General features: G+C 62.0%; 48 protein-coding genes and 1 pseudogene (1 of these 49 running past the window's edge). 24 read left to right on the forward strand and 25 right to left on the reverse strand.

Annotated features, from left to right (window positions below):
• The first annotated feature begins 111 nt into the window (after positions 1-111).
• The 3 genes from dnaA (at position 112) to gyrB (ending at position 5,262) form a co-directional block, all read left to right on the forward strand.
• Positions 112-1,512, forward strand: coding sequence for a chromosomal replication initiator protein DnaA (dnaA, locus tag BXU06_RS00005; RefSeq protein ID WP_077295912.1), 1,401 nt, complete (start codon positions 112-114; stop codon positions 1,510-1,512).
• A 105-nt stretch (positions 1,513-1,617) separates the two neighbouring features.
• Positions 1,618-2,724 (forward strand): DNA polymerase III subunit beta, encoded by a 1,107-nt coding sequence (gene dnaN, locus BXU06_RS00010; RefSeq protein ID WP_077295913.1) that lies wholly within the window; start codon positions 1,618-1,620, stop codon positions 2,722-2,724.
• 147 nt (positions 2,725-2,871) lie between these two features.
• Entirely contained in the window at positions 2,872-5,262 is a 2,391-nt protein-coding gene (gene gyrB / locus BXU06_RS00015) for a DNA topoisomerase (ATP-hydrolyzing) subunit B (RefSeq protein ID WP_077295914.1), read from the forward strand.
• Between the two features lie 628 nt (positions 5,263-5,890).
• Here gyrB and BXU06_RS00020 read toward each other — a convergent pair.
• Positions 5,891-6,217 carry a type II toxin-antitoxin system PemK/MazF family toxin gene (locus tag BXU06_RS00020; protein WP_077295915.1) on the reverse strand — a complete coding sequence of 109 codons (327 nt, stop codon included), beginning with the start codon at positions 6,215-6,217 and terminating at the stop codon, positions 5,891-5,893.
• Positions 6,204-6,434 (reverse strand): addiction module antitoxin, encoded by a 231-nt coding sequence (locus tag BXU06_RS00025; protein ID WP_077295916.1) that lies wholly within the window; start codon positions 6,432-6,434, stop codon positions 6,204-6,206. The genes BXU06_RS00020 and BXU06_RS00025 overlap by 14 nt, the downstream gene beginning before the upstream one ends.
• Positions 6,435-7,790: 1,356 nt before the next feature.
• On the opposite strand from BXU06_RS00025, the gene BXU06_RS00030 reads away from it, so the two are divergent.
• A complete protein-coding gene (locus BXU06_RS00030) occupies positions 7,791-8,042 on the forward strand; it encodes a hypothetical protein (RefSeq protein ID WP_216352509.1) in 252 nt (83 codons plus the stop codon).
• 78 nt (positions 8,043-8,120) lie between these two features.
• Here the strand turns inward: BXU06_RS00030 and BXU06_RS17145 are convergent, their stop codons facing one another.
• Positions 8,121-9,830 (reverse strand): M10 family metallopeptidase, encoded by a 1,710-nt coding sequence (locus BXU06_RS17145; RefSeq protein WP_150125044.1) that lies wholly within the window; start codon positions 9,828-9,830, stop codon positions 8,121-8,123.
• A gap of 346 nt (positions 9,831-10,176) precedes the next feature.
• On the opposite strand from BXU06_RS17145, the gene BXU06_RS00045 reads away from it, so the two are divergent.
• A complete protein-coding gene (locus BXU06_RS00045) occupies positions 10,177-11,415 on the forward strand; it encodes a glycosyltransferase family 4 protein (protein ID WP_077295920.1) in 1,239 nt (412 codons plus the stop codon).
• A gap of 59 nt (positions 11,416-11,474) precedes the next feature.
• Here BXU06_RS00045 and BXU06_RS00050 read toward each other — a convergent pair whose 3' ends face one another.
• The 4 genes from BXU06_RS00050 to hemC are packed head-to-tail and all read right to left on the reverse strand — an operon-like array spanning position 11,475 to position 15,396.
• Positions 11,475-12,674, reverse strand: coding sequence for a heme biosynthesis HemY N-terminal domain-containing protein (locus BXU06_RS00050; RefSeq protein WP_077295921.1), 1,200 nt, complete (start codon positions 12,672-12,674; stop codon positions 11,475-11,477).
• Positions 12,675-12,677: 3 nt separating this feature from the next.
• Positions 12,678-13,700 carry a uroporphyrinogen-III C-methyltransferase gene (locus BXU06_RS00055; protein ID WP_077295922.1) on the reverse strand — a complete coding sequence of 341 codons (1,023 nt, stop codon included), beginning with the start codon at positions 13,698-13,700 and terminating at the stop codon, positions 12,678-12,680.
• A complete protein-coding gene (locus BXU06_RS00060; RefSeq protein ID WP_077295923.1) occupies positions 13,697-14,479 on the reverse strand; it encodes a uroporphyrinogen-III synthase in 783 nt (260 codons plus the stop codon). Before BXU06_RS00060 ends, BXU06_RS00055 begins: the two co-directional genes overlap by 4 nt.
• On the reverse strand, positions 14,476-15,396 hold the full coding sequence (hemC, locus tag BXU06_RS00065) for a hydroxymethylbilane synthase (protein ID WP_077295924.1): 921 nt from the start codon (positions 15,394-15,396) through the stop codon (positions 14,476-14,478). Before hemC ends, BXU06_RS00060 begins: the two co-directional genes overlap by 4 nt.
• A 64-nt stretch (positions 15,397-15,460) precedes the next feature.
• On the opposite strand from hemC, the gene ppc reads away from it, so the two are divergent.
• A complete protein-coding gene (ppc, locus tag BXU06_RS00070; protein WP_253189488.1) occupies positions 15,461-18,184 on the forward strand; it encodes a phosphoenolpyruvate carboxylase in 2,724 nt (907 codons plus the stop codon).
• Between the two features lie 24 nt (positions 18,185-18,208).
• Here ppc and BXU06_RS17615 read toward each other — a convergent pair whose 3' ends face one another.
• On the reverse strand, positions 18,209-18,361 hold the full coding sequence (locus tag BXU06_RS17615) for a hypothetical protein (RefSeq protein WP_171982059.1): 153 nt from the start codon (positions 18,359-18,361) through the stop codon (positions 18,209-18,211).
• 20 nt (positions 18,362-18,381) lie between these two features.
• Between BXU06_RS17615 and BXU06_RS00075 the strand changes: the two genes are divergently transcribed.
• Positions 18,382-18,891 (forward strand): hypothetical protein, encoded by a 510-nt coding sequence (locus BXU06_RS00075; protein ID WP_216352510.1) that lies wholly within the window; start codon positions 18,382-18,384, stop codon positions 18,889-18,891.
• Positions 18,892-19,043: 152 nt separating this feature from the next.
• Here BXU06_RS00075 and BXU06_RS00080 read toward each other — a convergent pair whose 3' ends face one another.
• The 5 genes from BXU06_RS00080 to rsmB all read right to left on the reverse strand — a co-directional run bounded on the left by BXU06_RS00080 (position 19,044) and on the right by rsmB (position 25,393).
• Entirely contained in the window at positions 19,044-19,811 is a 768-nt protein-coding gene (locus BXU06_RS00080; protein ID WP_077295925.1) for a molybdopterin-synthase adenylyltransferase MoeB, read from the reverse strand.
• A gap of 342 nt (positions 19,812-20,153) precedes the next feature.
• A complete protein-coding gene (locus tag BXU06_RS00085) occupies positions 20,154-21,422 on the reverse strand; it encodes a sigma-54 dependent transcriptional regulator (protein WP_077295926.1) in 1,269 nt (422 codons plus the stop codon).
• Positions 21,422-23,542 (reverse strand): ATP-binding protein, encoded by a 2,121-nt coding sequence (locus BXU06_RS00090; RefSeq protein WP_077295927.1) that lies wholly within the window; start codon positions 23,540-23,542, stop codon positions 21,422-21,424. The genes BXU06_RS00085 and BXU06_RS00090 overlap by 1 nt, the downstream gene beginning before the upstream one ends.
• On the reverse strand, positions 23,542-24,180 hold the full coding sequence (locus tag BXU06_RS00095) for a DUF4390 domain-containing protein (protein ID WP_171982060.1): 639 nt from the start codon (positions 24,178-24,180) through the stop codon (positions 23,542-23,544). Before BXU06_RS00095 ends, BXU06_RS00090 begins: the two co-directional genes overlap by 1 nt.
• Entirely contained in the window at positions 24,143-25,393 is a 1,251-nt protein-coding gene (rsmB, locus tag BXU06_RS00100; RefSeq protein WP_077295929.1) for a 16S rRNA (cytosine(967)-C(5))-methyltransferase RsmB, read from the reverse strand. Before rsmB ends, BXU06_RS00095 begins: the two co-directional genes overlap by 38 nt.
• Before the next feature lie 611 nt (positions 25,394-26,004).
• Here rsmB and BXU06_RS00105 point away from each other — a divergent pair.
• The 3 genes from BXU06_RS00105 (at position 26,005) to BXU06_RS00115 (ending at position 30,338) form a co-directional block, all read left to right on the forward strand.
• Complete coding sequence (locus tag BXU06_RS00105) at positions 26,005-27,657, forward strand: methyl-accepting chemotaxis protein (RefSeq protein WP_171982061.1); 1,653 nt, start codon at positions 26,005-26,007, stop codon at positions 27,655-27,657.
• Between the two features lie 180 nt (positions 27,658-27,837).
• Positions 27,838-28,470, forward strand: coding sequence for an MBL fold metallo-hydrolase (locus BXU06_RS00110; protein ID WP_077295931.1), 633 nt, complete (start codon positions 27,838-27,840; stop codon positions 28,468-28,470).
• Positions 28,471-28,709: 239 nt separating this feature from the next.
• Positions 28,710-30,338 carry a methyl-accepting chemotaxis protein gene (locus BXU06_RS00115; protein ID WP_171982062.1) on the forward strand — a complete coding sequence of 543 codons (1,629 nt, stop codon included), beginning with the start codon at positions 28,710-28,712 and terminating at the stop codon, positions 30,336-30,338.
• A gap of 51 nt (positions 30,339-30,389) precedes the next feature.
• Here BXU06_RS00115 and BXU06_RS00120 read toward each other — a convergent pair whose 3' ends face one another.
• Positions 30,390-32,024, reverse strand: coding sequence for a methyl-accepting chemotaxis protein (locus BXU06_RS00120; protein WP_077295933.1), 1,635 nt, complete (start codon positions 32,022-32,024; stop codon positions 30,390-30,392).
• Between the two features lie 363 nt (positions 32,025-32,387).
• On the opposite strand from BXU06_RS00120, the gene BXU06_RS00125 reads away from it, so the two are divergent.
• Positions 32,388-33,185, forward strand: coding sequence for an MOSC domain-containing protein (locus BXU06_RS00125; RefSeq protein ID WP_077295934.1), 798 nt, complete (start codon positions 32,388-32,390; stop codon positions 33,183-33,185).
• A 97-nt stretch (positions 33,186-33,282) separates the two neighbouring features.
• Here BXU06_RS00125 and BXU06_RS18555 read toward each other — a convergent pair whose 3' ends face one another.
• Positions 33,283-33,693 (reverse strand): CZB domain-containing protein, encoded by a 411-nt coding sequence (locus BXU06_RS18555; RefSeq protein WP_253189586.1) that lies wholly within the window; start codon positions 33,691-33,693, stop codon positions 33,283-33,285.
• A gap of 33 nt (positions 33,694-33,726) precedes the next feature.
• Positions 33,727-34,533: pseudogene (locus tag BXU06_RS18560) on the reverse strand (methyl-accepting chemotaxis protein); the annotation flags it as partial.
• A 260-nt stretch (positions 34,534-34,793) separates the two neighbouring features.
• On the opposite strand from BXU06_RS18560, the gene pap reads away from it, so the two are divergent.
• The 9 genes from pap (at position 34,794) to murA (ending at position 44,234) form a co-directional block, all read left to right on the forward strand.
• Positions 34,794-36,314 carry a polyphosphate:AMP phosphotransferase gene (pap, locus tag BXU06_RS00135; protein WP_077295936.1) on the forward strand — a complete coding sequence of 507 codons (1,521 nt, stop codon included), beginning with the start codon at positions 34,794-34,796 and terminating at the stop codon, positions 36,312-36,314.
• A 793-nt stretch (positions 36,315-37,107) separates the two neighbouring features.
• Positions 37,108-39,111: a methyl-accepting chemotaxis protein gene (locus BXU06_RS00140; protein ID WP_077295937.1), complete on the forward strand. Its 2,004-nt coding sequence runs from the start codon at positions 37,108-37,110 to the stop codon at positions 39,109-39,111.
• 38 nt (positions 39,112-39,149) lie between these two features.
• Positions 39,150-39,719, forward strand: coding sequence for a hypothetical protein (locus tag BXU06_RS00145; protein ID WP_077295938.1), 570 nt, complete (start codon positions 39,150-39,152; stop codon positions 39,717-39,719).
• A 138-nt stretch (positions 39,720-39,857) separates the two neighbouring features.
• Positions 39,858-40,025 (forward strand): hypothetical protein, encoded by a 168-nt coding sequence (locus BXU06_RS17620; RefSeq protein ID WP_171982063.1) that lies wholly within the window; start codon positions 39,858-39,860, stop codon positions 40,023-40,025.
• Between the two features lie 47 nt (positions 40,026-40,072).
• On the forward strand, positions 40,073-40,843 hold the full coding sequence (xth, locus tag BXU06_RS00150) for an exodeoxyribonuclease III (protein WP_077295939.1): 771 nt from the start codon (positions 40,073-40,075) through the stop codon (positions 40,841-40,843).
• Positions 40,844-40,960: 117 nt separating this feature from the next.
• Positions 40,961-41,875: an ABC transporter ATP-binding protein gene (locus BXU06_RS00155; RefSeq protein ID WP_077295940.1), complete on the forward strand. Its 915-nt coding sequence runs from the start codon at positions 40,961-40,963 to the stop codon at positions 41,873-41,875.
• The gene (locus tag BXU06_RS00160) at positions 41,872-42,627 is read left to right on the forward strand and encodes an ABC transporter permease (protein WP_077295941.1); all 756 of its coding nucleotides are present in this window, start codon (positions 41,872-41,874) and stop codon (positions 42,625-42,627) included. Before BXU06_RS00155 ends, BXU06_RS00160 begins: the two co-directional genes overlap by 4 nt.
• 12 nt (positions 42,628-42,639) lie before the next feature.
• A complete protein-coding gene (locus BXU06_RS00165; RefSeq protein WP_077295942.1) occupies positions 42,640-42,885 on the forward strand; it encodes a BolA family protein in 246 nt (81 codons plus the stop codon).
• A gap of 98 nt (positions 42,886-42,983) precedes the next feature.
• Positions 42,984-44,234 (forward strand): UDP-N-acetylglucosamine 1-carboxyvinyltransferase, encoded by a 1,251-nt coding sequence (murA, locus tag BXU06_RS00170; protein ID WP_077295943.1) that lies wholly within the window; start codon positions 42,984-42,986, stop codon positions 44,232-44,234.
• Between the two features lie 127 nt (positions 44,235-44,361).
• Here the strand turns inward: murA and BXU06_RS00175 are convergent, their stop codons facing one another.
• The 4 genes from BXU06_RS00175 to BXU06_RS00190 form a co-directional block, all read right to left on the reverse strand.
• Complete coding sequence (locus BXU06_RS00175) at positions 44,362-44,931, reverse strand: YceI family protein (RefSeq protein WP_077295944.1); 570 nt, start codon at positions 44,929-44,931, stop codon at positions 44,362-44,364.
• Positions 44,932-45,027: 96 nt separating this feature from the next.
• Positions 45,028-45,579, reverse strand: a complete 552-nt coding sequence (locus BXU06_RS00180) for a YceI family protein (RefSeq protein WP_077295945.1) — start codon at positions 45,577-45,579, stop codon at positions 45,028-45,030.
• Positions 45,580-45,605: 26 nt separating this feature from the next.
• Positions 45,606-46,151, reverse strand: a complete 546-nt coding sequence (locus tag BXU06_RS00185) for a cytochrome b (protein ID WP_077295946.1) — start codon at positions 46,149-46,151, stop codon at positions 45,606-45,608.
• Between the two features lie 81 nt (positions 46,152-46,232).
• Entirely contained in the window at positions 46,233-47,036 is an 804-nt protein-coding gene (locus BXU06_RS00190; protein ID WP_077295947.1) for a class III extradiol ring-cleavage dioxygenase, read from the reverse strand.
• 105 nt (positions 47,037-47,141) lie between these two features.
• Between BXU06_RS00190 and BXU06_RS00195 the strand changes: the two genes are divergently transcribed.
• Positions 47,142-48,035, forward strand: coding sequence for a LysR family transcriptional regulator (locus BXU06_RS00195; RefSeq protein ID WP_077295948.1), 894 nt, complete (start codon positions 47,142-47,144; stop codon positions 48,033-48,035).
• A gap of 907 nt (positions 48,036-48,942) precedes the next feature.
• On the opposite strand, the gene BXU06_RS00200 is transcribed toward BXU06_RS00195, so the two are convergent.
• From BXU06_RS00200 to BXU06_RS00220, 5 genes are all read right to left on the reverse strand, one after another.
• Positions 48,943-49,563 (reverse strand): glutathione S-transferase family protein, encoded by a 621-nt coding sequence (locus BXU06_RS00200; protein WP_077295949.1) that lies wholly within the window; start codon positions 49,561-49,563, stop codon positions 48,943-48,945.
• Between the two features lie 65 nt (positions 49,564-49,628).
• Positions 49,629-51,533, reverse strand: a complete 1,905-nt coding sequence (locus tag BXU06_RS00205) for a TRAP transporter large permease subunit (RefSeq protein WP_253189489.1) — start codon at positions 51,531-51,533, stop codon at positions 49,629-49,631.
• Positions 51,526-52,149 (reverse strand): TRAP transporter small permease subunit, encoded by a 624-nt coding sequence (locus BXU06_RS00210; RefSeq protein ID WP_253189490.1) that lies wholly within the window; start codon positions 52,147-52,149, stop codon positions 51,526-51,528. The genes BXU06_RS00205 and BXU06_RS00210 overlap by 8 nt, the downstream gene beginning before the upstream one ends.
• Positions 52,150-52,274: 125 nt before the next feature.
• Complete coding sequence (locus tag BXU06_RS00215) at positions 52,275-53,360, reverse strand: TRAP transporter substrate-binding protein (protein WP_077295950.1); 1,086 nt, start codon at positions 53,358-53,360, stop codon at positions 52,275-52,277.
• Positions 53,361-53,505: 145 nt separating this feature from the next.
• Positions 53,506-54,657, reverse strand: coding sequence for a MalY/PatB family protein (locus tag BXU06_RS00220; RefSeq protein ID WP_077295951.1), 1,152 nt, complete (start codon positions 54,655-54,657; stop codon positions 53,506-53,508).
• A gap of 100 nt (positions 54,658-54,757) precedes the next feature.
• Here BXU06_RS00220 and BXU06_RS00225 point away from each other — a divergent pair, with 100 nt between their 5' ends.
• The 3 genes from BXU06_RS00225 to aceE form a co-directional block, all read left to right on the forward strand.
• Entirely contained in the window at positions 54,758-55,354 is a 597-nt protein-coding gene (locus BXU06_RS00225) for a hypothetical protein (RefSeq protein WP_077295952.1), read from the forward strand.
• A gap of 92 nt (positions 55,355-55,446) precedes the next feature.
• The gene (locus BXU06_RS17150; protein ID WP_150125046.1) at positions 55,447-55,809 is read left to right on the forward strand and encodes a hypothetical protein; all 363 of its coding nucleotides are present in this window, start codon (positions 55,447-55,449) and stop codon (positions 55,807-55,809) included.
• On the forward strand, positions 55,803-57,131 hold the start of the coding sequence (gene aceE / locus BXU06_RS00230) for a pyruvate dehydrogenase (acetyl-transferring), homodimeric type (RefSeq protein WP_077295953.1). The gene runs 1,338 nt beyond the window's last position; only the first 1,329 of its 2,667 coding nucleotides appear in the window; the start codon lies at positions 55,803-55,805; its stop codon lies beyond the right edge, outside the window. The genes BXU06_RS17150 and aceE overlap by 7 nt, the downstream gene beginning before the upstream one ends.

The raw sequence follows: 57,131 nt of genomic DNA on the forward strand, positions 1-57,131 counted from the left end.
GTGTGAGTGGCGCGGGCCCTGGCCCGCCCTGACCGTGGGCTGTGATGGCCCGCCTGCTTTCCCGCCGCTGGCCATTGTGCCCGGCGGGTTTGTCATTCTTATGATGATTCAATGACCGATCTGCACGCATTCTGGCCGACTTGCCTCGAACGTCTGGAGGCCGAATTGTCGGCACAACAATTCACCACCTGGATCAAGCCGCTGCGCTGTGAACCAGGGGCCGAAGGCTGGGTGCTGCTGGCACCCAACCGCTTTGTGCTGCAATTCATCAAAGACCGCTTTCTGGCCCGCATCGAAGCGCTGGCCAGCGAAGTGCTGGGCGAGCCGGCCCTGCTGGAGCTGAAAATCGGCGCGCCGGTCAAGGTAGAGCCGCCGGCGCTGACATCGGTCAGCAGCCCCAGCACCCCGCAAGCCCCGCAACCGCCGTCGTCGCCTACCTCGCCCTCGTCGCGCCCCTCGGCGGTGCAGGCCATTGGCGGCGGCCACGAGAGCACCCGGCTGAATCCGTCGTTTACCTTTGAAAGCCTGGTGACCGGTAAAGGCAACCAGCTGGCGCGCGCTGCCGCCATGCAGATTGCCGACAACCCCGGCGACCCGGCGTACAACCCGCTGTTTGTCTACGGCGGCGTGGGCCTGGGTAAAACTCACCTGGTGCAGGCGATTGGCAACCATGTATTCCAGAAAAACCCCAAGGCGCGCATCCGCTACATTCACGCCGAGCGCTATGTGGCCGACATCATGCGCGCCTACCAGCACAAGGCGTTTGACGAATTCAAGCGCTACTACCACAGCCTGGATTTGTTGCTGATTGACGACATTCAGTTTTTTGCCGGCAAGAACCGCACCATGGAAGAATTCTTCTATGCCTTCAATGCGCTGATTGAGGGGGGCAAGCAGGTGATCATGACCTGCGACACCTTCCCCAAGCAGATCGAAGGCATGGACGAGCGGCTGATTTCGCGCTTTTCCTGGGGGCTGACGGTGGAAATCCAGCCGCCCGAGCTGGAAATGCGCGTGGCCATCCTGATGAAAAAAGCCGAGGCGGACAACCTCAAGCTGGACAACAATGTGGCGTTTTTCATCGCCCAGAACGTGCGCTCGAATGTGCGCGAGCTGGAAGGTGCGCTCAAGCGCGTGGTGGCGTATTCGCGCTTCACCAATCAGGCCATCGAGCTTGAGCTGGTAAAAGAAGCGCTGAAAGACATTCTGGCCGCCGGCAACCGGGTGATTTCGGTGGAAACCATCCAGAAAACCGTGGCCGATTACTACAAGATCAAGCTGGCCGACATGCACAGCAAAAAACGCAGCCGCGACATCGCCCGCCCCCGGCAAATTGCCATGGCGCTGGCCAAGGAGCTTACCCAGCTGTCCTTGCCCAATATTGGCGATGCCTTTGGTGGCCGTGACCACACCACGGTGCTGCATGCCTGCAAGACCATCGCCGAAATGCGCACCACAGACAGCGTCATCGAGCGCGATTACAATGCTTTGTTGCAAATGTTGAAGAATTGACCATCAACGGCATTTTTCACGACAGAAACATATTGCCCTGCCGTGGCCTGGCCGCCAGGGCAGAACGAAGGCCAGATCCTTCACGATTCCGGGAGACCCCACGCCATGCATATTTTGCAAGCTGAACGCGATGCGCTGCTCAAGCCGCTCAACGCGGTGACCGGCATTGTCGAGCGCCGCCACACCTTGCCGATTCTGGCCAATGTACTGATTGAAAAACGTGGCAATAGCCTGTCGTTTCTGGCCACCGACCTGGAAATCCAGATCACCACGGCCCATCTCGACAGCGTTGCCGGCGAAGACTTCCGCCTGACCACGTCGGCCAAAAAATTGCAGGACATCCTGCGCGCACTGCCCGACACCGCCACGGTGACGCTGGACCAGCAGGACGCCAAGCTGGTGCTGAAGGCCGGCAAGAGCCGCTTTAACCTGCAAACCCTGCCAGCAGAAGATTTTCCGCTGCTGTCGGTAGGGGCCGAGCCGTTGTCGCAGCTGTCGGTGCCGCAAAAGGCGTTGAAGGCGCTGCTGGCCAAGGTGCAATACGCCATGGCGGTGCAGGACATTCGCTATTACCTGAACGGCATGCTGTTCATCGCTGAAGGCAACCAGCTCAAACTGGTGGCCACCGACGGCCACCGCCTGGCCTTTGCCTGCATGACGCTGGACAACGAACTGCCCCGCTCCGAAGCCATTTTGCCGCGCAAAACCATTGTCGAGCTGGCCAAACTGCTGACCGACAGCGACGACGCCGTCACCGTGGAGCTGCTGCCCAACCAGGCGCGCTTCTCGTTTGGCGCATCGGTGATTGTGTCCAAGGTGGTGGACGGCAAATTCCCCGACTACAACCGGGTGATTCCGCTGGATAACGACAAGATTTTCCTGATCGAACGCCTGTCCCTGCTGCACGCACTGCAACGGGCGGCCATCCTGGCCAATGAAAAATTCCGTGGCGTGCGCCTGACCCTGGCTGCTGGCCGGCTGTCGATCCAGTGTACCAACAGCGAGCAGGAAGAAGCCGAAGAAGAACTCGACATCGCCTACCAGGGCGGCCCGCTGGAAATTGGCTTCAATATCAACTACCTGACCGACGTGCTGACCAATCTGTCTGCCGAAACGCTGCAACTGGCGTTTGGCGATGGCAATCGCAGCGCGCTGTTCACCCTGCCCGAGCAAGCCGATTTCAAATATATCGTCATGCCGATGCGGATTTAACCGGGCCGCCCAGGCCCCCACCCAGACGTCCAGGCACGCTCACGCGGCCTGGGCACTGCGCCGGCGGATGGCCGGCAGTCACCCACCCGCCGGCTATCCGCCGCTGCGATGGGCCGTTGCAGCAACCGAATGAAGAGAACCAGTGTTATGAGCGAGCAGGAATACGACTCCAGCAGTATTAAAGTCCTCAAGGGGCTGGACGCCGTGCGCAAACGTCCCGGGATGTACATCGGTGATACGTCTGACGGCACCGGTTTGCACCATATGGTGTTCGAGGTGCTGGACAACGCCATTGACGAAGCGCTGGCCGGCCACTGCGACACCATCCGCGTCAGCATCAACCCGGACAACTCCATCTCGGTGGAAGACAACGGTCGCGGCATTCCCACCGACATTCATCCGGAAGAAGGCCGCTCCGCCGCCGAAGTGATCATGACCGTGCTGCACGCGGGCGGCAAATTTGACAGCAACAGCTACAAAATCTCCGGCGGCCTGCATGGCGTGGGCGTGTCGGTGGTCAATGCCCTGTCGGACTGGCTGAAGCTGAAAATCTGGCGCGACGGCAAAGTACACGAAATGGAATTCCGTCGCGGCGAGCCGGTATCCGAGCTGAAAGCCACCGGGCAAACCACCCATCGCGGCACGGAAGTCACCTTTTACGCCTCGACCGAAACCTTTGGCAATATCGAATTCCACTACGATATCCTGGCCAAGCGCATCCGCGAGCTGTCGTTTCTGAACAACGGAGTGTCGATCATCCTGGCCGACAAACGCACCGGCAAGGAAGAAAACTTTGCCTTCAGCGGCGGTGTGGCCGGTTTTGTCGAATACATGAACCGCAACAAGAGCCCGCTGCACCCCAAAGTGTTTTACGCCACCGGCGAGCGTGATGGCATGACCGTGGAAGTGGCCATGCAATGGAACGATTCCTACCAGGAATCGGTACAGTGCTTCACCAACAACATCCCGCAACGCGACGGCGGTGCCCACCTCACCGCCCTGCGTGCCGTGCTGACCCGCACGCTGAACAACTACATCGAACGCAACGAATTTGCCAAAAAAGCCAAGGTGGAAACCGCTGGCGACGACATGCGCGAAGGCCTGACCTGCGTGCTGTCGGTCAAGCTACCCGACCCGAAATTCAGCTCGCAAACCAAGGACAAACTGGTTTCCAGCGAAATCAGCCCGGTGGTGCAGGAAGTGGTGGGCGAAAAACTGGCCGAGTTTCTGCTGGAACAGCCCAACGACGCCAAAATCATCTGCTCCAAGATCGTGGACGCCGCCCGTGCCCGTGAAGCCGCACGCAAGGCCCGCGAAATCACCCGGCGCAAAGGCATCATGGACGGCCTGGGCCTGCCCGGCAAACTGGCCGACTGCCAGGAAAAAGACCCGGCCATGTCCGAACTCTACCTGGTGGAGGGCGATTCCGCCGGCGGCTCAGCCAAACAGGGCCGCGACCGTAAATTTCAGGCCATCCTGCCGCTGAAGGGCAAAATCCTTAACGTCGAACGCGCCCGTTTCGACAAGCTGATTGCCAGCCAGGAAATCGCCACCCTGATCACCGCGCTGGGCACCAGCATCGGCAAGGACGACTACAACCCGGAAAAACTGCGCTACCACCGCATCATCATCATGACCGATGCCGACGTGGACGGCTCGCACATCCGCACCCTGCTGCTGACCTTCTTCTACCGGCAAATGCCCGAGCTGGTCGAGCGCGGCCATATCTACATCGCCCAGCCGCCGCTGTACAAGGTCAAGCACGGCAAGACCGAGCAATACCTGAAAGACGAGCACGAGCTGAACCAGTACCTGCTCAAGCTCGCCCTGACCAACGCCCAGCTTATTCCGGGCGAAGGCAGCGACCCGCTGACCGGCGACGCCCTGGGCGAAATCGCCCGCCAGTATCTGCTGGCGCAAGCGGTGATCGAACGCGAAAGCCGGCTGATTGACACCACCGTGCTGCAAGCCCTGCTGAAAACCGACCCGATCGACCTCAGCAGCGAAGCCAACGCCCTGGCGGCACAAACCGCCCTGCAAGCCCTGCTGCCCGCCGCCACCCTGGAACTGACCGTGGTGCGCGACGAAAAGAACGACGGCTACCTGCTGAAGATCATCCGCAAGCTGCACGGCAATATGCTGGTCACCTACCTGGACCAGACCTTCCTGCACTCCGGCGACTACGCCCAGCTGAAAACCACCGGCGCGCTGCTCAAAGGCCTGCTGCACAACGGTGCCGCCATCAAGCGCGGTGAACAGGGCCGCCAGATCAATGAGTTTGGCGAAGCGCTGAACTGGCTGCTCAACGAAGTCCGCCGCAACATCAATATCCAGCGCTACAAAGGCCTGGGCGAAATGAACCCCGGCCAGCTGTGGGAAACCACCATGGACCCCACCGTACGCCGCCTGCTGCGTGTGCGCATCGAAGACGCGATGAGCGCGGATGATGTGTTCACCACGCTGATGGGGGATCAAGTGGAGCCACGCCGGCACTTCATTGAGAGTAATGCGCTGATTGCGCGGAATATTGATGTGTGAGGGTGTGGGGTCCCAGGATTGTCTAGATTGTTCCTAAAAAATCTAGATTTCGGAGAGTGGTTCAAACAAAAAGGCTGCTCGTTTAGAGCGGCCTTTTTGTCGTGGTCTAATCTTTTCGAACAAGCTGATAGGTGGAACAATCCCCCCACCCAAAGGAAATCGAACATGTCACGCGTCCGCCGTCACTAAACGCCCGAACTCGGCGCTGGGCAATATGAGTCCGGCAGAGTTTGAACGACAATGCCAGCCGCTACGGGCCTTCTTTTTCCATAATTCCGTCTAAAAAAACCACAAGTAGAGAAGATGTGGGCAGTTCCTGACTTATTTTTTTGGGTAAACATTCAGTCAAGTATATGATAAAAGCATTAATGCGATTACCCTGAAAACTTGACCAGGAGACTGGTTTAGGGATGCGCTGAAAAAATCGTCATTCCCGCGAAGGCGGGAATCCAGGATGTTGATTTTGCTGGGTTTTGCTTTTAGCAAAAACGGTTTTTCTGAATAAATCAGCGCGTCCTTAGCTATACAAACACACGTAACGGTCAGGCATCAGCTTGGCTGATATGTAAAAATCATAAAATGGGCTATCTCAAAAACAAAGTGCTACACGGCAAACAAAAGAAAAGCGCTACCGAGGTAGCGCCAAATGCACTTTGATCGCATCCTCAACGGCCAACATATCTGCTTTGGATAGCGTACCAAGCTGACTCTTGAGCCGCGACTTGTCGGCGGCCATGATCTGGTCAGCCATCGCTTTGCTGCTCTGCCCGCTGATCGTCACAACGGCCTCACCGGGATACTGCTTTCCGGTGTTGCTGGTCACCGGCACCACGACTACGCGCGACAGATTCCTGTTGGCCGCATCGTTGCTCACAATTGCAGCCGGGCGCGTCTTGCGGATTTCGCTACCAATAGCTGGGTCGAATTCAACCCACCACACTTCACCGCGTTGCATCGGCCATATCTCCGGCAAGGGCGTTGCACCACTCCGTCGCTTCAGCTTCTCGCGCCTTGTCGGCTGCCATTGCCCGGTAGCCGTCATCGAGTGACGTATCCACCACATGCGGACGCAGCAAATCCTCAATGAACTGGCTCATCTTCCGCCGCCCAACCGTCCGATAAAGGCCCTCGTAAACCGCCTCATCAAGTGTGATCGTCATTTTCCGGTGCATACCCACCTCCTGAACACTTAATACGTATTACATCATAGCACGGTTCAACGGCTTCAATCTGGGCCGTCCCGGTCGCTGCTGCTCCTGCTCTGTCGTGGTCTACTCTTTTCGAAAGCCGGTAGGTGGAACACTCCCACCACCCAAAGGACATCGAACACGCCACAAACCCGTCGTCACTTCACTCCCCCGAGTGCAACTCAAAGTCACCAAAAATTGTTCAGCAACAGCACAGCATCGCCAAACTCTGTCACGAACTTGACCTTGATAAAACCGCTGCCCGGAGATGCCAAGAAGAAGACGAAGTCGCGTTAGCGGTCTCGTTCGACCGCCCTGCGCGGCCCACAACCTGAAAGCCCCGGCTTTGCCGGGGGACTGCAACTAGTAGCCAGTCACGTTGAAACGCGATGGCTCACGTTCCACGACGAACCACTCGCCGCGCCCCACCGCGTCATTCCCGCGCAGGCGGGAATCCAGGCGTGTCCACAGCGTACAGCGGGGTGAGCGCTCATCAGCGCTACCTGCGCCATGCCCACCGCGCACGCTGTGGCGCGGTCTGGGTTCCCGCCTTCGCGGGAACGACACCTGAGGTGAAACTCATGCCGAAAGCGGTCTAATCGCCTGTCAGTCGATTCAGATCATGGTGACTGGCTACTAGGGACGCGCTGATTTATTTAGAAAAATCGTGTTTGCCAAAAGAAAAACCCAGCAAAATCAACGTCATGGATTCCCGCCTTCGCGGGAATGACGATTTTTTTAGCATATCCCTAGCCCTGCCAACGGGCCGGTGATCCACTCAGAAACCTTACCTGCTGCGTTGATCAAGAGGGTATGGCGCAGTTTCTGCGCCATACCCGCTCCAGGCAGAAGCACCCCATGGGCGTGTGGCGTCGGGTTGCGCCTTCTCGCCTGTGGTTGGCGATATTTCGCGGCGCGGACTGTCCCAACGCTTGCCTCTGCACGATATCTCTCAATAAAAAAATCGGCTAAACGGGCCAAGATGAAAATTTTCTTGGCCGCGTGAAGAAAAAATGAGACTTCTTGTCTCAAACGGAATGCAGCGGACGCCCTGAGAATGTGTAACCGCGCAAAAGCGCTTGCGCTCGGCTCGTGTGGGCCTGAGCGGATGTCCCCCATCAGCGTGTTTGAACAAACGTGGCCAGCACAAGGCCCATGACGCAAACCGTCCCTACCTTCGCCATCGCCCGACACCACCCCAAATCATCCCCACAATTCCCCGTGACCACCCCTTGCCGGTTTGCTATGCTGGCTGACAGGCAGGGCAGTCAGCACGCCCTGTGCTTGGAAATACATAAGCAATGTTTATTTCTTCTCAAAGGAGCCGGTATGAAAAAAATCATGTTGAGTCTGCTTGCTGTGGCCGCGCTGGCCGGCAGTGGTCTGGCCTACGCGGATGCGGATGACGAAGCCTGGACGGCTCAGTGCGTCAAGGACAACAAGGACGAAGGGGCCAAGCCGGATGTGGTGCTCAAGTACTGTCAATGCATGGTCAATGAGATGGATTCCAACGATTCCCGCTCGGTCACCCAGTTTGAAAAAGCCAACCCGAAAACCATGAAGATGTGTGAGCGCAAGGCGGGCTGGAAGTAATCAGGTTTGTGCCGCGTCTGCGGCAGCAAAAACCCCCGGCACCTATCACAGGGCCGGGGGTTTTTGTTTGGGCGGGACTCAGGCCAGGGTGACAGTCTGGTCGGTAAACACCAGTTTTTCCACGTTATACAGGTCGGCGGCAAAGGTGGTGCCCACCAGCCGGATCAGGCCGCCAGCCTCTGAGGTGTAGGTGACCTGGCTCTTGGTCAGCGCCAGCGAAACCGAGTCCGTGCCGGCACCGCCATCAATGGTGTCGTGGCCACCGGCACCCAGATAAATCAGGTCGTTGCCTGCGCTGGTCTTGATGTCGTTGTCCACTTTGTTGTCGGTGACGGTGTCGGCGGCGCTGCCGGTAATCACGTTCTCGATGATGGCACCGTAGGCAATGCCCAGATTATGCGTGCCGGTGTAGATTTTGCTGGATTGCTGGGCGTAGGCGCTGTCAATCCAGCTGTCGAACCCGGTTTTGCCCTGGCTGGCAAAGGTTTGCTTTTGCTCCTGTGCCTGAGTGCTGACGCTGCGGGTGTTGATGCTGGAGTAATGGCCAGGCGTCAGGTCGACGGTGTCGCTGGCGGTGGTGGTGCTCAGGTCCAGGGTATCGGTGCCGCCGGCATCCCAGATGCTGGCATAAAACGGGCTGGTGCCGTACTGGTAGGTGTTGTTGCCGGTTTGCGTGGTGCTGTCGGCACCATAAATGGCTTGCAGCGCGGCGATGTCGTACACCATGAAGCGGTCTGGGTAGAGCTGCTGATAGTCCACGTTGGCGCTGGAGCCGCTGGTGGTGAATACCGGCACCAGGTTCTGGTAGTCGGTGTACGACATCAGGGTGTTGATGTGGTTGTCGTCTGCGGTGGGCAGGGTAGCGCCGTCTTCAAACGGGTGTTTCAGGCCCAACGCGTGGCCAAGCTCGTGGGTGATGGTCAGCTGGCCGTACCCGCCTGCGCCCAGGGTGGTGCTGTCGATGCCGGTATCGATGAACACGTCGCCGCTATAGCTGGGGGTGGTGCCAGGGAAATAAGCAAATGCCGCCACCGATCCGCTGGTGGGTACCTGGCTGAAGCGGATGTCGCCATTGGCGCTGACTTGGGTAAACGAGAGTTGCACCAGTTTGTCGATGCTGCTGAGGATTTCGCTGGACAGCGTACTCAGGGTGGCGGTCATGGCCTGCCAGCCGGTGGTGAGGTTGCCGCTGGCGGTGGAATTGGCCTGTACGCCGGTGTAGTCGGCCGGGCGGGTGGTGTCAAAGCTATAGGTCAGGCTGGTGCTGCTCCATTTTTCGCCGCCATTCAGTGCCTTGACGATGCTGCTTTGCGTGGTCAGCAGGCTGGCTGAATCGACCCCGGTGACGCTGGTGTGGAAGTTGGTGGTAGTGGTGCCCGTTCCGGTGCCGGTGCCTGTACCTGTGCCCGTTCCGGTGGAAGTTCCCGTTCCGGTGCCGCTTGAGGCCGCGCTGAGTGAACTGCCGCCCAGGGTCATGCCGGTGGCGGAAATTTTGGCATCTGCCGTACCGTCAGAAAACGCCAGCTGGGTGCCATTGCTGTCGTCCTGCACCGGCACCCGACACAGCAGGGTGGTGCCGGAATACACCAGCAGCTGGTTGCCGCTTTGCTGATAGGTGTAGGCACTGCGCGCGCCCGACAGGGACACCTGTTCGACATTCTGGTCCAGGGTCACGCCGGTGACGCCATTGGCGACGGTCACCACTTCGGAACCGGTGGAACCGTACACCGAGACATTGTTATTGCTGACGGTGAAAGCGTCGGCGGAATCAAGATATACTCTGGCCATGTGATACACCCATCATCGTCGGGGCCTTTGAACTCCCCTCTTGTGGCGGCGCACAGCGTGCGCAAGGGGAAGGCGGCGGATTGAAAAAAGCGGGCAGCGCCCGGTGGCGACAGCGCGCCGGGCCGGTCTGGTTCAAGGGCGTGCGTCCCACGGCACGCCCGCGCAAGCCAGGCGGTTTCCCACCTGAATGCAATACGCCAAAATGGCACGCAAACCGGGATGGGTCAAGCGTTTTACGCGGGTTGTCCCTTCCCGGTCAGCAGCTATCCAGCTATTTGGCATGGTCCGCCAGCCCCACTTTACCGGCCCCAGTCTTTACCAAGTCCATCGCAGGGTATGACCGTTTATGAACGTACTATTCGTCCACCAGAATTTTCCCGGCCAGTTCAAGTTTCTGGCCCCTGCGCTGGCGCAGCAGGGCCACACCGTGGTGGCGCTGACCATGCAGAAAAACCCTCCCAGCCCGTGGCAGGGGGTGCAGGTGCTGTCTTATGGGGCCAAGCGCGGCTCCACGCCCAATATTCATCCCTGGGTCACCGATTTTGAAGCCAAGACGATTCGGGGCGAAGCGTGTTTTCGGGCTGCGCAGCAGCTCAAGCAGCAGGGCTTTACCCCGGATGTAATCATCGCCCATCCGGGCTGGGGTGAAAGTCTGTTTCTCAAGGAAGTGTGGCCCAAGGCCAAACTGGGGATTTACTGTGAGTTTTTCTATCACGCCAAGGGCGCGGATTCGGATTTCGACCCGGAGTTTCCCACGGCGGATGCTGGCGCAGACGCCTGCCGCCTGCGCCTGAAAAATGTGAACAACATCCTGCACTTTGATCTGGCTGATGGGGCGATTTCGCCCACACACTGGCAGGCCAGCACCTTCCCCGAGCCGTTCCGGTCAAAAATCAGCGTGATCCACGACGGCATCGACACCCAGGCAGTGGCACCGGACCCGGACATCAACCTGACGCTGAATGGCGCGCTGACGCTGACCAAGGCCGACGAGGTGATTACCTTCGTCAACCGGAACATGGAGCCCTACCGGGGTTACCATATTTTCATGCGCGCCCTGCCGGAGATTCTGCGCCAGCGGCCCAATGCCCAGATTTTCATTGTGGGGGGCGATGATGTCAGCTATGGCGCACGTCCGCCCGAGGGCAAAAAGTGGAAAGACATTTTTGCCGATGAAGTCCGTGGCCAGATTGATGATGCCAGCTGGGCGCGGGTGCACTATCTGGGCAACCTGCCCTACCAGCATTTTATTCCGGTCTTGCAGCTGTCCACCGTCCATGTCTACCTGACTTATCCGTTTGTGCTCAGCTGGAGCCTGCTGGAAGCGATGAGTGCCGGCTGCAGTATTGTGGCCAGCAACACCCAGCCGCTGCACGAAGCCATTGTGCAGGGCGAGACGGGCCGGCTGGTGGATTTCTTTGATGCGCCCGCGCTGGCCAGCGAAGTCTGCCGGCTGCTGGACCAACCGGAAGAACGTCAGCGGCTGGGCGAAAACGCCCGTCGCTTTGCCCAGGCCAACTATGACCTGAAAACCATCTGTCTGCCGCGTCAGCTGGCTTGGGTGGAGAGTTTGCGGGCCAGTTGAGCGAGGCGGCAGGCACGGGGCAACCCCCAAGGAGGGCGTTGCCCCGGTTTCTGGATGTCTTACGCTTCTGCCAGCGCCAATTGCAGGCAGGCGTCGAAGTGTTTGCGTGCGTCGTCGCGGCGGTCCAGCGCTTCCAGCAGGCGGGCCAGTTCGGCGTGGCCGGCCAGTGAAGATTCAATCGACAGGCTGGCTTCAAAATAGCTTTGCGCTTTGCCCCACAACTGGCCAGCACGGGCCAGGCGGCCCAGCATCAGCAGCAGCTGCGGGTCGCGGCTGTGGTCGGGCAGCAGTTTTTCGCCCAGGCCCAGGGTTTCCAGCCGACGCGGCTCGCTCAGCTGCGGGGCCAGTTCGCCCAGCGCACCGGCCAGCTCGCTGCTGTAGTCATGGGCCAGCTGGTCCTGCAGCAGCAGCGCGGCGGAATCCGCCTGCTCAAGCCGGGCGTATTGCTGGGCGGCAGCCAGCACCAGGGTAGGGTTTTGCCGTTCCTGGCTGGGGATGCGCTGCCACCACTGGCGCAGTTCGTGGCCATCAATAAACTGACCCAGCTGCTCGCGGTAGGCGGCCAGCCGGTAGCGGCGGGCCTGTTCGGCGCTGAGCGCTTCGGATTTCAGCAGTTTTTCGGTCAGCGCCAGCACCTGTTCCGGGGCATTTTGCTGCTGGCGGATTTTCAGCTCCAGGCGCAGGGCAGCGGTCAGGTTGGGCGACAGCGCACGGGCGGCTTCGATGGCGGCCAGCGCATCCACGCTGCGCTTTTCCTCCAGCAGCAGCTCGGCTTCCAGCATGCGCCGTGCCAGTTGCACCGGGCTGCCCAGGCTGTCCATCCGCGCCAGATAGCTGTCGCGGCGGTCGTAGGCGCGCACGGAGTGGGCGGCGCGTGCTGCCAGAAGCAGCGCGACCCCCTGGTTTTCCGCCGCTTGTTCGTACTCGCAGGCGCGCAGCGCTTCGCGTTCGGCTTTCTGGTAGCGGCCTTCCGAATAGGCCAGCGAGGCCTGCACCAGCGCATGTCGGGCAATCCGCAGCTTTTTGCGGCGCTGGAAGGCCGCCACTTCATGCGGCAGGTTCAGCGTGGCGGCAAACAGGCGCAGCAGCAGATAGGACACGGCAATGGTGGCCACAATCAGCAGCAGGGTCATGTTCAGCGACAGTTCCACCCGGTAAGGCGGCAGAAACACAATGGCGTAGCCGGTATTGATCTGGGCAAACAACGACAGTCCGACGGCCAGGGTAAACAGGCCGATGATCCACAGCACAACTTTCATGACTTACTCCTGAGTCCGGCCTTGCAGGGCGCGAACGGCGCGCAGGCTGGCGGTGATGTCGGGCACGCGCACGGACAGTTGGGCGGTTTTGATCTCGTTCAGCGTGGCCAGCCAGGTGTGGGTGGCGCTGGACTGGGTGTCAAAGTAATGCTGCACATAGCGTTCGCTGGCGGCCAGGTCGGCGCGGAACGGGCCATCCTGGTGCTGCAGCACGGCAATTCGCGCGCCCAGCAGGTGCAGCTTGAGATTTTCGCGCAGGAAGAACGCCTGCTCGGGCGACAGCAGCAGCGCTTCCGGCTTGTCCATGCGCCGCACGCGGATCAGCTGGCCAATGTCGTCCAGCAACTGCTCGCCCAGGCGCTGCCAGGCCGGCACCGTGCTGGCGGCGTGGCTGCTTGCAGCGGGGGCCGGGCTGCTGCGGGTGTGGTCGATGGTCAGCGGCAGGCTGTCGGCGCTGGCGGCCAGGCGGTCCAGCTTGACGGTCAGCCCGACCACGTCCACCGCTGGCGCGGCTTTCAGCAGGCCCAGGTCCTGGCCCAGCGCCTTGCGCAGCGGAATGAATTGCGGTTTGTCCAGCTTGGCCAGCCGGGCGTCGATGGCTTCCAGCGTGGCCAGCGCCGCGCTGATGTTGCCGGCCAGCTGCAATTGCTGGCCAGCCAGGTTCAGCGCGTGTTCGATTTCGGCCAGCATCCAGTCTTCACGGTTGCGGCTGAGTTCCTGGTACATGCTGTTCAAGGCGGCAGACTGCCCGGAAAACTCGTCCACCCGGGCGTCGAGCGCGGCCAGTTTGGCGCTGTTGTCACGGGCGGTCTTGTCGGCGCGTTCGGCCTGGCTGCGCACTTCCTTGCTGATGCCGCTGGCGCTGCTGGCTTTTTGCGCCAGTTCCTGGCTCAGGGTGTCCAGGGTGTGGCGGGTGTCCAGCCACTGCCAGCCGGTGGCAAGCAGGGCGGCCAGCGCCAGCAGCAGCGGAATATTCAGCTTGCGGGCCGGGCGGGTGGGAGGCGTGTACGGCGAGCTTGTAGTCATGGGTGGGTTTCAAACCATTCGCAAAGGGCGGCCACGGTGGCGTCGTTGTCCGCAGCGGTAATCAGGCAGTGGGGCGCGCCACACTGGGCCAGGCGGTCGGCAATGCGCGGGTGCGGCACGACATAGAGCAGCGATTGTAACGTTGCCCGGCGTGACTCGCCAGCCAACATAAATAACCAGTCTACGGCTTCGGTGCTGGTCAGGGCCAGCGCGGCGAGCCCAGGCCCGGCCACGGCAGCATCAAAACTGTGCCAGTCTGGCTGTGCCGGCTGGCGCTGGTAGATGTCCAGCGTCTGCACCGTGGCACCGCGTTCGGCCAGCACATTGGCCAGCCACTGCGAACGTCCGCCGCTGCCCTTGATCAGCACCATATGCTGACCCGCCAGCGGGGCGGCCAGTTCCGGCAGCGCGGCCAAAGCCTCGGCGTCGCTGCGTTCGCTGGGGTGCAGCACCGGGCGGCCACAGCGCTGGCTCAGCCGTCTGGCACTGGCCGTGCCCACGGTGGTCAGCGCCACACGGGCCGGCAGCCGGTCGATCAAATACGGCCAGAGTAAGTCAATGGCGGTGGGCGAGACAAAAATCACCCGGTCGGTGGCGCGCACTGCCTCGGCGGCCTGGCGTAGTACAGCGGTGTCGGCGGGCACGATATCCATCACCGGCAGGCCAATCGGCACCGCGCCGGCGTACGCCAGCCGGGCCATCAGTGCGCCAGCCTGGCCCGCCGGGCGGGTGACCACAATCCGGCGGCCCGCCAGTGGCTGGGCCGGTGCGGCGCTCATTGGCCCAGCGCGGCGATAATGTCTCCCGCGCCCTGGTCGAGCAACTGCCTGGCCACGGCCCGCCCCAGCGAATCGGCATAGCGGCGCGGCGCTTCGGCGCGGGCGGTCAGAAAGGTGCGGCCATCCACACTGGCGACAAAACCGTTCAGCACCAGCATGTCGCCACGCTGGATGGCATAGCCGCCCAGCGGCACCTGGCAGGAGCCATTCAGCGCCCGGCTCATTGCCCGTTCGGCATGCACGCAGGCGGCTGTCACCGCATCATTCAGCGGCACCAGCAGCGCGGCCAGCTCAGCGCGGCCCGCCAGAATTTCAATCCCCAGCGCGCCCTGGCCCACTGCCGGCAGGCTTTCCTGCGGGGCCAGCTCGATGCGAATGCGCTGGTGCAGGCCCAGACGCTTGAGGCCAGCGGCGGCCAGGATGATGGCGTCGAATTCACCGTCGTCCAGCTTGCGCAGCCGGGTCTGCACATTGCCGCGCAGCGGGCGGATAGTCAGATGCGGGTAGCGCGCGCGCAGCTGGCTTTCCCGGCGCAGGCTGGAGGTGCCCACCACCGCGCCATCGGGCAGGTCGGCCAGCGCGGCGTAGCGGTTGGACACAAAGGCATCGCGCGGGTCTTCACGGGTGCAGATAGCCGCCAGTTCAAAGCCGTCGGGCAGATTCATCGGCACGTCTTTCATCGAATGCACCGCCAGATCGGCACGGCCTTCTTCCAGCGCCACTTCAAGTTCTTTAACGAACAGCCCCTTGCCGCCAATTTTCGATAATGTCTTGTCCAGAATCTGATCGCCCTGGGTGGTCATGCCCAGGATGCCCACCTGTGTCCCCGGATACAACGCTTCGAGCCGGGCCTTGATGTGTTCGGCCTGCCACATGGCCAGCGCACTCTCCCGGCTGGCAATGACAAGTTGCTTCATAATGGTTTCCTAAGGTAATTTGACAGAATTTTAACCGCTTCGCTTGTGAACACGGTATTCCGCCATGATGAACGAAACTGAAAAAGACTTGCCGCTGCGCCACGATCTGGCGCGACTGGACCGCCTGCTTGCCGAGATCGTCCGTGAACAAGAGGGCGAAGCGGTCTATCACGAAATGCGCACCATCCCGGTGGAGGCGCACGACCGCGTCGGCACGCCGGAATTGTCGCGCCGGCTGGCCGAACTGTCGCCCGCCGCCGCCGCCGCGCTGGTGCGCGCCTGTGGTTTTTATGCACAGCTTACCAATCTGGCTGAAGACCTGCATCACAACCGCCGCCGCCGCGCCCACCGCGCTGCTGGCTCCGCCCCGCAGCAAAGCAGCCTGGCGCTGGCGATTCAGCGGCTGAAACACGACGCCGTGCCCTTTGCTGCGCTGGTCGATTTTTTTGAACATGCGCAGATTTCCCCGGTGCTGACCGCTCATCCGACCGAAGTGCAGCGTCAGAGCGTGCTGGACGCGCACAAGGCCATCCGCAAGTTTCTCACCAAGCTGGCCGACCCGTCGCTGGGCCGCGAAGACCGCGAAGAAGTGGAAGCCAAGCTCAAGCGGGTGATTCTGGCGCTGTGGCAAACTTCGGAAATCCGCCCGTTCAAGCTTACCGTCAAGGACGAAATCGAAAACGGCGTGGCCTACCATCCCACCACGTTCTTTACCGCGCTGCCCAAGCTGTACGCCAGCCTGGAGGCGTCGATTCAGCGCGAGTGGGGGCAGGAACTGGTGCTGCCCAATTTCTTCCGCATTGGCAGCTGGATTGGCGGCGACCGTGACGGCAACCCGTTTGTCACCGCCGATGTCACCCTGTACGCCGTCCAGCGTCAGGCCGAAGTGGCGTTTGCCTGGTATGGCCGTGAACTCGACCAGCTGTATCGCGAGCTGTCGCTGTCGGCGCGGCGGGTGAAGGTCAGCGAGGCGCTGGGCCAGCTCACCGCCCACAGTCCTGACCACGCCGAAAGCCGCCAGGAAGAACCGTACCGCCTGGCGCTGGCCACCCTGCAAGGCCGGCTGAGTGCCACCGCCCAGGCGCTGGAAGTGCCATTTGATGGGCGCTTTGCCCAGGCCGGCCTGAGCGCCTACCCCTCGCCGACCGATCTGGTGCATGACCTGCAGCTGATCAGCGATTCGCTGAGCAGCCACGGCAGCCAGAGCCTGGCCGCTGGCCGCCTGCGTGACCTGATTCGCGCGGTGGAAGTGTTTGGCTTTTCGCTGATGCCGCTGGACATGCGCCAGTTCTCCGGCATTTTTGAATCGGTGGTAGCCGAGCTGTTTGCCCAGGCCGGCGCGGGCGACTATCTGGCCGCCGACGAAGCGGGCCGCCAGGCCATGCTGCTGGCCGAACTGCAATCTGCGCGTCTGCTGTATTCGCCGTTTGTCGAATACAGTGAGCAAACCGGCAAGGAGCTGGCGCTGTTCCGCGCCGCCGCGCAGATTCAGGCCCGCTTTGGCAAGAAAGCCCTGCCCAACTGCATCATTTCCAACTGCGCCAGCGCCAGCGACCTGCTGGAAGTGGCACTGCTGCTGAAAGAAGCCGGCCTGTTGCGCGTGGTGGATGGCGAGCCGACTTCCACCGTCAACATCATTCCGCTGTTTGAAACCGTGGCCGACCTGGACGCCAGCGCCGGGGTGATGAGCGAGCTGTTTGCCCTGCCGTGGTATCGCACCCTGCTCAACAGTCGCAAGGATACCCAGGAAGTGATGCTGGGCTACTCGGACAGCAACAAGGACGGCGGTTACTTCACCAGCCAGTGGGAGCTGTACCAGGCCGAACGCCGCTTGGTGAAGGTGTTCGACGCTGCGGGCGTGCGCATGCGCCTGTTCCACGGTCGCGGCGGTTCGGTGGGCCGGGGCGGTGGCCCGTCTTACGAGGCCATCATGGCGCAGCCGGCAGGCTCGGTGGCCGGGCAGATCCGCATCACCGAACAGGGCGAAGTGATTGGGGCCAAATACTCCGATCCGGAAATCGGCCTGCGCAACCTCGAAGCGCTGCTGGCCGCCACGCTGGAAGCCAGCCTGACCACGGTGCGCGACACCCCGCCGGCAGACGAGGCGATTTTGGGCGAGCTGTCCAACCGCGCCTTTCACGCCTACCGCTCGCTGGTGGAAACCCCTGGCTTCATCCAGTATTTTCTGGAAGCCACGCCGATCAATGAAATTGCCAAGCTCAATATCGGCAGCCGCCCGGCCTCGCGCAAGAGCCTGACCAGCATCAAGGATCTGCGCGCCATCCCCTGGGTGTTCTCCTGGGCGCAGGCGCGGGTGATGCTGCCGGGCTGGTATGGTGTGGGCAGCGCGGTGGCCGCCTATCTGGAAGAACACGGCCAGGCTGGCCGCGAGCGCCTGCAGGCGCTGTATCGTCACTCGGCGTTTTTCCAGGTGGCGCTGTCCAATATGGAGCAGGTGCTGGCCAAGAGCGATTTGCAGATTGCCGCCGGCTACGCTGCGCTGGTGTCCGACCAGAGCCTGGCCAAGCATATCTTTGGCCTGATCGAAGCCGAATGGCAGCGCACCCGCGAGGCGTTCTTCACCATCACCGGGCAAGACACCCTGCTGGCGGATAACCCATCGCTGGCGCGCAGCCTGGCCAACCGCCTGCCGTTCATGGACGCGCTGAACATCCTGCAGATTGAGCTGATCCGCCGCCTGCGCCAGACGCCGGATGCGCCGGAACTGCTGTACACCGCGCATCAAACCATCAACGGTATTGCAGCGGGTTTGCGCAATAGCGGTTGAAGTGCTTGAGACACGCTGATTGATTCAGAAAAATCGTTTTTGCCAAAAGCAAAACCCAGCAAAATCAAAACTCTGGATTCCCGCCTTCGCGGGAATGACGATTTTTTCAGCGCTTCCCTTGTATGCGCCGCTTGCCGCTGGTGAATGCTGCGTCACCCCAAAAGGGTGATGCAGCATTCACCAGCACGCTCAGTACAATGACCAACCCCGCCATATTTATCGTGACAGCTCTTTCCGCCGCATGGCAACATGCCATAAAAATAGCAAAAACGTTAACCCTTACCCACGCTGCTCACGAACAGGCCCCCATGAAACAACTCCTCTGCACCCTCACTGGCGCTGCTTTTTTATGCGTCAGCACTGGCTGTGCTACCTCATCCAAAGATCTCAGCTCGTCGTATGTCTCTCCCATCCAGTACCAAGCCTATGACTGTGGCCAATTAGCCGCAGAATCCCAGCGCATACAGGCACGAGTCAGCGAATTGGGCGGGCGCCTTGATCAAGCCGCCACCAACGACAAAATACTGATGGGCGTCACGCTGGTGTTGTTCTGGCCGGCAGCATTTGCCTTGGGCGGTACAAAGCAGCAAGAAGCCGAGTATTCCCGCATCAAGGGTGAGCTGGAAGCCGTAGATCAAGCCGTGATCGCAAAAAAATGTCAGACCGCTGGACGCCAGACAATTCAGGGGGCCAACGCAGGAAGTTAAAGCCGCTCAAAAGTGCCATTCAGTCACTGCATCAGCCTGTTCCTGCTGATGCAGACCGTGTCTTTTTGACGTATTGACGCTGCCCACTTTTATTTCTTAATTCCCTTCCCGTCTCCTTGGCAGATACCGCCACCATCAGCGGTGTGGCCCATTCAGGCTGCGGCCCCTGCAAGCTTGCCCGCGCACACCGGGCAAGCCGGGTCGCGCGTCAGGCGCATATGCCGCCAATCTCCGCTTAGCCCCTCGTAAATCGCCAGCCGGTTCACCGCGTTGGAGCGGATGCCCACCAGCAGCTTCAGCGCTTCAGCGGCCTGCATGCAGCCGATGATGCCCACCAGTGGCGCAAATACGCCAAAGGTGGCGCATGGCCCGTCGCTGGCATCGCCATGGTCCGGAAACAGACAGTGGTAGCACGGCGCATCCGGCTGGCGCGGGTCAAACACTGCCAGCTGACCATCAAAGCGCACTGCCGCACCCGACACCAGCGGCTTGCTGGCGGCCACGCAGGCGGCGTTGACCGCATGGCGGGTGGCAAAATTGTCCGAGCAATCCAGCACCACATCGGCCTGCGCCACGGCGGCGGCCAGTGCGGCAGCGTCCATGCGCTGGGCCAGCGGCTGGACACGCACCTCCGGATTGAGCGCCGCCAGCCGGCTGGCCACGGACTCCACCTTCAGCCGGCCCAGGCTGGCCATGTCGTGGGCGATTTGCCGTTGCAGGTTGGTCAGTTCGACGGTGTCGTTGTCGCACACCGTCAGCGTGCCCACCCCGGCTGAGGCCAGATACATGGCCACAGGCGAGCCCAGCCCCCCGGCACCAATAATCAGGGCATGGCTGGCCAGCAGTGCGGTTTGTCCGGCCAGGTCGAGTTGGGGAAGCAGCAGATGGCGGCTGTAGCGCAGCAGTTGTTGGTCGTTCATGGCGGGTGGCGGAGGGAGAAAACCGCACTGTAGCGTGGGCACAGCGGGTTTGTCTGCAAAGGGGCACCGCAGGTGGGGCAGAAGGGGGGGCCGGCAGGCAAAAAAAGAGGGAAGACGCCCCGGATAAGCATCTTCCCCTCAGGGTGAGCGGCACGCTCGGGAAGGGTGCCTGGCGGCAGAAGCTTCCCGATTTGCATACTACGCGACACAGTGTACTTGAATGCGCCAGCAGAAAACCAGCGTAAATCTACGGTGTTTCACCCATTTTTTTGGTTTGCTATTCAATGGGATAGTTTGCGACATCGGAGCACGCATGCTGGCCAATGGCGCAAGCGTACCGGTTTACTCCTCGACGGTACGCCGGCTGAATTTCACCCCCAGCTGCTTGAGCTTGCGGTACAGGTGGGTGCGCTCCAGCCCGACTTTTTGCGCCACCCGGCTCATATTGCCGTTTTCCAGCCCGATGTGGTACTCGAAGTAGCGCCGCTCCAGCTGCTCACGCAGTTCGCGCAGCGGCAGGTTGAAGTCAAAGCCGGATTCTTCTGGCGGCTTGTCCTGACGGAACTGGGCCAGCACCTTGTTCACTTCCGGCGCGTCGATATCGTCGCTTTCGGCGGTCAGCGCCAGGCTCTTGATAATGCTGCGCAGCTGTTCCAGATTGCCCGGCCAGTCGTACTGGCGCAGCGCATTCAGCGCGGCAGTGGTCAGCCGATGGGGGGGCACCTGCTTGTTTTCAATCAGTTCGGCCAGGATTTGCTGAGCCAGTTCGATGATGTCATCAGCGTGTTCGCGCAGGCACGGGATCGGCACAATCACGCTGGACAAGGTATTGAGCAGGCGGTTGTCGCAGGCTGGGTCGGTCAGCAGTTCCTGCAGCGGGCGGCTGCAGGAACACACCAGACGCACGCTGTAGCGGTCCAGCTTGGACAGCAAAAACAGCAGCCCCTGCTGGGCGCGGCGCGGCTGGCTGCCGATGTCGGGCAGGTAGAGCACGCCGTTATTGGCTTTTTGCAGCAGCTCCAGTGGGGCGTCGGCCAGTTGTTCCGGCTTGTTTGGCGTCACCCACGGGGTGTTGGGCTGGTGAAAAAAGCGCGCCACCAGCTCAAAGCCCACGCCCGGTTCGCCAGTGAGCAGGATCGGCGACTTGACCGGTGCCACCCGCTCCAGCGCGCGCTTGAGCTCGTGCACCACCGGGCTTTTGCCCAGCCGGTCGAGGTTGAGCGACTGGTTGCCTTGCATGTCGGCGTATTTCATCGCCCGCTGCACCGTGGTCAGCAGCTTTTGCAGGGCGATGGGTTTTTCCAGAAAATCAAATGCGCCAATGCGGGTGGCTTCAACGGCGGTATCAATGCTGGCGTGGCCAGACATCATCACCACCGGCATGTTCAGTTGCCCGGCCTTGGCCCATTCCTTGAGCAGGGTGACGCCATCACAGTCGGGCATCCAGATGTCCAGCAACACCAGGGCGGGACGGGTCTGGTTGCGCAGCTGCCGCGCCACTTCAGCGTTTTCGGCCAGCGCCACGGTATAGCCTTCGTCCTGAAGGATTTCCGACAGCAGCTCGCGAATGCCGACTTCATCATCGACGATCAAGATATCGCTACTTCGCATCATGCCTCCGGGCAGGGCAGCGTAACGCAGATACGGGCGCCGTGCGGGGTAACATTGCCAACGGTAATGCTGCCATGGTGTTCCTCAATGATTTTTTTGACGACCGCCAAGCCCAGACCGGTGCCTTTGGCTTTGCTGGTGACATAGGGCTCAAATGCGCGGGGCAGGATGTCTGCTGCGAAGCCGGGACCATTGTCCTCCAGAGTGATGACGACCGCATCATTTTCTCTCTGGGCGCTAATGTGAATCATCGGCTCGTCAGCGTCAAGCACGGCATCCTGCGCATTGACCAGTAAATTGTGCAGCACCTGGCGCAGCAGCGCCGCATCACCCTGAATCAGCAAGGCTTCTTCCGGCAGCCGGGCATGCACTGCCGGGTTGGATTCGTACAGCGCCAGCACTTCGCGCACCAGCTGCCCCAGGTCCAGCCCGGCCAGCTGGGTTTTTGGCGCGCGGGCATAGTCGCGGAATGCTTCCACCATACCCTTGAGCGCACTGACCTGCTGGACAATCGTATCGGTGGAGCGGCGCAACATGTCGGCGTCGTGAGGGGCCAGCTTGTCGGCCAGCTTCATTTGCAGCCGCTCGGCAGACAGCTGGATGGGGGTCAGCGGGTTGCGGATTTCATGCGCCAGCCGCTTGGCCACCTCGCCCCAGGCGGCGTCGCGCTGGGCGCGGGCCAGTTCGGTGATGTCGTCAAACACCATGACAAAACCATGGCCGCTTTTTTCCGGCAGGCGGGTGCCGCGCGCCAGCAGGGTTTGCAGCCGGCGCTCGCCTTCCATGGCCACCTCGGCCTGCCAGTCCTCACCCGGTGCGTCGTCGCGGTGCTGCTGGGTGGCGTCCACCAGCGGGCTCAGGCGCGGCACATGGCAGGGCCAGTCGGGCAGCGGGTGTTCGGCCAGATCGTCGATATTCACCCCCAGAATCCGCTCGGCGGACACATTGGCAGCAGTGAGCAGCCAATGGGCGTCAAATGCCATCACTCCGGCACTGAGGTTAACCAGAATGCTTTCCAGGTAGGCGTTGTTGGCCTCCAGTTCGGCACGGCTGGCGTCGGTTTGTGCGCTGGCCTCGGCCAGTTGCTTGGTCATCCGGTTGAACATGGCGGTGAGCACGCCCAGCTCGTCGCGGCTGTAAATCGGGTGCTGGCGCGAGTAATCCCCCTGGGTCACTGCCTTGGTGCCGGCAGCCAGCGCGCCCAGCGGGGCGGACAGCCGGTCAGACAGGTAAAACCCCAGGCTGACCGCGCCCAGCAGCGTCACCACCAGGGTGAGCGCCAGGGTCAGCCGGTAAAAGCGTTTCAAGCCCTCGCGCGACAGCGCCAGCTGGCGGTATTCGCTACGGGTGGCATCGACCAGCTCGGCGTCTTCGGCAATCTGGCGCGGCACCGGCTGCATCAGTTGCACGGTCAGCCGTTCGCCGTTAAACGACAGCGGATAGGCCGGCAACACCACGCGCAGCACCATGCCCTTGCCGTTCAGGGTTTCGGTGGCACGAAAGGCCTGATCCCGGTTGATCCGCTCCAGCACCTCGCGCGACGGTGCCAGCGGCATGCTGCCGCCCGACCCAGGCTCGCCCGCCACGCCCACCAACTGGCCATGGCGATCAAACACGGCAATTTCATGCACCCCCAGCTGCTTGCGCAGCGCCGGCAGCTTGAGCGAAGCATTCAGGGTGGGGGCACCATTGAGCTCGCGCACCACCTGCTGGGCCTTGTAGTCCAGGTCGGTCAGCAGGTAATCCAGCGCATTGCGCCCCAGGCTCAGCCCCCGGTCCAGCCCGGCCTCGATGCGCACATCAAACCAGCTTTCGATGCTCTTGGTCAGAAACTGTACCGACACGGTAAACATCAGAATCCCCGGCAAGATGGCCACCAGGGCAAACATCGACACCATGCGCAGGGTCAGCTTGGCACCAAACACCTTGGCGCGGATTTTCTGGCGGATCTGCCACAGCTGATAGCCGATAAAGCCGGTCAGCCCCAGGGTCAGCAAGCCGGTCAGGGCAAAAATCTCCCAGTAGTATTCAGCCAGCCGTGACGTGCTGCCGGTGGAAATGGCCAGCAGATAGAGCAGAATCAGCCCAAGCAAGGCCGACGAACTGAGCCAGACCCGCATCAGTGTTCTCCTTCCAGCGCCATGGGCACCCAGTCGGACTCCAGCTTCCAGTCGGTGGCACCCAGCGCCGACAGCTGAAACGGGCGTGGCAGCTGGCTGATGTCCAGCATCAACCGCACTTCACCGGCAAACTCGCCCAGCCGGCTTTTGCCCACGCTGGTCTTGCTCAGTACCCGCCAGCTGCGAATGGCACCCATCGCCGCCAGGGCGTCGTTGAGGGAGGGATAGGTTTTGTACAGGGTGCCGCCAATCGACACTCGGTAGGTTTGCGTCAGCGCATGAAACGACAGCTTGTACAACTGCTCGGCGGTGGGGTCGAAGCCTTCGCTGAATTGCCGCCACCAGGCGTACAGGCGCGGGCGACTGAGGTGAAACTGCAGGCGGAAGGTCAGCGGCACGCCTTCGTCCAGCGCGTCGCTCAGGGTGGGGTTGAGCTGGATGGCAAAGCGGGTGTTGGCCACCAGATAGCCGTCCTGCAACGCCAGCGTGGCCAGTTTGGGCACAATGGCGTCGCCGCTGCGCGCTTCAGCCGCCCGTGCCGGGGCCGCAGCGCACAGCAGCGCCAGCAGCATCAGCCCGGTCGCCAGCCAGCGCGTCAGCTCAGGTCTTGCGAATAAGCGCGTAGTAAAAGCCATCATGGTTTTCATCCGGCAGCAGCTGAATGTCCCGCTCCAGTTCAGCATTCACATGCCGACTGAAAAAGGCATCGACCTGGCGACGGTTTTCCGTGGGAAAAATCGAACAGGTTGCATACAGCATTTTGCCGCCCGGCGCGAGCAGCGCCCACAGCGCGTCGGCCAGCGCGCCCTGCTGACGGCCCAGCGACGGGATGTCGGTCGGGCGACGGGTCCATTTGATATCCGGATGACGGCGCGCCACGCCCGAAGCCGAACAGGGCACGTCGGCCAGAATGCGGTCAAACATCTTGCCGTCCCACCAACTGGCCGGGCGACTGGCGTCGCCCACCACACAGCGGGCCGACAGGCCCAGCCGGGCCAGATTGCTTTCCACCCGCTGCAGGCGCACGCCGTCGTTATCCACCGCCGTCAGCGCCAGGTCGGCGCACTCCAGCAGGTGGCCGGTTTTGCCACCAGGGGCGGCGCAGGCGTCCAGCACGCGCATGCCGTCACGCACATCCAGCCATTCGGCAGCCAGCTGCGCGCCAGCGTCCTGCACCGACACTTCGCCTTCGGCAAAACCGGGCAGGCGATCCACCGGCACCGGCTTGGTCAAGCGCACGGCATCGCCTTCCAGCACGGTGGCTTCCATGCCGGCTTCGGTCAGTCGGGCCAGCCAGGCAGCCACTGTGGTGCGGCGGCGATTGACCCGTACCGTCATCGGCGGGTGCTGATTGCTGGCGGTGAGGATGGCTTTCCAGTCTTTCGGGTAAGCCTGCTGCACCGACCCCACCCACCAGTCCGGATGGTTCCAGAACGCAGTCGGGTCACGGCGCAAGGCAGCGGTCAGCTCGTCGCGGCGGCGCTGGAAATTGCGCAGCACGGCATTGGTCAGCCCTTTGAGCCGTCCGCCCTGATGCGCGGCAGCCACACGCACGGCGTGGTCCACCACCGCGTACGGCGCGGCCTGGGTGTGTACCAGCTGGTACAGCGCCACCAGCAGCAGGCGGTCAATCAGGGCATCGTCCAGCGGACGCGACAGCAGTTGGTCGAGCACGCCGCGCAGCCAGCCATAGTGGCGCAATGAGCCATAGCTGATGTCCATGACGGCAGCGCGTTCTGCCGGTGCCAGCGCGGGATGTTGCCGCCAGGCCGACGCCAGCGTGTCGGTCAGGTTTTTGCCGGACAGGACCGTATCAAGGATTTCGGCGGCGAGGGTCTGGATGGTTTGCATGATATGAAAACCGCCACGTCAACAGGCGCAGCGGTTGGGGATGTTGGGGTCAGGCCGGATTGTAACGGAACAGCAGGCCAGCGGCGATGTTTCCGCAGCAGGCGACGGCGCAAGGGATGGGAAGGGGGGCGTAAAGTACGCGCTGGCGCAGGAGAATGGCCTGACCTGACCCCCCCCGATCAGGAATCCGTGCGCCGGCTCGGCAAACACCTGTTCCAGCAATGCGGCATCCAGCCCCCCGATCTCCCCAGAGCATCAGCTGTTCGCGACTGGCCTGCTGCACGCGCATGGCCAGCTCGGCGGGCAAGGGGCCAAAACGCTGTGTTGCATCGTGTGAACGGTTCTGAGCTGTTCCGCACAGCGGAGCTGTTATCTGCTAAAAACCGGCTTGTTCTGCATTTTTGTTGTTAAAAGCATATTTTTGTTTGCTGTCCGTGTAGAATGCGGAACGCACAAATATGGTGCAATTAGTACAAAAAAGCACACTATTGGTGCAAAACAAGAAGCATTAACAACCTATGTGCAGCGCTTCCAGGTCAAATTCCGCCATATTTGGCGCAGTGGCTTGCCACTGCCCGGCTTGCCGCATGCACACTTCAGCAGAGGAATGCATGAAAAATCTTAGCGTTGGGCAGCGGTTATATGGCCTTGTCATTGTCTTTTCTGTTGTCTTGATCGCGGTGGGGGCACTGGGGCTGAAAAATGCCGCCGACACGCTGGCGGGCTTGAAAACTGTCTACGAAGACCGCACGGTGGCCTTGGGCCAATTGGCGCAGATTGACCAACGCATCCGCCGCAATGCCGCCGAGTTTTACCGCGCCCTGGCGCTGGACCCCAGCAGCCCGCTGGCCAGGCACCTGGACGGCAGCCTGCCTGAACATGGCCAGGCGCTGCGCGACAATACCCGCATTGCCGCTGCAGAATGGCGCAAATACATGGCCACCTACCTGACGCCAGAAGAAAAACAACAAGCACAACAGGTAGATACCCTGCTGACCGCCTATGAAAAAGACTTGGTCATTCCCGTGGCCGAGTATTTTGGCCGGGGAAAACTGGACACAGACACCTCCCTGGGTTTCATTCGCGCCTCGGGCAAGCTTGGCAACGACACCCGGACGGCTTTGCAAGCGCTGATTGACTTGCAAGAGCGCGTGGCCAAACAGGAATACGACACTGCCGTGGCGGGCAATGATCAAACGCGCCAGATCTTGCTGGCCTTGATCCTGCTGGGTTTGGGGCTGGGCGGCATGGTGTCCTGGCACTTGATTCGCAGTGTCACCACGCCGCTGGGTAAAATCCGCGATGCGGTGGCGCATGTGCAGCAATCCGGCGATTTCACCACCCACCTGGCGGTACAAGGTCAGGATGAGGTGGCGCAAACCACCCGTGCCTTTAATGATCTGCTGACCACCCTGCGCACTGCCCTGCAGTCGGTGCAGACCGCCACGACAACCGTCAGCCAGGAAGCCGAAGGCCTGGCCGGCCAATCCACGCAAGCCGCCAGCGCCGCTGCGCACGCCAGTGAATCCACCTCGGCCATGGCGGCGGCGGTGGAGCAGGTAACGGTCAGCATCAACCATGTGGGCGACGCCAGCCAGCAGGCCATTGCCCAGGCCGAAGACGCCGGACAACACGCGCGTGAGGGCGGCGAAGTGATTCAGCGCGCCGTGGGCGAGATCAACCAGATTGCCCAGAGCGTGCGGGAGGTGTCGGCCATCATCGAACAGTTGGACGGGCGCTCCGAGCGCATTTCCGGGGTGATTCAGGTCATCAAGGAAGTGGCCGACCAGACCAATCTCTTGGCCTTGAACGCGGCCATCGAAGCTGCCCGGGCTGGCGAATTCGGGCGCGGCTTTGCCGTGGTGGCCGACGAAGTGCGCAAGCTGGCGGAGCGCACCGGCAAAGCCACCGGCGAAATCAGCCTGATGATTACTGAAATCCAGCAAAGCAGCCGCAACGCCGTGGGATCAATGGACACCGCCGTGCAGCAGGTGAATGCCGGGGTGCAACTGGCGGCGGACGCCGGCGAGGCCATTGTTCGCATTCGCAACAGCACCCGACAAGTGACGCAGACGGTGGCGTCCATCAGCGAGTCGATTCTGGAGCAAGGCGCCGCCAGCAACACCATTGCCGAGCAGGTCGAACAGGTGGCGCGCGCCAGCGAGCAAAACAGTGCCATTGCCTGTCAGTCTGCCAATTCGGCCCGCGCGGTGGCACAACAAGCCAGCCAGATGCGTTTGGCGCTGGCGCGCTTTCGCATCTGAACGCATCAGGCAGGGTGCGTTGCCCTGCTTTGGTGCATCGGCATCTTGCAGGGTCATGCGGCAATCGTGGTTTTGCCTGGCGCGGCGCGATTCAACCTCTCAGCTCCGGGCGGGGTGGTTCCACGCCGCCCCAGCTGCGTTATCCTTAGCCCTTCTGTCACCCACTTGCGGCCTCTCTCCATGAAAGTTCTTGTCATCCCGGTTACCGCTTACCAGCAAAACTGTTCCCTGATCTGGTGTGAACGCACTCACCGCGCCGCGCTGGTAGACCCCGGTGGCGATGTGGCCAGCTTGCTGGCCCAGGTGGAAAAACACGGGCTGACGCTGGAACGCCTGCTGATTACCCATGGCCATCTGGACCATGCTGGCGGGGTGGCCGAGCTGACCGCCCAGCTTGGGCTGCCGGTGGAAGGGCCGCATCTGGCCGATCAGTTCTGGATTGATGGCATGCAGAATCAGGCGCGCATGTTTGGTTTTCCGCCTACCCAGGGGTTTACTCCAACGCGCTGGCTGAACGATGGCGACCGGGTGACGGTGGGGGAGGAGGAACTTGAAGTGCTGCATTGTCCTGGGCATACGCCGGGGCATGTGGTGTTTTTCCATCGCGGCGAGCAGCTGGCATTTGTGGGCGACGTGCTGTTTCAGGGCTCGATTGGCCGGACCGATTTTCCGCAGGGCGATCACCGCACACTGATTGCGTCAATCCAGGACAAGCTGCTCCCGCTGGGTGACGAAGTGAGTTTTGTGCCGGGTCATGGCCCGGCATCCACCTTTGGCCATGAGCGGCGGCATAACCCGTATCTGCAGGGCTGAGCGTGTTGGGAACGTGCTGCCAGCGGGCGGGCGCGCCATCGCTTGCCACCTTGTGTGATGTCATTGCCGCATCAAGCGGCATTCGTCTTGCTTAATCTTTTCAGCTTGTTAACAATCCGTCCTGCCGCAGCAGGACGGATTGGGTCTGGCTGTCCACGCGCTGGCCCTGCTGGTAAAAAATTCATCAAAAACCGCCATCCTGCTTGTACCCGCTGATGCACCGACACGAAGGAACCACCATGCTGCACCGACTGAGCGTAGGCAACAAGCTCAATATGCTGCTGATTGCCGCATTACTGGGGGTGATGGCCATCAGTGGCCTGGCCTTGTATTCCAAATACCAGCGCATGCTCGACGACCGCCGCGCCACCTTGCAAAGTGTGGTGCAGGTGGCGCTGGGTGTGCTGGATTTTTATGACAAGCAGGCCAAAAGCGGTGCGATGCCGCTGGCGGCGGCCCAGGATGCTGCCAAGCGCACCATTGGCAACCTGCGTTACGCCGGCAAGGAATACTACAGCCTGTACGACATGCACCCGCGCATGGTCTGGCACCCGATCAAGCCCGAACTGAATGGCAAGGACTTGTCCGCGCTGAAAGACCCCAACGGCAAGCTGCTGGTGAAGGAAATGCGCGACGCCGTGGCCGGGCAGGGCAGCGGCTTTGTCGATTATCTGTGGCCGCAGCCGGGCAAGGACGAGCCAGTGCCCAAGCTGGCTTACGCCGAGGGCTTTGCCCCCTGGGGCTGGATTGTGGCGTCCGGGCTGTATCTGGATGACCTGAACGCCCAGTTCCGTCACGATGCCGGGGTGTTTGTCGGCCAGATCGTGCTGTTGTCGGCGTTGCTGATCTGGCTGGTGCTGGCAATCAAATGGGCGCTGACCGGGCCGATTCGCGAGCTGATGCAAACCATGCAGCAGGTGGGTGAGCAGCACGACCTGACGTGCCGCGCAGCGGCGCGCAATCAGGATGAAATTGGCGCGGTGGGGCGCACGTTCAACCAGCTGCTGACCAATATCCAGAAAACGTTTGCCGAAGTCTGGGGCGGCAGCGAGCGGCTGGCCAGCCAGGCCACTTCGTTGTCGGGCCATGCCGACCGGCTGGCGGGCGCTTCGGCGCAGCAAAGCCAGGCGGTGAGTTCATCGGCGGCGGCGCTGGAACAGATTAGCGTCAGCATTGAGCAGGTCAGCGCCATGGCCGACCGGCTGGCGCACGAAGCCGAACAGGCACAGCAGCAAACCCAGCGCGGCGAGCAGGCGGTGGGCACGCTGCTTGGCCATCTGGACCATGCCGACCAGGCGTTAAGCCAGGAGGTCAGCCAGAGCGCGCAGCGCATGGCCGGCAGCATGGGTGAGATCACCCAGATGACCGGGCAGGTGCGCGATATTGCCGAACAGACCAATCTGCTGGCGCTCAATGCCGCCATCGAAGCCGCCCGCGCCGGCGAAGCCGGGCGCGGCTTTGCCGTGGTGGCTGACGAAGTGCGCAAGCTGGCGGAAAAATCCGCCTTGTCTGCCGGTCAGATCGACACGCTGACCGCCCGGCTGAGCGCCGCCAGCGAGGCGATGCATCAGGCGATTGCCAGCAGCCAGACGGCAATGACCCACAGCCGCGAACAAGCCGCCGATGTGGCCAGCCTGTTGGGCCACGCCAGCCAGAGCGCCAGTGGCACCCGGCAGCGCATTGGCGAGATCAATACCGCGCTGACCGAGCAAAGCCAGTCGGTTCAGCATATTGCCCGCGATATGCAGGTAATTGCCGGTCAGGGGGAAACCCAGCATGCCGTGGTGCATGACAGCGCCGGGGCGGCGCATGAGCTGGAGGCGTTGGCAGTGGCGTTGCGTGGGGCGATTGGGCGGTTCAAGACGTGAGATCCTGGCAAGGGTCGGTCGCCCCGGTGGGGTGACCGACCCTGCCGGCGGTTACACCGAGAAGCGATGCACGGCGTGGTGCAGGTCGCTGGTCAGGTCGCGCATCGACGAGCTGGCCTGCGCCACCTGACGCGCCGCTTGGGCGTTGCCCGAGGCGCTTTGCGCAATCCGCTCCACATTCAGCGCAATGTCGTTGCTGGCAATGCTCTGTTCTTTCAGTGCCTGGGAAATTTCATTGACCACATGCACCACCCGCTCGGCGCTCTGGCGGATGCGGCCAATCGATTCGCCGCCTTGCTCGGCCAGCGCCAGGCCGTGGTTCACCCGGTTCATCGCTTCGTCCATGGTTTCCTGCGACTGACCCGAGCTTTCCTTGATGTCGGCAATCATCCGGGCAATTTCTTCCGTGGCGGACGAGGTGCGTTCAGCCAGCTTGCGCACTTCATCGGCCACCACGGCAAAGCCACGGCCCTGCTCGCCGGCGCGGGCGGCTTCAATCGCCGCGTTCAAGGCCAGCAGGTTGGTCTGGTCGGCCACTTCCTTGATGACGTTCATGATGCTGGAAATGGTTTCGGTCTTGCCAGCCAGGTCGGTAATTGCCATGGAAGTGTCGCTCACGGCATCGTGAATCCGGCGCATTTCGTCCACCGCGTCGGCAATCACCTTGGCACCTTCGGCAGACAATTTGCCGGATTCGGCGGAGACATCCCGCGCGGCCCCCGCGCTGTCGGCAATATGCGAGATGCTGGCGGTCATTTCTTCAATCGAGGCGGCCATGGCCGACGCCGAGCTGCTTTGCGAATCGGATACGGCGGTGACATCTCCGGCGTGGCTGGCCAGCGACTGGGCCATCTGGGTGAGCGAGTCGGCGTTGCCGCTGATGCCGCCAATCAGCTGGTGCAGATCGCGCTGCATGCCGGCAATGGCACCCAGCAGGCTATTCTGGCCACCGCTGGCCGCCACCTGACGGGTGAGGTCGCCCGAGGCAATGGTGTGCACCACTTCCGCCGCGTAGGCCGGTTCGCCGCCCAGCTGGCGCAGCACACTGCGCTTGATCAGCTCGCTGGCAACCCACATGACAATCAGCACCACCCCGCCGGCCATCAGCAGCTGGGTCAGCTGCACGCGAAAGGCCGCGTCCACGTCATCCAGATACACCCCGGTGACAATCGACCAGTTCCAGACGGGCGAGGTGTCCAGAAACGACACCTTGCCAACGATGCCCACGTCCTTGTTCTTTTCCCAGACATATTCGGCAAAACCGCCCTTGCCATTGCCGTTGCGCAGCGCGGCGGCAAACATTTCGCCCAGCTTGTTGCCCTTGGGGTCGTTGACTGCGTAGAGGGATTTGCCATTCAGCGCCGGCTTGATCGGGTGCATGAGAAACACCAGATCCTTGTCCAGAATGGTCATGTAATCGTCAGTGCCAAAGCGCATGGCCGCCAGCACTTCCTTGGCCTGACGTTGCGCTTCGGCCTGCGGCAGCTTGCCCTGGGTGGCCAGGTTTTCGTAGTGCTTCACAATGCCCAGGCCAGTCTGGACGATGTTCTGAATCTTTTCCTTGCGACTTTCCAGCGTGTCGCGCCGTTGCGCATACAGTGAAACCGCTCCGACAAACAGAAACCCCATCAGAGCGAGCACGACCATGGCGGTCAGGCGCGCGCGCATCGACATTTTATCCAACATGAAATACACCCCAGGATTTTGAAGTCAGAAGAACAACGGATGCTTCGGCGTGATGCGCCGGAATGGCCTGCGTCGAGCATGTTCCCCCATGCTGGCGGCGCGTCCGCTGTGGTGCTGTGCTGCCTTGTCGTTATGATATCGTTATGGTTATGTGGTGTTACTGTAGCCGAAAAAATCCGGCTTGGGTCAGTCTGCGACGGGATTTTCTGTCCAAACCTGTCGTAAAGACGGATTGACCCGGGCCTATTCATCAAGTAACAGCGTGTGCTTGATGTCGGTTATTTGACCCTGGACTTGAGTCACAGCCATGGGAATATGCCATTTTTTGATAGATCGTGCCATTGTATTATGCGAAAGAATTATATGCGGCTTGCCAGCCTCTATGTTCACCCCCTGAAATCTGCCCGTGGCGTGCGCCATGCCCGTGCGTTTGCCGCTCAGGCCGGTCTGCTGGGGGACCGCAGCTGGATGCTGGCCACGCCAGAAGGCCAGTTCATTACCGCGCGCAGCCATCCGCTGCTCACCCAGGTACGGGTGACGCCGATTCCTGGCGCGCTGCTGCTGCACGCGCCTGGCCAGCCGCTGCGTGCGGCCATCAGCGCGGTGTACACCCAGCCCGTGGCCACCGAGGTGTGGGGAGACGGTTTCACTGCGTGGCACGGCGATGCGCAGGTGGACGCCTGGTTCAGCCAGTATCTGGGGCTGGCGTGTCAGTTGCTGTTTATTGGCGAACAACCGGCGCGCCAGCAGGTGACCCAGCCCGCGCCGCTGGGGTTTGCCGATGGTTTTCCGTTTTTGCTGATTGGCGAGGGCTCGCTGGCCGACCTGAACCAGCAACTGGCCCGCCCGGTGAGCATGCGTCACTTCCGCCCCAACCTGGTGATTGCCGGCAGCGCACCTTACGAAGAAGATGACTGGACGGTGATCCGCATTGGCCCGGTGGTGTTTGACGTGGTCAAGCCATGCACCCGCTGCATCCTGACCACGGTAGACCCGGCCACCGGCATTGCCGCTGCCGATCAGGAGCCGCTGCACACGCTGATGCGCACCCGCCAGTTTGACGACGGCGTGCGCTTTGGCCAGAACCTGGCCGCCCGCAATGAAGGGTTGCTGGAAGAAGGCATGGTGGTGGAAGTGCTGGAAACGTCGCTGGCGTTTTAGCAGCGCTTACAAAACCCAGCGAGCAGCTGTGGCCGCAGACATTGCCAGAAGTATGCCAAGGCAGCACCACAACGCCAGGCATGGCGTGTGGCGGTGCTTAAGCGCAGCTGGCGTGAGCGCGCACCTGCCCCTGCCGGGTGCTGTCTTCCAGCTCGGACAACAGCTGCATCACTTCTACACTGGCCGCTTCCATACGCAGCAGCGCCTGCTCCATTGGCTCAGGCTGGCCCGCTTCACGCGCTACCAGCGCCTGGCGGGCGTGGTCGTGGACGGCGGCGTGAGGCCGTTCGATGTGCTTGTAGTGCGGATGACCGGAAAAAAACTGCCGGCCACGCCCTTGGTCATACCATCTGCCCAGCCGGCAGCCGTGATGGTCGGGCAGGCTGTGTGCCGCCTTGCTGCTTACTCCCAGGCAGGCCTTGTAGACTTCCAGCTTGAGCACCAGATGGTCCAGCCGCGCTACTTCCAGAAAACTGGAATCCGACACCGCTTCAATCGCTCCGGTCATTTTTTGCGTCAAGCCCAACAGGGCATGAATGCTGGCCACATTGTCGCGGCCATCGGCCTGGTGGCGCTGAGCCATCTCGGCAGCGGCCATCACCTCCTGGCCAGCCACCTGAGTGTCCCGCTGCACCTGGCTGACCAGGCTGGCAATCTCGCTTGTGGCCTGGGTAGTGCGTTCGGCCAGCTTGCGCACTTCGTCGGCGACTACGGCAAATCCTCGGCCCTGCTCGCCGGCGCGGGCGGCTTCAATGGCGGCGTTGAGCGCCAGCAGATTGGTCTGGTCGGCAATTTCCTTGATCAACTGGACAAAACTGTCAATTTTGCCGGTGGTGGCGCTCAGTACCTGAATGCCTGTGGCGGTGTGAGTTTGCCGGCTGACAATTTCATCAAAATGACCAACCAGTCGATCCACCGCCTGGGTGCTGCGATCCACCGAATGCACCGCTTCGCGGGTCATGTCGGTTTCGGCCTGCAGTTCGTCGGCCATCTGTGCCATGGAGGTTTGCAAATCAATAAAGCTTTGCCCGAATGCCTGCAAAGGCTTCAGGCAGGCGTGCTGCTGGGCCAGGGCCAGCTGGGCGGCGCGTAGCGCCTCGGTATTTTCGGCGTCACGCTGGCGCAGGTGTTGCACTTCATCTAGCAGGGCGGCGTGGGCTTGACGCAGGCTGACAAGTTCAGCGTCTTCTTCACGCGGAGTACGACGGAAAAACATGGGAATTCCTTGAAAATCAGCCAACAGGATTGTCGGGCACCATTGCTCCGGCGCGTCGCCCTCGCCCTGAAGGGAGACACGCCGCACGCAGCCTGGCGAGCAAATCGGATAAAGCAGTAAAGCACAGCCCATGCCGGGCACGCCGCAGGCAGGGGATGGCCAGTCATTCTGTTTGGGGCAAGCAGTGTGCCGCTGAAAAACAACAGGAATATGTCAGCCTGGCGCAAGGCATGGACTGGGGGCGATGGCCGGGGGTTGCCAACAGACTGTTCGGTGGCTGGCCAAACTGGAAAGTAGCTGCACATTGCCGTCATGCCTGTTTGACCCTGCCTCACCCTCCCTGGCGGCAGAACACGTTATGCTGTGCCTTTGGGCATCATCAAAGGGTCATCATGTTTGAATCTGCCGAGCTGGGCCATCGCATCGACAAGGCGCGGTTTCGTGAAGAAAGCCCCATCCTGCGCGAGGCGCTGCTGGAAGCGCAGTACGAACTGCGCGAGCGCGGCGATTTTCCGGTGATTATTGTGCTCAACGGCTTTGACGGTGCCGGGCGCAGTGAAACCATGAACCTGATTTCCGCCTGGCTGGATCCCCGGCTGATTCAGACCAATACCCAGACTTCGGCGTTTGCCGATGTGGGCGATGACGCGCATGGCCGGCCCTGGCTGTGGCGGTACTGGAAAGCCTTGCCGCCCAAGGGGCGTATCGGGCTGATGTATGGTTCGTGGTATTCCGACATCCTGTTTGGCCGGGTGAATGGTCGGCTGGATGGCGAAACCGCCGCGCACATGCTCAGCGAAGTGCTGCGCTTTGAGCGTCAACTGGTGGCCGAAGGCGCGCTGATCATCAAGCTGTGGCTGCATTTGTCGCGCAGCAAGCAAAAATACCGGCTCAAGGCACTGGCCAAGGATCCGGCCACCCGCTGGCGGGTGCGCGCCCAGGACTGGCGGCACTACAAGCAATACGCCAGCATCCGTCACCACGCCGAACATATTCTGCGTCGCACCAGCACCGGCGAAGCGCCGTGGGTGATTGTGGAAGGTGAAGACGAAAACTACCGCCACCTCACCGTTGGCCATGTCATCCTGCAGGCGCTGCGCGCCCGGCTGGACGCCGGCCCGCAAACCCACAGCCGTGCCGAAGCACCGCCACTGTTACCGCCGCTGGACGGCCTGCAACTGCTCGACACCCTGCAGCTGGACCAGCCGCTGGCCAAGGCCGACTATCGCCGCGAACTGGATGCGCTGCAGGGCCGGCTCAGCCGGCTGACCCGCCACCCGGACTTTGCCCAACGCGCGCTGGTGGTGGTGTTCGAAGGCAATGACGCCGCCGGCAAGGGCGGGGCGATTCGCCGGGTGACTGCCGCACTGGACGCGCGTCGCTACCGGATTGTGCCGATTGCCGCGCCCTCGGAAGACGAACGGGCCATGCCCTGGTTGTGGCGCTTCTGGCGCGAGATTCCCCGTCATGGTGGCGTGACCGTATTCGACCGCTCATGGTATGGCCGGGTGCTGGTGGAGCGGATTGAAGGCTTTGCCCGCGAACACGAATGGCTGCGCGCTTACGGTGAGATCAACGACTTTGAGCACCAACTGGCCGATGCCGGCGTGGTGCTGGTGAAGTTCTGGCTGGCCATCAGCCACGACGAGCAGCTCAAACGCTTTCAGGCCCGCGAACAGACCGGCTTCAAACGCTTCAAGATTACCGAAGAAGACTGGCGCAACCGGGAAAAATGGCTGGCGTACAAAGATGCCGTATGCGACATGATCGACCGCACCAGCACCCAGACCGCGCCCTGGACACTGGTGGAAGCCAATAATAAATACTATGCACGGATCAAGGTGCTGCGCACGCTGTGCGAGCGGCTGGAAGCGCAGCTGCCCGATGCCAGGGTGAAAGCACTGCCGGGCTAGTAGCCAGTCACCATGATCTGAATCGACTGACAGGCGATTAGCGCTTTCGGCATGAGTTTCACCTCAGGTGTCGTTCCCGCGAAGGCGGGAACCCAGACCGCGCCACAGCGTGCGGGGTGGGCATGGCGCAGGTAGCGCTGATGAGCGCTCACCCCGCTGTACGCTGTGGACACGCCTGGATTCCCGCCTGCGCGGGAATGACGCGGTGGGGCGCGGCGAGTGGTTCGTCGTGGAACGTGAGCCATCGTGTTTCAACGTGACTGGCTACTAGCCAGCGGCCCCTGAGTCCGGCCCCATTCTTGCTAAGCCCAATCCTGATTTCGGCCTGATCCGGCCATGCTGGCAGCCGCGCAGCACATACGCCGGCATGCAGCCAGCGATGGTAGTTTCACGGCAAATCGCCTATGCTGACCGGCATGTGTCCCCATCCTGTGCCAGCCAATATAGGCCATTCGCCCACGGAAAGCGCCAGCCTGGGCTGATAAATCAATGACTTGTCCTACCCTGCGGCAAGCCAGGCGCAATGACTCTGCCGCGATCCGGCGGAGCATGACCGGGGCCATGGCGGGTGCCGGGCAATGCATGGGGCATATACAGACATAATCCGCTGACACGTGGATCGGGCCGAAACAGAGGGCGGCTTGCTGCGATGTCGGACACCAGAAAGCGGTGCGCCGCTTTCCATATGACCACGGGCCATGCAGTCCGTGGCGCACACACAGATTAAAACCGGAACGCTCGCGCCGATGGCGCGGCGGAGGCCGCCGCAAGGCCTCTACAGGGGAGACACTTCATGCTGCACACACTCAGCTTGCGCGCCAAAATTCTGCTGCCTTTCATCATCCTGATGCTGACCGGCTTTGCCATCGTGGTGGGCTACAACAGCTGGGCCACCCGTCAGCACGACCTGGAACAAGGCGTGCAAAATGCCCAGTTGCAGGCCGCCGTGCTGTCGGCGTCGATCAACAACACCCTGCACGATGGCCTGAGCACCACGCTGACGCTGGCCTCCACCTTTGAAACCCTGCGCCGCAGCCATACTGTCAACCGCGACATGCTCAACAAGATTCTGGCCCGCCAGCTGGAAAACCATCCTGGCCTGCTGGCCGTGTGGACCGGCTGGGAGCCGGACGCGCTGGATGGCCGCGACAGTGAATTTGCCGGGCAAAAACCCGCTTACGATGCCAGTGGCCGCTTTGTGCCTTACTGGCACCGCGACGCCCAGGGCATCAGCGTTGAGCCGCTGGTGGACTACGACAAGCCCGGCGCTGGTGATTATTACCTGCTGCCCAAGCAAACCGGCTCGCTACAGGTGATCGAACCTTATCTGTACCCGGTTAACGGCAAGCCGGTGATGATGACTTCGATTGTGGCCCCAGTCATGACCGGGATTACCTTCTCCGGCGTGGTGGGGGTGGACATTGCCCTGAATGAGCTGGCTGCCGAAATGGCCAAGGTGAAACCTTACGAAACCGGCTATCTCAGCCTGCTGTCCGGCAGTGGCCAGTGGCTGGTGCATCCGCAGGGCGACAAGGTGGGCAAACCCGCCAAGGACGAGCTACCAGCGGAGGCGCTGGAGGCCATCAAGGCCGGCAAGCCGTGGCAGATGAGCGACGATAACGGCATGATGCACTTCTTTACCCCGATCAAGGTGCACGACGGCATGACGCCGTGGGCGCTGCGCGTCAGCGTCGAGCGCAGCCAGCTGCTGGTTAATGCCGACAGCGCCCGCAATGCCGCGCTGCTGCTGGGCACTGCCGCCTGCCTGGCCACCCTGCTGCTCAGCGCCCTGCTGCTGGGCTGGCTGACCCGCCCGCTGGTGAATCTGGCCGACACCATGGAAACCCTGTCGCAAGGCGAAGGCGACCTGACCCGCCGCCTGCCGGTGAACAGCGCCGACGAAATTGGCCGCACCTCGGTGGCGTTCAACCAGTTCATGGACAAGCTGCGCGACATGTTTGCCGAAGTAAAGCAGCACGCCGCCACGCTGGAAACCAGCCTGATCCGGCTGGGCGACACCACTGACGCCGTGGCGGGCAACACCCGCCAGCAGGCCGACGCGGCCCGCTCCACTGCCGCCACTGTCGAGCAGGTGACCAGCAGCATTGGCCAGATTGCCGATGGTGCCCAACTGGCCGCCCACGCGGCTGAAGACACTGGCGAGCTGTCCAATCAGCTGGCCGAACTGGTGCAGGACACCGCCGGCGAAATTCGTCAGGCAGCCAGCGCGGTGGAAGCGTTGTCCGGCACCCTGCAAGGCCTGAGCACCCGCTCTGAACAGATTGCCAGCATTGTCGGGGTGATCCGCGATATTGCCGACCAGACCAACCTGCTGGCGCTGAATGCCGCGATTGAAGCCGCCCGCGCCGGCGAGCAGGGCCGGGGCTTTGCCGTGGTGGCCGATGAAGTGCGCAAGCTGGCCGAACGCACCGGTAGCGCCACGCTGGAAATTGCCAGCATGATCCAGACCATCCAGCAGGAAATGCACGCCGCCAGCCAGGGCATGCACACCGCGCTGGGGCGCATCAGCAGCGGCGTGGCGCACTCGGAAGACACCGCCGAATCAATTGCCGGCATCCATGACACCATGAGCAATATGGTCACCCGCATCCGTGACATTGCCCGCGCCACCGAAGAACAATCCGCTGCCAGCCAGGATATCAGCAGCCATATCGAGCATATCAACCAGATGAGCCAGCACACCGACCAGCAAATCAGCGAAGCCAGCGCGGAAACCCAGCGCCTGCGCCAGCTGGGGCAGCAGCTGGACGCGCTGGTGCAGCGGTTCAGAACCTGACCCGGCTGTTCCTACCTTTTTCTTGCTGTCGGAGACCCATGTCGAAAAACTTTGTTGATGCCAATTACCGCTTTATCGCCGCCTACCAGGAAGTCAACGCACGCATCATCCAGCGCCAGCAGGCGCTGGCGCTGTACGTTACCCTGGTAGTCAGCCTGCTGGCCGCGCTGGTGGCGCTGCGCCCGGCACCGGGCAACCCCACGCCGCCAGTGGAATGGCTGATTCTGGGGTTTCCGGTGGCATCGATGTGTCTGGCGCTGCTGAACTACAAGGCCGAACGCGCCATCACCAATCTGCGCACCTTTCTGGCCAAGCTGGAAAAGCTGGAAGACGCCCACCTGAGCCTGCCCAGCTACAACACCGAACCGCAATGGTCGTCTAGCGCCAATAAAGCCCGCCGCTTTCACGATCTGGCCACCACGCTGCTGGCGGCTGGCGGCAACGCCATTGGCCTGGGGGCAGCGTGGAAAATCTACCCGCAGCGTCTGGTCGAAGCCAGTGGGCTGTTTTACGCCAGCATTGCCCTGGCGCTGGTTTCGCTGGTGGTGGTGTTCATTACCCCGCAGTGGAGCTATCGTGGCGGCGAGTGGCCTTCTGTTGCCCGCTAAGCGCCGAGCCATGGTCTCGCTGTGGCGTAAAATGCCGCAAAATCAGCGGCATGTCAGACAGATAACACGCGTCGCACTTGACGCCGCCAGGCAATTTCTGGCTGAATCATACAATTCGCATCGCTCCCGGGAGATGTCATGAAACCGGTTTCCGCCTCGTCGTTTCCGCGCTTTTTGCGCGCCCCGCTGCCAGTTGCCAGCAGCCCAGCCCCTGCGACAGGTTTTGTCCGTCGCCCACCTGCCGAATCGCCCACTGCCGTTGCACTGGCTGCCTGTCCGCCGCCAGGGGCCAAACGTCTGGCATAATGCGCCAGCCGCACGTTGAGAGGCGGTAGCATCTGGAAGGAACCGCCATGCAACTTGCCACCTGGAACGTCAACTCCCTGAAAGTCCGCCTGCCACAGGTGCTGGACTGGCTCGCCGCCAATCCGGTAGATGTGCTGTGCCTGCAGGAACTCAAGCAGGAAGACCACGCCTTTCCGCTGGCCGAACTGGCCGCCGCGGGCTATCGCGCCGAATTTGCCGGGCAAAAAACCTATAACGGCGTGGCCATTGTTTACCGCGATACGCTGACCGCCAGCGAAGTGGTCAAGGATATTCCCGGCTACGACGACCCGCAGCGCCGGGTGATTGCCGCCAGTTTTGGCGAGCTGCGCGTGGTGTGCGCATATTTCGTCAATGGCGAGGCGGTCGGCTCGGACAAGTACGCATACAAGCTGGAATGGCTGGGCAAGCTGGAAGCCTATCTGGCCGACAGCCTGGCCCGTTACCCCAGCCTGGCGCTGCTGGGCGACTTCAATATTGCCCCGGACGACCGCGATGTCTACGACCCGCCGGCCTGGGCCGACAAAGTGCTGTGCTCGGTGCCCGAACGCGCGGCATTTCAGCGGCTGGTGGCGATGGGCCTGGCCGACAGCTTCCGCCAGTTTCACCCGGACGCCGGTTTATACAGCTGGTGGGATTATCGCGCGGCCATGTTCCGCCGCAATCTGGGCCTGCGCATCGACCATATCCTGCTCTCCCCGCCGGTGCTGGCACGCGCCAGTGCCTGCGTGATCGACCGCGCCCCGCGCAAGAACGAACGCCCCTCCGACCATACCCCGGTGGTGGTGACGCTGGACTGAGCCGGCTGGAGGCCGCCGCCGGGAGGCCGCTTTCCCGGCCTTGCGGCGGTGTGCGTCAGCGAGAGGTGGGGAAGGCGGTCAATTTCCGGTAAACTCATCCCTTTTGCCGCCGCGTCAATGTCCATTGCCCTTGATATCCATGCCGTCAGCAAACGCTTTGGCGCGCTGACAGCGCTCGACGATGTCTCGCTGGCCGTCCAGGCTGGCGAATTCTTTGCCCTGCTCGGCCCCAACGGGGCAGGCAAAACCACGCTGATTTCCTGCATGGCCGGGTTGACCCGGCCCGACAGCGGCCATGTGCGCATCATGGGCCACGATGTGCAGCATGACTACCGCGCCGCGCGCCGCGCGCTGGGGGTGGTGCCGCAGGAACTGGTGTTTGATCCCTTCTTTACCGTGCGCGAGTCGCTGGTGTTTCAGTCCGGCTATTTTGGCCTGAAGCGCAACGACGACTGGATTGACGAAATCCTGGCCAAGCTGGGGCTGACCAGCAAGGCCAACGCCAATATGCGCACCTTGTCTGGCGGAATGAAACGGCGAGTGATGGTGGCGCAGGCGCTGGTGCACCGTCCGCCGGTGATTGTGCTGGACGAGCCCACCGCCGGGGTGGATGTGGAGCTGCGCCAGAGCCTGTGGGTGTTTATCCAGGAGCTCAACCGCGCCGGCCACACCATTGTGCTGACCACCCATTATCTGGAAGAAGCCGAAACCCTGTGCAACCGCATTGCCATGCTCAAGGCCGGGCGGGTGATTGCGCTGGAAGACAAGGACACCCTGCTGGGCCGGGGCGGCAGCAGCCGTGACATCATGCTGCGCCTGAGCCCGGCGGGCCTGCCGCCGGCGTTGGCCCCGCTGCAGCTGCGCGCCGAGGGCAGCCGGGTGTGGCTGCGCCTGCCCGACATCAACCAGCTGGGCGAGGTGCTGGGGCAGATTCATGCTGCCGGCAGCACGGTGCGCGACTTTGAAGTGGTGGAAATCGACCTGGAACATGTGTTTGTCGAGCGCATGCACCGAGGGGAGTCCGTGCGATGAATGGCTTTTTTACCCTGTTTTACAAGGAAATCCTGCGCTTCTGGCGGGTGGCCTTCCAGACCGTGGCAGCGCCAGTGCTGACCGCGATGCTGTACCTGATGATTTTTTCCCACGCGCTGGCCCGCCATGTGGATGTGTTTCCTGGGGTGGGCTATACCGCGTTTTTGATTCCCGGCCTGGTGATGATGTCGATGCTGCAAAACGCCTTTGCCAACAGCTCATCCAGCCTGATCCAGTCGAAAATCACCGGCAATATCGTGTTTTTGCTGCTGCCGCCCTTGTCGCATCTGGAGTTTTTTGCCGCGTATGTGCTGGCGGCGATTGTGCGCGGGCTGGTGGTGGGGGCCGGGGTGTTTCTGGTCACCCTGTGGTTTGACGTGCCGCCGCTGGTTCATCCGCTGTGGGCGCTGGCCTTTGCCGGCCTGGGCTGCGGCGTGCTGGCCACGCTGGGGCTGATTGCCGGCATCTGGGCGGATAAATTTGACCAGCTGGCCGCGTTCCAGAACTTTTTGATCATGCCGCTGACTTTCCTGTCCGGGGTGTTTTATTCGATTCACACCCTGCCGCCGTTCTGGCTGGCGCTGTCGCACGCCAACCCGGTGTTTTATATGATTGACGGTTTCCGTTACGGCTTTTTTGGCCAGTCCGACGCGCCGCCGCTGCTGAGCCTGGCGGTGGTCAGTGCCTGCCTGGCGCTGCTGTCGGCGATTGCCCTGCGGCTGTTGCACACCGGTTACAAACTCAGACATTGAAAGCCTTTGATTATGTTGACTCCTGAACACGTAAAACAATTCTTGACCGCCGAGCTGCACTGCACCCATCTGGACGTGGAAGGCGATGGCCAGCACTTTTTTGCCGTGATTGTGTCGCCAGACTTTGCCGGCAAGCGGCTGATCGAACGCCACCGTATGGTGATGGCCGTGGTCAAGACCAAGCTGGACAGCAATGAGCTGCACGCCCTGTCGATCACTCAGGCGCTGACGCCGGAAGAATGGGCGCAAAAGGCCTGAGCCGGCCAGACGGGCGCAGGCCCGGCCCGCCCCGTTTTGCCACGCTGCCCGTGCTTGCCCGGCAAGCCACACTTATCTTCACAAGGCTGAATTGAGTCATGGAAAAACTGAAAATTGTCGGTAACGGCCCGCTGAATGGCGACATTATCGTGTCGGGGGCCAAAAACGCAGCGCTGCCCATCCTGTGCGCCAGCCTGCTGACCGCCGACACCCTGCGGCTGACCAATGTGCCGCAACTGCGCGACGTGCTGACCACGCAAAAGCTGTTGCAGGGCATGGGCGCGCGGGTGATGACCGACAATGTCCACGAATACGAACTCACCGCCAGCGACATCCACACCCTGGAAGCGCCATATGACCTGGTAAAAACCATGCGTGCGTCGATTCTGGTGCTCGGCCCGACGCTGGCGCGCTTTGGCGAAGCCAGCGTGTCGCTGCCCGGTGGCTGCGCCATTGGCAGCCGGCCCGTGGACCAGCACATCAAGGGCCTGGCGGCGATGGGTGCTGACATCACCATCGAGCACGGCTATGTCAAGGCACGCGGCAAGCTCAAGGGCGCGCGGGTGGTGATGGACATGGTTACCGTCACCGGCACGGAAAACCTGCTGATGGCCGCCACTCTGGCCGAGGGCACCACCATTCTGGAAAACGCCGCGCGCGAGCCGGAAGTGACCGACCTGGCCGAGTGCCTGGTCAAGATGGGGGCCAGGATCAGCGGCATTGGCAGCGACCGGCTGGTGATTGAAGGTGTCGAGCGCCTGCACGGTGCCGAGCACGCCATCATGCCCGACCGCATTGAAGCCGGCACCTTTCTGGTGGCCGCCGCCGTCACCCAGGGCCATGTGGTGCTGCGCCGCGCCAGTGCGCAGGGCATGGAAGCGGTGCTGGACAAGCTGGTGGAAGCCGGCTGCGTGGTGGAGGCTGGCGATGACTGGATTTCGCTGGACATGAAACAGCGCCCGAAAGCGGTGAATATCCGCACCCTGCCCTATCCGGCGTTTCCCACCGACATGCAGGCGCAGTTCATGACGCTGAATGCGCTGGCCGAGGGTGTCAGCCGGGTGACTGAAACCATCTTTGAAAACCGTTTCATGCATGTGCCCGAGCTTAACCGCATGGGTGCGCGCATCGACACCGAAGGCAATACCGCGATGATTACCGGCGTGCCACGCCTGTCTGGTGCCACGGTGATGGCCACCGACCTGCGTGCCTCGGCCAGCCTGGTGATTGCCGGCCTGGTGGCGGATGGCGTAACCCTGGTTGACCGGATTTACCATCTGGATCGCGGCTACGAGCATATTGAACAAAAGCTGGCCGGCGTGGGGGCCAATATCGAGCGGATCAGCTGACGCCTGACTGCGCGTATGCGCGTTGCACGTGATCACGCCCCAGCGGATGGAAGTCCGCTGGGGCGTGTGCCTGTCTGGCCGGGCGCTCAGGGGCGCAACCCGGCCAGCAGGCGGTGGAGAGCGGCGCTTACTCGCCAATGGCTTCCAGGGCGATATCAATGCGCACTTCGTCGCCCACATACGGCGCGTACTTGCCAGCGCCAAAGTCAGAGCGCTTGACCACGGTAAAGGCGTTGGCACCAATCGCCGGCTTTTTCAGCATCGGGTGCGGCATCGACTGGAACGAGGTCACCGTCAGGGTTACCGGCTTGGTCACGCCTTTCAGCGTCAGGTTGCCTTCAATCCTGGCCGGCTTGTCGCCCTTGAAAACCACCTTGGTCGATTTGAACGTAGCGGTCGGGTACTTGGCGGTATCGAGGAAATCTTCGCCCTGGATATGCTCGTTGAAGGTGGCGTAGCCGGTGTTCACCGACTTGGCGTCGATCACGATATCCACCGAACCGGTTTTGGCCGCAGCGTCGAACACAACCTTGCCGCTGGTGCTGTCAAAGCGCGACAGCTGGGTGGAATAGCCAAAATGGCTGTAGGAAAAACGCGGGAAGGTGTGGGTGGTGTCCACGGTGTAGGTGGCCGGGGCAGCCAGCGCCGGGGTGGCAGCGGCAAGGGCGAACAGCAGGGCGGCGAGTTGCTTTTTCATGGTCAGTCTCCAGTCAGGGGAAAGGGGCCGGGGGAAATCCGTCGGTCAAAAAAATCAGTGGGGTACTCTGTGTGCCGCATGGCGGACATCACGCGCTTATTTGCTGCTGGCGTGCAGGCGAACACGCACCTGGACATCGTTGGCGACAATATCGAACTTGGCCCACGCGCCTTCGCCGATGCTGAAGTCGCCACGGCGCAGGGTAAACGTGCCATCAAACACGCCGGCATTGCCCTGGGTGGTGAAGGTGGCGGGGACCAGCACGTCGCGGGTCTGACCCTTGATGCTCAGCTGGCCAGCCACTTCGTAGCGGTTGCCGCCCAGCGGCTTGACTGCGGTGGACACAAAGCGGGCGGACGGGAAGGTCTTGCTGTTGAACCAGGCCTTGCCGGCAACCTCTTGGTTGGCGTCGCTGGAACCCGCGTCCACGCTGGCCAGCTCGACATCAAACACCGCCTTGGCGCTGGCCGGCTTGGCCGGGTCGAAACTCAGCTGGCTGGTGAATTTCTTGAACTTGCCGTCCATCTTCACCCCCATTTGCTGGTAGGAAAACTGGATAGCGCTTTGCGCCGGGTTCACCTGGCTGTATTCAGCGGCCTGGGCATAGGCGGCACTGAGCAAGGCGGCCAGCAGGGTCAGGGTTTTCATCAGTATGTCTCCAGAAAAGTCACAATTCAGGCTTGATCGCGGGATGACTTCGGCAGCATCCGGCGCAAAATATCGTCTTGATCAATAAAATGATGCTTGAGTGCCGCGCCGACATGACCCGCCAGCGTCAGCATCAGCAGCAGGTTGAGTGCTTCATGCAGCTCGGCCAGCCATTCGCCCAGATCCGGGTTTTTGCCCAGCAGATCGGGAATCGGCAGCACGCCAAAGTAAACGGTTTGAAACCCCTTGGCCGAACTCATCAGCCAGCCGCTGAGCGGGATGGCCAGCATCAGGCCGTACAGCGCCAGATGGCCCAGATGCGCGGCGTACTGCATGGCCTTGGGCATGCTGGCCGGCAGCGCGGGCGGGCGGTGAGTGGCGCGCCAGAACAGGCGCAGCGCCAGCAGCAAAAAGGCGGTCACCCCGGCCCATTTGTGCCAGGCATACAACTGCAGCTTGGCTGGTGACAACGGCAAGTCGCTCATATACAGGCCCAGGCCGAGCAGGCCCAGCAGCAGGGCAGCCATCAGCCAGTGCAGGGCTTTGGCAATCGGGGTGTAAGCAGTGTTCATGGTCATTCCTCCGGGTAGGGGCAGGGCAGCGAACGGGGCGGGCAAGCGGGTGGCTTGCCGCCATCTGAGCGCTGGCCGGGTTCAGGTGCTGGAGCGAGGCCAGAAGGCATAGGCATCCATGGCAATCACGTAATCGTCCACGCCGGCATGAAAGCGGCGGGCTTCGGCAGCTGGGCCGGCGGCACCCAGCGCCACATAAAACGGCAGCAGATGTTCGTCGCTGGGGTGGGCCTGTGCGCCGCCAGGGGCCTGGGCACGGTAATCCAGCAGGGCGTCCAGGTCGGCAGCGGCAGCGCGTTCAGCCAGCCATTGGGTAAATTCCCGCACATACGCCGGCACGCCGCCGCCCTGGGCATAGGCGCGCTGAAAGTCGCGCAGGTTATGGGTCAGGTTACCCGAACCGATCACCAGAAAACCGCGTTGCGCCAGCCCGGCCAGCGCCTGCCCCAGCCGCAGCGCCTGCGCCGGGCCGCCCTGACTTTGCAGCGACAACGGAATCACCGGCACGTCAGCGTCCGGATACATCAGCCGCAGCGGAATCCAGCCGCCATGGTCCAGCCCGCGTTGTTCGTCGCAGGCCACCGGCAGGCCGGCGGCGGCAATCGCCTCAATCACTTCATTGGCCGCCTCGCGGCAGCCGCTAGCCGGGTAGTTCAGCCGATACAGCGGCTCGGGAAATCCCCAGAAGTCGTGAATGGTGTCGAGCTTGCCGGCCACGCCCACGGTGGGCATGGCGGTGTCCCAGTGGGCGCTGACCATGACGATGGCACGCGGGCGGGGCAGGGCAGCGGCCTGTTCGCGCAGGGCCGCCCCGGCTGCGCCTGGTGTCAGCGCAAAAGTGGGCGCGCCATGCGGAACAAACAGGCTGGGCAGAGGGGCAGTCATGGCGGTCTCGTTTCGTGCTGCGTGAGGGAATGACTGTACTGTAGGCTGTTTTTTCGCAGCAAAATAGCCGACAATCCAGAAATCACTATTGCTGAAAGTGCAACAATGGACCGTCTGGCCGCCATGCATCTGTTTGTCCGGGTTGCCGAACTGGGCAGTTTCAGCGCCGTTGCCCAGCAAATGGGCGTGGCGCGTTCGGTGGTGACCCGGCAAATTGCCGCGCTGGAAAGCCATCTGGCCTGCAAGCTGATGGCGCGCAGCACGCGCAGCCTGACGCTGACCTCGGCAGGCGCTGCCTATCTGGAAAAATGCCGAGTGATCCTGAACCTGGTGGAAGCCGCCGAAACCGATATCGCCAGCGAACAGCACACCCCGCGCGGGGCAATTCGCATCAGCCTGCCCTTCAGCTTTGGCTTGAAACGGCTGGCACCGCTGCTGCTGGTGTTTGCCCGACAGTATCCGGAAGTCACGCTGGATATGGATTACAGCGACCGGCGCATGAATTTGATTGAGGAAGGGATTGATCTGTCGATCCGGGTCACCCGCCAGCTGGCGGCGGGGGATGTGGTGCGCAAACTGGGCGCGTGCCGCATGCAGATGGTGGCCTCGCCAGACTACCTGGCCCGCCATGGCCGCCCACTGCATCCGCAGGAGCTGGCCCACCATGCGTTTCTTGGTTATACCCTATCCAACAGCACCGTGGCATTTGAAGTGAATGGCCAACCGTTACAGGTGGCCGTGCGCAGCCGGCTAACCGCCAACAATGGCGCGGTACTGACCGAAGCCGCTGCACAGGGGATGGGCATTACCTGCCAGCCGGAATTTATTATCGACGACTTTCTCCAGGCCGGGCGGGTGGAAGAAATCCTGGCCGATTACCCGATGCCGGCGCTGGGCATTTACGCCATGCTGCCAGGCAACAAGCAGATTCCGCATCGGGTGCGGGTCTTGGTGAACTTTTTGGCCGAGCACCTGGCCGGGCCGGGTAGCGCCCCCTAATCCTGGCTGAGCCATGGCCTAATAGTCAGTCACGTTGAACCACAAGGGCACATGAGAACAAACTGACGCCGGGCATCTCTATTTGTTATTTTAAAACAAAACCTTGTCTTGCATTTTCACCGTGAGCTGCCCGCCACGCCCCACCCCGTCATTCCCGCGAAGGCGGGAATCCAGAGGCATCCACAGCGTGCAGCAGGTGCGAGTTCCACGACCACCACGCTACGCTCAACACCCACGGCGCACGCTGTGTCACGGCCTGGGTTCCCGCCCGCGCGGGAACGACAAGTGAGGTGAGGCTCATACCGAAAGAGGTCTGGTCACCCATCACCTTGAAACGCAAGGGTACATGTGAGCAAGCTGACGTCGAGTATCTCTATTTGTTATTTTAAAACAAAGCTTTGCCTTGCCTTGCCACCGCGAACCACCCGCCGCACTCCACCCCGTCATTCCCGCGAAGGCGGGAATCCAGAGGCATCCACAGCGTGCAGCAGGTGCGAGTTCCACGACCACCACGCTACGCTCAACGCCCACGGCGCACGCTGTGTCACGGCCTGGGTTCCCGCCTGCGCGGGAACGACAAGTGAGGTGAGGCTCATACCGAAAGAGGTCTGGTCACCCATCACCTCGAAACGCAAGGGCATATGTGAGTTAACTGACGTCTGGCATCTCTATTTGTTATTTTAAAACAAAGCTTTGTCTTGCATTTTCACCGCGAACCACCCGCCGCACTCCACCCCGTCATTCCCGCGCAGGCGGGAATCCAGAGGCATCCACAGCGTGCAGCAGGTGCGAGTTCCACGACCACCACGTTACGCTCAACGCCCACGGCGCACGCTGTGTCACGGCCTGGGTTCCCGCCTGCGCGGGAACGACAAGTGAGGTGGAGCTCATGCCTAAACCGGCGGCCTTACGCCGTCGGCACGGCCATGCCGCGCGCCACTGCCGGACGGGCGGCCAGGGTGGCCATCCAGCGGGCCACTTGCGGAAAGTCGGCCAGGTCGATCTCCTGCCATTCATGCCGGCATGCCCAGGGGTACAGCGCCATGTCGGCAATCGAATAGTCATCGGCCACATAGTCGCGGCCTGTCAGCTGGGCGTCGAGCACGCCATACAGCCGGCGCGTTTCGCTGCGGTAGCGTTCCATGGCGTAAGGCACCGGCTCGGGGGCAAAGCGCAAAAAGTGGTGCGCCTGGCCCAGCATCGGGCCAAAGCCGCCCATCTGGAACATCAGCCACTGCAATACCGCATAGCGGGCCGCGCCGCTGGCTGGCAAGAAGCGCTGATGTTTTTCTGCCAGATACTGCATGATCGCCGCTGATTCAAACACGCTGATCGGCCCGCTATCCGGACCCTCGCTGTCAACCAGCGCCGGGATCTTGCCATTGGGGTTGATCGCCCGAAACGCTGGGCTGTGTTGTTCGCCGGTGAGAATATTCACTGGCTCGACCTGATAACTCAGGCCCAGTTCTTCCAGCAGGATGGACACTTTGCGTCCGTTGGGGGTGCCCCAGGTGTACAGGGTGAGCATGGGCAAAACCTTGATGGCAAACGGGGGCAGCCTGCGCTGCCCCCGGCGGGGTGAGAAAAATAGCGTTACGGTTTGGCTGCTGCCGGGGCGGCGTCGTTGCCGGCAAAGTCGCCAGCATTAAACGCCGGGGCCGGTTCGTCCGCTGGCGCGGCGGGGGCCTCGCCCTCCAGGCTGGCGGGCGGCAGGGCGTCCTGATTGGCGTCCGGGTTGATTTGCAGTTCCTGGGTCAGTTCTGCGCCGGTGGTGTCCACTGCCTGGTCCAGCCCCATGGTGACAATACCGGGGAAGGCAATCAGCACCCCCACCATGGCCATCTGGATCAGCACAAACGGCACGGCTCCCCAGTAGATCTGGCTGGATTTCACCCGTTCGATCAACTTGCCGGTCACCTTGTCGGTGTAATCCTTGGTGGCGGCCACGCTGCGCAGGTAGAACAGGGCAAAACCAAACGGTGGGTGCATGAACGAGGTTTGCATGTTCACCGCCAGCAAGACGCCAAACCACACCAGGTCAATCCCCAGCTTGTCGGCCACCGGGGCCAGCAGCGGCACCACGATGAAGGCCAGCTCGAAGAAGTCGAGGAAGAAGGCCAGGCCAAACACCAGCAGGTTGACCACAATCAGAAAGCCAATCTGGCCGCCGGGCAGGTCATGCAGCAGATGCTCCACCCACACATGGCCATCCACACCATAGAAGGTGAGGCTGAACACCCGCGCACCCACCAGGATGAACAGCACAAAGGTGGTCAGCTTGGCGGTGCTGTACATCGCCTGCTTGAGCAGCGCCATGTCCAGCCGCTTGCGCGACAAGGCCATGATGATGGCACCAGTGGCACCCATGGCACCACCTTCGGTGGGGGTGGCGATGCCGACAAAGATGGTGCCCAGCACCAGAAAAATCAGCCCCAGCGGTGGAATCAGCACAAAGGTGGTTTTTTCGGCAATCTGCGACAACAGGCCCAGCTTGAACTGGCGGTTGGCCAGCGCCAGCACAAAGGCCACGCCAATGCCGACCATGATGGACACCACAATGGTTTCATCCAGCGGGTGGTTGTCCGGGTATTGCTTGGCAAACAGCACGCCCGTGACCACGGCAATCAGGGTAAGCACGCCCAGCGAGCGGTTGCCGGAGGCACCGTTGGGCTCGCGCAGCGAACGCGCTTCCGGCGGCAGGGCCGGGGCCAGGTCCGGGCGCAGCACGGTGCAGGCAAACACATACAGCGCGTACATCGCCGTCAGGATGAAGCCAGGGATGAACGCGCCCTTGTACAGGTCACCCACCGAACGACCCAACTGGTCGGCCATCACAATCAGCACCAGCGAGGGCGGGATGATCTGCGCCAGGGTGCCTGAGGCGGCAATCACCCCTGAGGCCAGCCGGCGGTCGTAGCCATAGCGCAGCATGATGGGCATGGAAATCAGCCCCATCGAGATCACGCTGGCGGCCACCACGCCGGTGGTCGCGGCCAGCATGGCCCCCACCAGAATCACCGCGTAAGCAATACCGCCGCGAATCGGCCCGAAAATCTGCCCGACAGTGTCCAGCAAGTCTTCGGCCATGCCGCTGCGCTCCAGCACCAGGCCCATGAAGGTAAAGAACGGAATCGCCAGCAGGGTGTCATTGTTCATCACCCCCCAGATGCGGTCGGGCATGGCGTTGAACAGCGACGGCTGCAGCAGGCCCAGGTCGATGCCAAGCAGGCCAAACACAATGCCGTTGGCCGACAGGGCAAACGCCACCGGGTAGCCCAGCAGCAAGAACAGCACCATCGAGGCAAACATCACCGGCGCAAGATTGCTGGACAAAAAGTGCCGGGCGGCGCTGTCGTGGCCAAGCAGGTCGCTGACCGACACGCCCATGATGGCCGACCCCACCAGGGTCAGGATCAGCGCCGACAGCACGGCAAATACCCAGGGCATGAAGCGCAGCGCGCTGGCTGGGGCCACCGGGGCAGCAGAGACATTAGCCATGGTGCGCTCCTTGCAGTTTGCTTGCCGCTTCAGCTTCTTCGCGGCGACGCAGTTCTTCGATCAATGCCTGTTCGGCGCTCAGTTCGTCGCCCTTGTGTGCCGGGTCGGGGCTGGCTCCGCACAAAAAGCCGATTTGCTTGATGGCTTGCGACAAGCCTTGCAGCCACAGCAGGGCAAAGCCTAGCGGCAGCAGCATTTTGGCCGGCCACAGGATCAGCCCGCCAGGGTTGGCCGACATTTCGTGGTTGTTCAGCGCGGTGAGGAAATACGGCGTGCCCAGCCATAGCACCAGGCCGACCACCGGAAACAAAAACACCAGCGTGCCCAACAGCTCCATCCAGGCGCGGGTGCGCGGGTCGTAGCGGGCAGACAGCAGGTCAATGCGGATATGTTCGTTGTGCAGCAGCGCATGGCCGGCGCACAGCAGAAACACGGCGGAGAACATATACCATTGCGCTTCCAGCAGCGCATTGGAACTGAAATCAAACAATTTGCGGATCACGGCATTGCCGGCGCTGAGCAGGGTCATGACCAGAATCAGCCACATGCTCCAGCGGCCAATTCTGTCGTTCACCGCGTCAATCGCGCGCGACAGGTGCAGGGCAGCTTGAATCATTTAACGTACCTCATGGGTAACCAGGATGGCCTGCCGCCCGATTCGGGCGGCAGGTGCCAGATCGACGCAGACAACAACGCGACCGGGGATGGCGGTCGCGTTGGCTTGCGTCGGGTCGTCGGTGCTTACTTCAGCGGAGAAGACTGGGTGAAGCGGTCCATGGCGCCTTCTGCCACGCTGAACCAGCGCGACTGGGTGTTGCGGTACGGCAGCCAGGAGGCGTAGATCTTCTTGAACAGCGGATTTTTGGCCGATTCTTCGGCGTACAGCTCTTCAGCAGCCTTTTGCGCTGCCACCATGATGTCTTTCGGGTAAGCCTGCAGCTTGACGCCCTGCTTGAGCAGACGGCCCAGCGCCAGCGGGTTTTTGTGGTCGTACTCGGCCTGCATGGTCACATTGGCTTCGGCAGCGGCGGCTTTCAGCGCGGCCTGATAGGCCTTGGGCAGCTTGGCCCATTGCTCCTTGTTGATCATGAAGGTGATTTGCGGGCCCGGTTCCCAGAAACCTGGGTAGTAGTAGTTTTTGGCGATTTTGAAAAAGCCCAGCTTTTCATCATCGTAAGGCCCCACCCATTCGGTGGCGTCGATGGTGCCCTTTTCCAGCGCCGGGTAGATATCACCGCCGGCAATGGTTTGCGGCACCGCGCCCAGCTTGGCCATCAGCTCGCCGCCGATGCCGGGAATGCGCATTTTCAGGCCCTTGAGGTCAGCCAGGCTTTTGACCGGGTTGCGGAACCAGCCGCCCATTTGCGTGCCGGTGTTGCCGCCGGCCAGGGCGATGATCTTGTACTGGTCAAACAGCTCGGCCATCAGCTTGTCGCCGCCGCCAAACTGCATCCAGGCGTTTTGCTGGCGGGCGTTCAGGCCAAACGGCATTGAGGTGTCAAAACCAAAGGCCTTGTTCTTGCCCACATAGTAGTAGCTGCAGGTGTGACCAATTTCCACCGTGCCATTGCTGACGGCATCCAGCACTTGCAGGCCGGGGACAATTTCGCCACCGGCAAACACGCGGATGTCAAACTTGCCGTCGGTCAGTTCGCGTACCCGGTCGGCCAGCACGTCAGCCCCGCCATAGATGGTATCCAGACTTTTCGGGAAGCTGGACGCCAGCCGCCAGCGGATTTGCGGTTCAGCGGCAATGGCCGGTGCAGCCACGGCGGCGGCAGCTACGCCGGCAACACCGGCTTGTTTCAGAAAGGCACGACGTTCCACGTTTTTCTCCTTGGTGTCTATTTCATCGCTGGTTTGAGTGTACAACGGGCCATTTATACGGATGGCCTCTGGTCACTGTTTCTTATCTATACCGCAAAATTCGCCAGCCGACATCATGCGCTGCAGCATAATTGGTAATACCATCTTACTGGTGAGGTTTTTCCCATACCGCCACCATGCGCGCCAGCGCTTCTTCCAGTTGCGCCAGGGGGCAGCCAAAGTTCAGCCGCACATAGCCGGGCAAGCCAAAGTCTGCCCCATCAGACAGCCCCACCCCGCCAGCTTCAAATTCGGCCACCGGGTTGGCCCAGCCCTTGCTGCGCACATCAATCCAGGCCAGATAGGTGCCCTGGCTGTGGGTCACGCGCATGCCCTCCAGCTGGCCCAGCACTGCCTCCACCCGATCGCGATTGCGCCGCAACACCGCCAGCAGGCTGTTCAGCCAGTCCGGGCTATCGCCGTAGGCCGCCTGTGCGCCGACAAAGCCAAACAGGTTCACCCCCGGCACAATCCCGCGCATGGTCTGGCTGAAGCGGGCGCGCAGGCCAGCGTCGGGAATGATGGCAAACGCGCAGCCCAGGCCGGGTACGTTATAGGTTTTTGACGGGGCCATCAGGGTGATGCTGCGCGCGGCGGCGTCTGCCGACAGGCTGGCAAACGGCAGGTGCTGGCGGTCCTGGTCCAGAATCAGCTGGCAGTGGATTTCATCCGAGCACACCACCAGATCGTGCCGGCGGGCAAACTCGGTCACCGCATCCAGCTCGGCGCGGTCGAACACCCGACCGACCGGATTATGCGGATGGCACAACATCAGCAGGCGAGTGCTCGGGGTCAGCGCCGCTTCGGCGGCGGCCCAGTCCCACTGCCAGCCAGCGGCGGTGTCCTGCATGGGCACGGTAATCAGCGTGCGCCCAGACAGGCGTGGTGCGGACATGAACGGCGGATACACCGGGGTGGCGGTCATCACCGCGTCGCCAGCCTGGCCCACGCTGCGGCAGGCCACGTTCAGCCCGCACACCAGGCCAGGCAGCCACACCAGCCAGGCCGGGTCGATCTGCCATTGATAGCTGCGCTGCAGCCAGTCGGTCACCGCCGCCACCACGCCGGGCAGCGGGTCGGGGTAACCATACACCCCATGCGCCACCCGCTCGGCCAGCGCCGCCTGCACGGCGGGTGGGCTGGCAAAGTCCATATCGGCCACCCACATTGGCAGCACGTCACGGTCTGCGTATTTTTGCCATTTGGTGCTGTCACTGTCCCGGCGCGCCGGGCTGTGGTCAAAAACGAATTCGGTCATGTGTTTACGCTCGCAGGGCAGGGAACATTTATCCGCTTGCCGGTTCATAACAGAACCCATCATGCCGCCGGCCTCACGGGCCGGCAAGCCCGGAGTGTTCATGCTTGTATTCAGCTCCCCCCGCCGCTGGCTGGCGTTGGCCACCCTGCTGCTGGCCAGTGCCAGCGCATACGCCGACACCGCCCCGGCCTCATTGCCCGGCGATTTGCCCCCCACCCAGACCCAAACTGACAACAACGGCCCGACCACGCCAGCCAGCCCGGCGCTGCGCACGCTGAACGGCGAAGCCGATGTGCTGGTGATTCTGGCCGCACTGCACGAAGACCATTTGAACCAGACCATGACCCTGCTGCCGCTGACCCGCGACCGCACCGCCCGCCGCAGCCTGGAGCGCAGCGTGCAGTTGCATGCTGGCGAGCTGCGCACCCTGCGCGGCTGGTTGAGCGAGCTGCCCGACCGGCCTCCCAGCGATTACCTGCCGCGCCTGCCCGAACCGGGCAGCGCCTCACGGGCGCAAGCCGAGCGCCAGTATCTGCACGCCATGCTCAACCACCACGATGCCCTGGCACTGCTGGGCCAGCGCGCCAGCGGACTGACATTGCGCCCGGCAGTCAAAACCTTGCTGGACAGCGTGCAGGCGCGCAGCCAGGCCGAGCGCCCGCAGCTGGAGGCGCGACTGGCGGCGCTGAACGACTGAACTGCGCACCAGTTTTTCTCTGTTTCTCCCCCTCCCGGCTTGCCTCTGGCAGGCCGGCGTGCTTTTTATCCTTTCCGGCTCCGATCCGGCCCATGCGGGTTTACCCGGATGAAATGGCCGGTTTTTCGCGCTATAACGAAATTTGCGCGCGCTCGTGTACAAAAAACAACATGATGCGGCGCAACAATTTGCCTTTGCGCAAGCAAATTGGATTATTTATTTGCTCAAACGAATGCTATGTGTTCAAAATCGGACATCCAGAAGCACTTTTGCGCCAAATCTGTGGATTGACTGGGCGAGCGTGGTTCTGGAGGGGAGGCAGAATCCGGTTTTTTCTGATCGTTTCTGTTCGTTTTCAAACATTCGACGGGCAACCAGCCCGCAACCCGGCCGCGCCGGCACCCATCGTGCCCGCAGCCAAACCCCCTATCGCTCAAGAGGTGGAGACATGGTAAACCCAACATTGCCGAACGACATTGACCCGCTGGAAACCAAAGAATGGGTCGATGCGCTGGAATCCGTCCTGGCCGCCGATGGCCCGGAACGCGCGCACTATCTGCTGGAAAAAATGATCGACAAGGCCCGCCGTCGCGGGGCCTACCTGCCGTTTACCGCCACCACCGCCTACCTGAACACCATCCCGGTGGGCAAGGAACAGCGCTCGCACGGCAACCATGAACTCGAACACCGCATCCGCTCGATCATCCGCTGGAACGCCGCCGCCCTGGTGCTGCGCGCCGGCAAGAAAAACCTGGAACTGGGCGGCCACATTGCCAGCTTCCAGTCTGCTGCCACCCTGTACGACGTCGGTTTCAACCACTTCTGGCGCGCGCCCAATGACGAACAGGAAGGAGACCTGATCTACATTCAGGGCCACTCGGCACCGGGCATGTATGCCCGCGCCTTTCTGGAAGGCCGCCTCAGCGAAGAAGACCTGGACAGTTTCCGTCAGGAAGTGGACGGCAAGGGCCTGTCCTCCTACCCGCACCCGTGGCTGATGCCAGACTTCTGGCAGTTCCCCACCGTGTCGATGGGCCTGGGCCCGCTGATGGCGATTTATCAAGCCCGCTTCCTGAAATATCTGGAAAGCCGTGGTCTGGCGCGCACCCCGGGCCGCAAGGTGTGGGTGTTCTGCGGCGACGGCGAAATGGACGAGCCGGAATCGCTGGGCGCCATCGGCATGGCCGCCCGTGAAGGGCTGGACAACCTGATTTTTGTGGTCAACTGCAACCTGCAACGCCTGGATGGCCCGGTGCGCGGCAATGGCAAGATCATCCAGGAGCTGGAAGGCGAATTCCGTGGCTCGGGCTGGAATGTGCTGAAAGTCATCTGGGGTGGCCGCTGGGACCCGCTGCTGGCCATGGACACCCACGGCCTGCTCAAGCAGCGCATGGAAGAATGCGTGGACGGCGACTACCAGACCATCAAGTCCAAGGATGGCGCTTACGTGCGCGAGCATTTCTTTGGCAAGTACCCCGAGCTGCGCGAGATGGTAGCCAATATGTCCGACGACGACGTCTGGGCGCTCAACCGGGGTGGCCACGACCCGCACAAGGTATATGCGGCTTACCATGAAGCCACCCACAACGCCAATGGCCGTCCGACGGTGATTCTGGCCAAGACCATCAAGGGCTACGGCATGGGCCGCGCTGGCGAGGCGATGAATATTGCCCACCAGGCGAAAAAGATGGATCTCGAGTCGATCCGCCTGTTCCGCGACCGCTTTGGCATCCCGATTCCGGACGACCAGCTGGAAAGCGTGCCTTACTACAAGCCG

Origin of the sequence: Aquaspirillum sp. LM1, from assembly GCF_002002905.1 — a bacterium.
GTDB lineage: Bacteria > Pseudomonadota > Gammaproteobacteria > Burkholderiales > Aquaspirillaceae > Rivihabitans.

What these genes read in the sequence shown, in the direction of transcription:
- BXU06_RS00115 (WP_171982062.1), top strand. Translation starts at nt 28,710, where the DNA reads ATGCTGCACCGACTGAGCGTAGGCAACAAGCTCAATATGCTGCTGATT.
- BXU06_RS00225 (WP_077295952.1), top strand. Translation starts at nt 54,758, where the DNA reads ATGCTTGTATTCAGCTCCCCCCGCCGCTGGCTGGCGTTGGCCACCCTG.
- BXU06_RS00205 (WP_253189489.1), bottom strand. Translation starts at nt 51,533, where the DNA reads ATGGCTAATGTCTCTGCTGCCCCGGTGGCCCCAGCCAGCGCGCTGCGC.
- BXU06_RS00045 (WP_077295920.1), top strand. Translation starts at nt 10,177, where the DNA reads ATGAACGTACTATTCGTCCACCAGAATTTTCCCGGCCAGTTCAAGTTT.
- murA (WP_077295943.1), top strand. Translation starts at nt 42,984, where the DNA reads ATGGAAAAACTGAAAATTGTCGGTAACGGCCCGCTGAATGGCGACATT.
- rsmB (WP_077295929.1), bottom strand. Translation starts at nt 25,393, where the DNA reads ATGCAAACCATCCAGACCCTCGCCGCCGAAATCCTTGATACGGTCCTG.
- gyrB (WP_077295914.1), top strand. Translation starts at nt 2,872, where the DNA reads ATGAGCGAGCAGGAATACGACTCCAGCAGTATTAAAGTCCTCAAGGGG.
- BXU06_RS00210 (WP_253189490.1), bottom strand. Translation starts at nt 52,149, where the DNA reads ATGATTCAAGCTGCCCTGCACCTGTCGCGCGCGATTGACGCGGTGAAC.
- BXU06_RS00155 (WP_077295940.1), top strand. Translation starts at nt 40,961, where the DNA reads ATGTCCATTGCCCTTGATATCCATGCCGTCAGCAAACGCTTTGGCGCG.
- BXU06_RS00165 (WP_077295942.1), top strand. Translation starts at nt 42,640, where the DNA reads ATGTTGACTCCTGAACACGTAAAACAATTCTTGACCGCCGAGCTGCAC.
- BXU06_RS00140 (WP_077295937.1), top strand. Translation starts at nt 37,108, where the DNA reads ATGCTGCACACACTCAGCTTGCGCGCCAAAATTCTGCTGCCTTTCATC.
- BXU06_RS00110 (WP_077295931.1), top strand. Translation starts at nt 27,838, where the DNA reads ATGAAAGTTCTTGTCATCCCGGTTACCGCTTACCAGCAAAACTGTTCC.
- BXU06_RS00175 (WP_077295944.1), bottom strand. Translation starts at nt 44,931, where the DNA reads ATGAAAAAGCAACTCGCCGCCCTGCTGTTCGCCCTTGCCGCTGCCACC.
- BXU06_RS18555 (WP_253189586.1), bottom strand. Translation starts at nt 33,693, where the DNA reads ATGACCGGAGCGATTGAAGCGGTGTCGGATTCCAGTTTTCTGGAAGTA.
- BXU06_RS00125 (WP_077295934.1), top strand. Translation starts at nt 32,388, where the DNA reads ATGCGGCTTGCCAGCCTCTATGTTCACCCCCTGAAATCTGCCCGTGGC.
- BXU06_RS00075 (WP_216352510.1), top strand. Translation starts at nt 18,382, where the DNA reads ATGACCAACCCCGCCATATTTATCGTGACAGCTCTTTCCGCCGCATGG.
- BXU06_RS00195 (WP_077295948.1), top strand. Translation starts at nt 47,142, where the DNA reads ATGGACCGTCTGGCCGCCATGCATCTGTTTGTCCGGGTTGCCGAACTG.
- BXU06_RS00080 (WP_077295925.1), bottom strand. Translation starts at nt 19,811, where the DNA reads ATGAACGACCAACAACTGCTGCGCTACAGCCGCCATCTGCTGCTTCCC.
- ppc (WP_253189488.1), top strand. Translation starts at nt 15,461, where the DNA reads ATGATGAACGAAACTGAAAAAGACTTGCCGCTGCGCCACGATCTGGCG.
- BXU06_RS00055 (WP_077295922.1), bottom strand. Translation starts at nt 13,700, where the DNA reads ATGACTACAAGCTCGCCGTACACGCCTCCCACCCGCCCGGCCCGCAAG.
- BXU06_RS00220 (WP_077295951.1), bottom strand. Translation starts at nt 54,657, where the DNA reads ATGACCGAATTCGTTTTTGACCACAGCCCGGCGCGCCGGGACAGTGAC.
- pap (WP_077295936.1), top strand. Translation starts at nt 34,794, where the DNA reads ATGTTTGAATCTGCCGAGCTGGGCCATCGCATCGACAAGGCGCGGTTT.
- BXU06_RS00190 (WP_077295947.1), bottom strand. Translation starts at nt 47,036, where the DNA reads ATGACTGCCCCTCTGCCCAGCCTGTTTGTTCCGCATGGCGCGCCCACT.
- BXU06_RS17615 (WP_171982059.1), bottom strand. Translation starts at nt 18,361, where the DNA reads ATGCTGCATCACCCTTTTGGGGTGACGCAGCATTCACCAGCGGCAAGC.
- BXU06_RS00145 (WP_077295938.1), top strand. Translation starts at nt 39,150, where the DNA reads ATGTCGAAAAACTTTGTTGATGCCAATTACCGCTTTATCGCCGCCTAC.
- BXU06_RS00105 (WP_171982061.1), top strand. Translation starts at nt 26,005, where the DNA reads ATGAAAAATCTTAGCGTTGGGCAGCGGTTATATGGCCTTGTCATTGTC.
- BXU06_RS00020 (WP_077295915.1), bottom strand. Translation starts at nt 6,217, where the DNA reads ATGCAACGCGGTGAAGTGTGGTGGGTTGAATTCGACCCAGCTATTGGT.
- BXU06_RS00180 (WP_077295945.1), bottom strand. Translation starts at nt 45,579, where the DNA reads ATGAAAACCCTGACCCTGCTGGCCGCCTTGCTCAGTGCCGCCTATGCC.
- BXU06_RS00050 (WP_077295921.1), bottom strand. Translation starts at nt 12,674, where the DNA reads ATGAAAGTTGTGCTGTGGATCATCGGCCTGTTTACCCTGGCCGTCGGA.
- dnaA (WP_077295912.1), top strand. Translation starts at nt 112, where the DNA reads ATGACCGATCTGCACGCATTCTGGCCGACTTGCCTCGAACGTCTGGAG.
- BXU06_RS17145 (WP_150125044.1), bottom strand. Translation starts at nt 9,830, where the DNA reads ATGGCCAGAGTATATCTTGATTCCGCCGACGCTTTCACCGTCAGCAAT.
- BXU06_RS00120 (WP_077295933.1), bottom strand. Translation starts at nt 32,024, where the DNA reads ATGTTGGATAAAATGTCGATGCGCGCGCGCCTGACCGCCATGGTCGTG.
- BXU06_RS00160 (WP_077295941.1), top strand. Translation starts at nt 41,872, where the DNA reads ATGAATGGCTTTTTTACCCTGTTTTACAAGGAAATCCTGCGCTTCTGG.
- BXU06_RS00095 (WP_171982060.1), bottom strand. Translation starts at nt 24,180, where the DNA reads ATGATGGCTTTTACTACGCGCTTATTCGCAAGACCTGAGCTGACGCGC.
- BXU06_RS00085 (WP_077295926.1), bottom strand. Translation starts at nt 21,422, where the DNA reads ATGCGAAGTAGCGATATCTTGATCGTCGATGATGAAGTCGGCATTCGC.
- BXU06_RS00200 (WP_077295949.1), bottom strand. Translation starts at nt 49,563, where the DNA reads ATGCTCACCCTGTACACCTGGGGCACCCCCAACGGACGCAAAGTGTCC.
- dnaN (WP_077295913.1), top strand. Translation starts at nt 1,618, where the DNA reads ATGCATATTTTGCAAGCTGAACGCGATGCGCTGCTCAAGCCGCTCAAC.
- BXU06_RS00185 (WP_077295946.1), bottom strand. Translation starts at nt 46,151, where the DNA reads ATGAACACTGCTTACACCCCGATTGCCAAAGCCCTGCACTGGCTGATG.
- BXU06_RS00060 (WP_077295923.1), bottom strand. Translation starts at nt 14,479, where the DNA reads ATGAGCGCCGCACCGGCCCAGCCACTGGCGGGCCGCCGGATTGTGGTC.
- BXU06_RS17620 (WP_171982063.1), top strand. Translation starts at nt 39,858, where the DNA reads ATGAAACCGGTTTCCGCCTCGTCGTTTCCGCGCTTTTTGCGCGCCCCG.
- BXU06_RS17150 (WP_150125046.1), top strand. Translation starts at nt 55,447, where the DNA reads ATGCGGGTTTACCCGGATGAAATGGCCGGTTTTTCGCGCTATAACGAA.
- BXU06_RS00030 (WP_216352509.1), top strand. Translation starts at nt 7,791, where the DNA reads ATGTTGAGTCTGCTTGCTGTGGCCGCGCTGGCCGGCAGTGGTCTGGCC.
- hemC (WP_077295924.1), bottom strand. Translation starts at nt 15,396, where the DNA reads ATGAAGCAACTTGTCATTGCCAGCCGGGAGAGTGCGCTGGCCATGTGG.
- BXU06_RS00025 (WP_077295916.1), bottom strand. Translation starts at nt 6,434, where the DNA reads ATGCACCGGAAAATGACGATCACACTTGATGAGGCGGTTTACGAGGGC.
- BXU06_RS00090 (WP_077295927.1), bottom strand. Translation starts at nt 23,542, where the DNA reads ATGCGGGTCTGGCTCAGTTCGTCGGCCTTGCTTGGGCTGATTCTGCTC.
- xth (WP_077295939.1), top strand. Translation starts at nt 40,073, where the DNA reads ATGCAACTTGCCACCTGGAACGTCAACTCCCTGAAAGTCCGCCTGCCA.